The organism is Buttiauxella sp. 3AFRM03, assembly GCF_003675305.1.
Classification (GTDB): Bacteria; Pseudomonadota; Gammaproteobacteria; order Enterobacterales; family Enterobacteriaceae; genus Buttiauxella; species Buttiauxella ferragutiae.
The window spans coordinates 284,906-342,576 of record NZ_CP033076.1; the positions used below are offsets into that span (position 1 = coordinate 284,906).

Here is a 57,671-nt window from a genome sequence, read left to right on the forward strand (position 1 = left end):
GCTCTCTTCGTCGGCGAACAGGTCGATATCCAGGCTAAAACCAACGGGTTGTTGTTTGCGCAATTGCTGATGACTCAACCAGCTTTGTTGCAGCACATGGCGTTCTGGCAGCAGGCTGGCGAGCAGTTCACCATGGCTGGCAGCGCGAGTCTGTAGTGTCCGCACCAGATCTTCTGCCTGCGAACGTGCGCGCTCCGGCGTGAGGTTTTCGCCGTCGAGAAGATGAGCGAACAGGGCGCTGATTTCTGTGTTCAGCGCGGCCTGTAACATTTCAATGCGCAGCGTGCGTTGCGCGGGAACCAGTGCGTCCGTCAACCATCCCAGCAAACGGTGCATATTCCGGCTGTCCAGCGCTTGCAGCGTACCCCAGCGTTTGCCCAGCAGGCCGATAATACGCTGCACGCCTTCATCCAGATTTGCGCCGCTAAAACGGGCATCTCGCGGGGTAATCGCCCAAATTAAACCTGGTGTGGTGGTGTTGCTGGCCTGGGTTTTATCTACCCAACGTGCCAGCATTTTACCTGCGGCGTTCACTTCGCTGCGCTCTGATGCCGCATTGCACACCACTAATTTATCGGGTTGCAGATATTGTGCGTAATCGTCGAGTTGCAGCAGGGGAATATCCACCACATCGACGTGTGGCAACTGGGGTAAATGGTTAAGCGTCAGCGTGATTTCGGCACACAGTTGCTGCAAATCAAGCAGTGAAAGACTCACTTGCGTAGCGATTTCCTGATTGAACAGCGGGCAGACCAGCACGTCGGCATTGATTTCCACCACGTCTGGTGTGGTCGGGAACAGAAAACCTTCCACGGGAAGTAAAAAGGTATCCACCAGCAAATTGGCAGGCGCCAGCACCTGGCGGGCATAACCCAAATGATTCAGCATCTCGGCAAGATGTTGCCACTGCGCGGTGCTGGTGGCGTTGTCGCCCCATAGCGGAGCCAGCAGCGCGGCCTGATCGGCACTGCTCAGCCACGGCATCAGCTCAGCCATTTGCTGCCACAGCGCGCTGCCCAGATGATACTGGCGACGCACCACTTGATGATAAGCCTGCGCAATATCAGACAGTTGCAACTGGGTTATCGCTGGGTTAGGTTGCGCCAGGCGCTTAGTCTGCAATTCCCGAAGTCTTGCGGCGATCGCCTCAGGTTGCGCAAAACGGGCAGCTGACGTGGCGTGATACTGGCGAATCAGGCGTTGAGCCAGTTCGCTTGCATTACACAGCGTCAGCAGCAGCGGGTAATGTTCCGCAACCGGTAATTCGCGGCGGGTAAAGCGCACCGCCACACTCGCGGCATGGCCAGGGTTAATGTGCGTCAGGTAATCCAGCACTTTGCCGCCAAGCAAAATCTCAATGCGCTGGAAGTTATCGCCCAATAACGTGGTCAGCAGATGGTGTTTGCCGTCTACCGAGTGGCCATATAAACCAAAAGTTAGTGGCTGCTCCGCCTGCAAGTTAATCTGAATCTGGCGTTGCTGAAGGGCGGCTATGTTATGCAGCAACCCATCGGCTTCGTTGTCAATGAACGGAACCGACAGACGAGCCTGCTGTAGCCAATCCACTAATTGTTGCAGCGTTGAGGTTTTTGAAGTCATTTTTGGTACACGCTCCCGCTGTCAATCCAGTAATGGCTGGCACCGCTGTAGCTTCCTGCCAGAGTATTCAATTTAAAACTTAATTGGTTGAGCGGCACTTTGCTGCCGTCCTGCAACCAGGCTTCCGCCAGCACAAAAGCGTCGGCTTCGCGCGTTTGTTGCAAGCGCACGTTTAATACGCCTTCTCCGGCAATGGATTTGGCTAGTTGCGGCGAGTTGATTGCCAAAGTGTAGAGCGGCGTGGCAGGCCAGCGCGCATCGTCAAGCTGGCGGAACCCCAGGCAGGCGTTACCGCGCAATGGGAAATGCAGGCGGGTATCCAGCGTGGATTTGGGATCGTCGAGATCGATATCGCGATACCAGACATTTTTCTCGACCAGTGTGTTGTTGCCATCCAGCATCCCCAGGTAACGCACTGTGGAATAAGCCTGAATGTCGGACGCTTTAAAGTTAAAGCCAGGCAAACGTAAATCCATCGCCAGGCTGCACAACATGGCCCCTACGGCCGCGGTGGATTTCGGGTTGCCGATGCGGCCTTGCTGGCTAAACGGATACCATTCATGAGTCTGATAGTTATCCAGCCAGACGATACGGTTGACTGGCACCGGCTGCTGGTAGCGTAACAGCGCCTGCACGCCCGGCAAGCAGCCTGGTCGGCCAGTGACCAACAACACATCGCAACAGTAATGGCTGATGACTTCACACAACGCTTGCAGCGGGGCGGTCAGCGTAAACTGGCCTGCCAGCATCGCTTCTTGTAACTTGGCCAACTCAACATGTAGCGGTACGCTAAACAAATCAAATGCCGGGGCATCGGCAGGCAGGGCGTGTTGGACCGCCTGTTGAACATAGTTAATCACGTTATCGGTTGGGCGCTGGGTTAGCAGTTCGCCAAACGTCGCTTCCAGCATCGCGTGGCTGTCATCCGGGTCGCTATTTTCCCAGCACGACAACACGGCATGGCCAAGCGGGATAAACAGTTGCAGCGCCGTTTGTTGGCGCAGCGTGCCACGCGTATCCATCCGTCCGGATTCGCCAAACAGCGTAGTCATTAATCCTGCGGTATCTGCCACACCCGCCCGATGAATTTGTGTCTGAAGTGCGGGCAATACGCAACGCTGGATAACATCCAGCAGAATGTCGTCTCCCGCCACTTTGAACCCTTCACGGAACAGTAAACGTGGCGTGATTTTGACGTTGCTGCCGACGCCTTCATCCAGATGATATTGGGTGATCGCCATGTCCGTGGTGCCGCCACCAATATCAATTGAGGCGACACGCAGCGTTTTACCCGGTAGCTCATCGGCGGCTAATTTGCGGTCTGGGCGCGCCAGGCTTTGGAAGAAGTTCCCGCTTTGCCCCGCATAGTTGACCAGCGCTTCGTTATACAACCACACCAGTTGCCCGCAGGTGGCTTCGTCCCATTCCATCTGCACATCAGGAACCGGAACCACACTTTTCTGGAAATCACGATCGTTGCTGAAACCGTCATCCGTCGGGTGCCATTCCATTGCTTTCCACACCAGCCCAACCGCTTCCTGCATCCGCTGGCGGAAGATTTCACGCTCTTGTTTCGGCATCGCCGACGGCAGAGTGAGGATCAGATGGCGCAACTGCCGTGGCGCATTCAGGTGGCCCATGCTTTGGCGCGAGCCGACGCTGTTGATTTGCATCAGCGCCTGCGCCAGTAATTCACACAGCATTAAGGTCATCAACGAACTGCGGCTGTATTGCGGCGAGAACACTGGCAGGCGATCTTCTAACGGTAATGAATAGAGCGGTTGCCCGTCGTCGTTCATCAGGTTCATTAACGGGAAAGCGGTGGCCAGCGGTTCGCGCTGCGTTTTCACGCCCATCTGGCTAAAGCGCCAGTCCTGGTTGGCCGGTGTTTCATCCCACAAATAGCGGCGTGGGCTGGAAATACCACTGGCACCTTCGGTTCCTAAACGGGCAGATGCCATGCTGCGTGCTTCATCACCGACGCGGGCAATCGATGGCCAGACAAATGCGTCATCGCGGCCACTTTCTACCGAGCAATGTTGTTTGCCGAATTTGGCCTCTGAGAACTCGAGGCGGCTGGTGAACATCGCTTCATTGATGGTTTGCGGTTCGCTGAGCGAACGAATTTGCAGCTCGGCGGTCTGGCGCAGGCCATCGTTCGCTTCGCCGTGGTCTTCAATCAACACGCCGCAAGTGTGAGTGTTACCAACGTCCAGTACCAGATCGACCGGAATGGCAGGCGCTTGCAGCGTGGCGGTGACAATTTTCACTTCCGGCACCGCCAGTTGTGCACCAAGCATCTCAATAATATTGAGGTAGTGCGCCTGATACTCGAAGGTTTTCAGCGCATGGCTGAGTTCACGCTCGCTGCGTGACTCGTGGCGCGTAACAAATTGTGTGAACACTTCGCGTAACCAGCCATCAACCCAGGTCTGGTCAATAAAATCGTTAATTTCTTCGTTTTGCCAGGCCAGCGCAAAGCGTGCGCCGTTACGCACATCATTTTGCGTGGGAGCCAGATGTGCGGCTGGGTTGTCGTCAGCCAGAATTTTGGTGTCCAGCGCGAGGGTAATACGCACTGTGTTGCCTGCGGAGTCCGGTGTTTCAAGGCTGCGAATTTGCACCCGCGCCCAGTTATCCGGGCCGCCAACAAAGGTGCGCGGCGGGTTAAAACGCAGGAACGGCAGCGGCAGCCAGGTTTTATCCAGCAGTTTTAGCGAGTGACCCAGCGTGATGATGCTTTCAGGTTTGACGACTTCGGGAGCGGCTCCCTGAGTGCCGGGCAGGGTGAACTTGCCAGGCACGACATCGTAATCAAGGCGCAGCAGTGGGCCATTTGCCGTTTTACGCACAAAGCGCCCGGTGTGCGGGGCGTCTGGCTGCGGCGCCAGGCCGAAATCCAGAAACTGAATGCCGCTGTCTTTAATGAGCGTCACGCTCGGTTTATAGGGATACAGGGTGGCAAGCATGGCTTAATCACTCACTTTTTTAAATGTCACAGGCACCACGGTGTCACCTTGATAGCGCCCGGTGCACTCCGCGACATCATTCGCGCCAGCATTACAGGCAATTTCCGGCAGCGGGTAGCGCGAACCATCGCTACAACGTGCATTGCCACGGGTTTTAATCATCAATGTTCCGGACTGCATCAACCCTGAAAAGACTTCCGCTTTACAGACAATGTTGTCGCCATGAACCAGGCGCACAGTGCCTTTGTTTTTGGCGATTTGATAACGCAGCGTCGGCGGTTTGCCGGTAATCGAATCTTTCACATTGATGGCGACGCGCCAGCTGCCGTTAAGGAATTTGGTGGAACCGGCTTTTAATGCGTCGGCGGGTAAAATCAGCGCGCCTTTGGGAATCTCAGCAGGCGTAACCACCGGCTCTGGCTCAGGCGCGGGCGATTCGATAACGGCAGCCTGGGCAACAGGCAATGTGGAAACGTGGGCAACGGGTTGCGCCTGAATCACCGCCGGAGCGATAACCTTTGGTTTAACTTCTGGGGCAATTTGCGCTAAAGGTTCTGCGTGCGGGGTCGATATCAGAAACCAGGCGAGCGGGGCAGCGATGCTGGCAATAATCGCTGCCGCAACGGGCAGCAACCAGCGCCGTGTTTTTTTAACCGGTGAAACATCAGGCACAGTTTGGGCAACGGGCTGTTGCACTGGCAGCGTTTCGATGACGGGTTCGGCAATAATAATAGAAGGCGCAATAGAATAGAGCGGCTCATCCGGCTCGCTAAGCACCACCACAGGCGGATCGGCAGGCGGCGGTTCGGGAAGAAACTCGATAACCGGTTCATGTTCTTCAACGATGCGTAAACAGTCCATGGCATCGGTACGGGCGTCAGTATTGAGGCTGACAAAGCCCCAAAACGTGAGAACCGGTTTGCCGTCAACCAGATAGACATGCTGGCTGCCTGGAAACTGTAACGCATTCGCCAGCAACGAACCAAACAGCTGGATAGCCGTTTTTTCCGCCTGCTGGCAGCGCTGAATTAACGAGGCGACATTGGCCTGGCAGTTATCGAGGTAACGCAGGGCTTTTTTGCGTTGTTCATCACTCGCTGCCGCCCAACTGACGACTGTGCCTTCAAATGGCGCGTACCAGTCAACCCGGTCACCTTCATCGTTTGGCTGCGGGATTGCCAGACTATCGACCACTGCCTGCTGTTTGCGTAAGCGCAATGTTTCGCGAATTTGTAGCGCTGAGTCGAATACGGTCTGCCCGTTTTCGCCTAGCGAAAGGAAGTCATCTAAGCATCCGCTGCGCAATAATGTTTTTGCCACGTCATCAATCCTGCTGTTTTCAGCTCAGTTTGAGCCATCTTCACGCTTGCCACTTTACTGAAAGCTTGCGCAAGTGAACGGTGGAAGAGACGGGTTTTTTCTCTAATTATCGGGCGATTGCACTTAAGTCATTGGGACGTTCCCTGGTTTTGTGCTACTCATTATTCTTCGCAACTCGTTCGGGAGCGCGCCATAAATGCCGCAAACATTGCCGTTATTACTGGTTCAAATGGGTCATCCGCCGTTAGATATTCGCAAAGCTGTAGGTGAACAGCCGCAGTGGTTTAACGCGGCATTGGGGGATGTTGGCCCGATTAGCGTGGTGTGCCCGTTTGAAGGGGAAGCACTTCCCGCTGTCGGCACGTTTAGCGGCGCGGTGATTACCGGTTCATGGGCAATGGTGACGGACCATGAAGAGTGGAGTGAGCGCACCGCCGAGTGGCTGCGGGAAATTATCGAGGCGGGTGTGCCGGTTTTGGGGGTGTGCTACGGGCACCAGTTGATGGCTTACGCGCTGGGTGGTGTAGTGGATTACCATCCAAAAGGCAGCGAAGTGGGGCAAATAGCCGTCACGCTTAATGACGCCGCCCAGCACGACCCGCTTCTTAGCGGCCTGCCAAATTCGTTCGATACCTTTTTAAGCCACGAGCAAAGCGTGCTCGCGCTGCCTAAAGGTGCAGTGGTGTTGGGCGCATCCAGCCACGACCCGCATCAGATAGTTCGTTACTCGCCAAGCGCATTCTCAGTGCAATTCCACCCGGAATTTAGGGCGCCAGTGATGAATAAAATCATTACCAGCCGCAGTGAAAGGGTGGCGATGAAAGGCAAAGATCGCGATGCTTTACTGGCGGCTGTCAGTGACACGCCAGTTTCACGTTCGATCCTTCAGCGATTCGTTGCATTGTTGTAAAAATGAATGGCGGGAGATCGTGCTGTATTTGACGGAAAACTGCACAAATATCCCTGTTTCTGAATAACGTGAGAGCCTTTTGTTATTTGTCAGCGGCCCTGGGTTATGGTGTGATTCATCCTTAAAAATAATAAGTTCACTCATCATTTTGGCAAGCAAACAAAAGGTAAAATCATGTCGACAGGGAAAACCCTCCTCGCGTTGCTGTTAACCAGCTTATTACCCGCCAGCTCCGCATTCGCTGCCGCGAATAACACCCTGGTTTACTGCTCAGAAGCCTCTCCAGAATCCTTCAACCCACAAATCGCCAGTTCCGGGCCAACGTTTGTTGCCAGCTCGCAAACGTTATACAACCGGCTGGTTGAATTCCGCCCGAGTGATAACCTGCCGGTGCCGTCTTTGGCGACAGAGTGGAAAATCAGCCCGGACGGTAAAACCTACACATTCACGCTGCGCAAAGGCGTGAAGTTCAATAGCAATAAAGAGTTTAAACCGACGCGCGATTTCAACGCCGACGACGTGGTGTTCTCGGTGATGCGACAAAAAGACCCGAAACACCCGTACCACAATGTCTCGCAGGCAAGTTACGAATATTTCAACGATGTTGGCCTCGATAAGCTCATCACTGAAGTGAAGAAGATCGATGACAATCACGTTCAGTTCACTTTGAGTGAGCCAAATGCGGCCTTCCTCGCAGACTGGGGAATGGACTTTGCGTCGATTCTTTCGGCTGAATACGCCGATGCGATGCTAAAAGCGGGCACGCCAGAAAAGGTCGATACCGCACCCATCGGCACCGGCCCGTTTGCGTTGCAGGAATACAAAGTGGATTCGTTGATTCGCTACGTGGCAAACCCGAATTACTGGAATGGCGAAGTGCCAACTAAACACCTGATCTTCTCGATTACGCCAAACGTGCAAACGCGCATGGCGAAATTGCAGAAGAACGAATGCCAGATTATCCCCGCACCAGCACCGGTACAGTTCGAAGCCATTAAAGCCGATAAAAACCTCGAGCTGCATACCGTCGATGGTTTGAATGTCGGTTATCTGGCGTTTAATACCACCAAAAAACCGTTCGACAACGTGCTGGTTCGCCAGGCGCTGAATTACGCCGTCGATAAACAAGCCATTATTAATGCCGTGTTTATGGGCTCGGGCACCATTGCAAAATCACCGATTCCACCAGCCATGTTAGGTTTTGATAAAGATCTGAAAGATCGCAGCTACAACCCAGCCAAAGCCAAAGAGTTGCTCAAGCAAGCGGGCCTTGAGAAGGGCTTCGATACCGATTTATGGTCGATGCCAGTGCAACGCCCATACAACCCGAATTCACGTCGCATCGCCGAGATGATTCAGCATGACTGGGCGAAAGTGGGCGTGAACGCGAAAATCGTCACCTTTGAGTGGGGCGAATATCTTTCAGGTATGCGTAAAGGCGAACATTCCTCCGCATTATTTGGCTGGATGAGCGACAACGGCGACCCGGACAACTTCGCCGATACCTTGCTCGGTTGCGGCAGCATCCAAAGTGGTTCCAACGCCGCGCGGTGGTGCGACAAGCAGTACGATGCGCTGACACAGAAAGCAAAACTGACCAGCGACCCGGCCGCACGCGCCAAACTTTACGAGCAGGCACAAGAAGTGTTCTACCAGCAAGCACCGTGGATCCCACTCGCTAACGGCAAAACCTTCTACGCCACGCGCAGTAATGTGACGGGTTACAGTGTGAGCCTGAACGGTAGCGACTTCTCGAAAGCAAAATTGAACTGATAAGCTTTTGTGTAGGTCGGATTCGCGTTAGCGACCTCCGACATTATTGGCATTAATGGTGGATGACGCCTTCGGCTTATCCCCCCTACAAGACAGCAGTTGTAGGGATGAATGTTAGCGACATCCACCGTTAAAAAGACAGGAATAACGACATGGAGTCATTTTTTTCAACCACTGCAAACTGCCGCGTCCGCTGGCTGGACTTGCCCGGCAGCGGCACACCGCTTGTATTTGTTCATGGCCTCGGTTGCGCCTCATCTTATGAATATCCCCGCGTCGTTGCTGATAAAAATTTTGCTGGACGAAGGGCGATTCTTATCGACCTCCCCGGTTACGGATATAGCGAAAAACCCCGCGATTTCAGTTATTCAATTAAAGAACAGGCGCAAGTGGTGGCTGAACTTATTGGTCATCTGAAACTGGAGAAGTATTTTCTCTATGGTCATAGCATGGGCGGCAGTATCTGTATTGAAGCAGCAGAATTATTGACGGCAAATTTATCCGGGCTGATCGTTTCAGAGCCTAATTTCCATGCGGGCGGCGGCTTTTTTAGCCAACAAATTTGCAGCGTAACTGAAGCGAATTATGTCGCAGATCGGCATAATGCAATGGTTAACAATGAAAATGGCCCATGGTCAGGAAGTTTAGCGGCAGCGGCCCCCTGGGCTGTATGGCGTGGAGCGGAAAGTCTGATCAAGGGTAATCATTGGTTAACGATTTTCGCGCGCATGGAGAAACCGCGTTCGTTGATCTTTGGCGAACAATCGCTCCCCGACGGTGATTTCACCCAAGTTCAAAACGGGGGCATTAGCACATCGGTATTAACCGAATGCGGGCATTCCATGTCATGGGAGAATCCAGCGACATTGGCCGGAGCCTTAGATTCATTCTGTAAACAGCACGAATGATTAATGATCTTGAGAAAATCACCGCGGAGTCATAAGGTATACCTCTAAAATTAAGGAGATAGTTATGGCGCACCTGGAAGATGTTATTGCCCGCGTAGACGCAGCGGTAACTGAAAATGTGATTGAGCATATGAATGAGTTGCTGATTGAACTGAGCGACGATGCTGAGTTAACCCGCGAAGACCGTTACGCACAGCAGCAGCGTTTACGTAACGCCATTGCGCAGAAGGGCCATCATCACAAAGCGGAAGTGGAACAGCGCCGTGATGATTTAACCAAAGGCGGCACCATTATTTAAGTTTCAGAAAGTGTTATCACAAACCGCCTTCGTTGAAGGCGGCGTGATAAGAAACAAAGACGAAAAAGTTAAGCGGTTTTCACTTCCGGTTGCATATTCATCATACGGTTTAGCCACGGCACCATTGCGGCCATAATCAGCGCGATAACAAAGGTCGTGATGCCAATTTTGCTGAACACACCAGTATAAATCGGCAGCGTTTGCAGCGGATCGTTAAGGGATTCTGGCACTGCCGTGAAGGTGGCAACGTAGCCGCCGAGCAGGAAGGCCGCGGCCTGGGTCAGGAACCACATCCCGAGAATAAAGCCCATCATAGTTTGCGGCACCAGCGCTGCGACCATTGCTAAACCTAACGCGCTTATCATCAGTTCACCCAAACTCTGGAACAAATACACCAGCACGATAAACCACGGTGAGGTCAGCCCTTGCGCGTCAGCAAACCACATCCCAGCGGCGGCGGCAGTTAAAAAGCCTAACGAACACAGGAACATGCCGAGAGTGAACTTGGCAGGCATCGTCAGATCTTTGCCTTTGGCACCAAAACGGGTATACAGCGAAGCCAGAATAGGGCTGGCGACCACCACCCAGAATGGGTTCAGAGCCTGAAAACTGACGGGGTTGATAGTAAAACCGAGAATTTCATGGCGCACGTTATTGATAGCAAAGAAGTTCAGCGACGTCGGCATCTGGGCATACAGAATGTAAAACAGTACCGCTTCAATCATTAGCACAAAGGCGACGTACATGCGGTTGCGATCGCTTTTGTTTTGCTTCGCGGCCTCACGGAAGAAGAGGAAAATCACGATGATGGACAGCACAATTAACACAATATTGGCCACTTTTACGTTATGCATCAGCCAGGCACAAACGTAAATCATCAGCACAGTTCCCGCTAAAACCAGCAGTAAGTTTTTGTAGCTCATCGGCTTGCTATCGGGTTCCGAGCCGATGTCGCGCACCATGCCACGGCAGCAGAAATAAACCAGCAATGCGAAGACTAAGCCAATGCCGCACAGGTTGTAGGTAACGGCGTAGCCATATTTGTTGGCAATGACGGGAGCAAGAGACAAAGACAACAAAGAACCAATGTTGATAGACATGTAAAAGAGGGTGAATGCGCCGTCCAGACGGGGATCTTTTGGCGGATAACATTTTGAAAGCAGACTGGCTGGGTTGGCTTTAAATAGCCCGTTGCCCACCGCAATGGTGCCCAGGGCAATAAAGATCATATCAGGATTATGCAGCGACAAACCGGTCATAAAGTAGCCCAGCGCCAGTACCACGGCACCAAGAACCATCGTGCGTTTTGTTCCTAATAAATGATCGCCAACATAACCACCGATTGAGATCAGCCCGTAAACCAGTGCGGCAAAGGCACCAAAGGTAACAAAGGCCTGTTCCTGTGAAAAACCGAGCTCTTTAACGAAGAAAACGGCCAGAATACCTTGCACGCCGTAGTATCCAAAACGCTCCCATAACTCAACAAAAAAAATCATAAAAAACGGTTTAGGTTGCTGCAATAAACCGGTAGGGGCGGGCTTATTCATGTTCGTTTGCCTTTAGACATTTTAAGGAAGTATAAGCAGCTATTGGCGCTATACCTAAGTTCGATCTGTGATGGAATCGTATTCTATTTTGCGCATCCGCATGCGGTGTTAATGCCGCATTTGAGACAATACTTAGGGTATTGTATGGTTAATTTGCTTTCCTGGTGGTTGATCACACTATCAAATCACGAGCATGACATTTTTATGTTTTCCCGGGGATTTTCGTAGGTCGGATAAGCTTAAGCGTCATCCGACAAATCTAAAATATAAGAAAATAATATGAAGTTATCTATTTGCACCTTTCTGGATAATTAACTTAATCCTTCGCTCTATAATAGTGCGAAAAATGAATGATGCGTTCTTAGGTATATTTAAATCTCTTGATTATCAGCGCTGTAAATACCTGGCACGGTAAATGCTTTATTTGCTCCATCTTGTATACCAGATGGGATTCCAGTTTATGTCAGTGGCAACCTTGCCTGAATGGGTCGCGAGTTACCGCCAGCATCCGCAACAGCTAGTGGCGGCATATCAGCAATTAAATGCAAATTTATCCCGTGATGATAATGCGTGGATATATATCGCCACGCAGGATGAAATTTATGCACAATTAACCACAATTTTTCAGGCAATTAATTCTGGTGAAAAGCAAGTAGCAGATTTTACATTATTAGGCGTTCCTTTTGCGGCGAAAGATAATATTAATGTTGCCGGAATGCCCACCAGCGCGGCGTGCCCGGCATTTACTTACACCCCTGAAAAAGATGCAACGGTGATAGCCCGCCTGAAAGCGGCCGGGGCGATTGTGGTCGGTAAAACCAACCTCGACCAGTTTGCCACCGGATTAGTCGGCACTCGCTCTCCGTTTGGTGCAGTAAAAAATACCTTCAACCCTGAATATGTCAGCGGGGGTTCCAGTTCGGGCTCCGCATCGGTGGTGGCTCGCGGGCTGGTGTGCTTTGCGCTGGGAACCGACACTGCCGGTTCAGGCCGCGTGCCAGCAGGTTTTAACAATATTGTTGGTCTGAAACCGACCAAAGGTTGGGTTTCTACTGCCGGTGTGGTTCCTGCGTGTCGATTGAACGACTGTGTTTCAGTGTTCGCATTAACCGTTGAAGATGCTGAAACCGTTGCAGCGATTGCTGGCGGTTACGATCGGCAAGATCCATACTCCCGCGCCAACCCGCAGACCGCTCCGGCACGTTTTAGTGAAAAACTCCGTTTTGCTATTCCCGATCGGCTTGAATTCTTTGGGGACCGTTTAAGTGAAGTGGCTTTCGCCAAAACCCTGGCGCGTTTGCAGCAGCAGGGCGCGGAACTGGTACCGATTGATTTCACGGTGTTTAACGAGTTAGCCGCTCAACTGTATAACGGCGCGTGGGTGGCCGAGCGCACCGTTGCGGTTGGCGATATTTTCAAAAATAAGCCTGAAGCCATGGACCCAATCGTGCGCGGTATTGTGGCAAACGGCCTGAACTACACGGCTTGTGATGCCTGGCAGGCGGAATACACCCGCGCTGAACTCTCGCGCCAAATTAACGCGCAACTCAGCGAGTTTGACGCGCTGGTGGTGCCAACGTCTCCGACTATTCATACCCTCGCTGAAATGGCGCAGGAACCGGTGCGCTACAACTCGCAATTTGGCACCTACACCAACTTTACCAACCTGGCTGACCTCTGCGCGCTGGCGCTGCCGGGGGATTTCCGCGCAGACGGAATTCCTGCCGGAATCACGCTTATCGCGCCCGCATGGCATGACCAGGCGCTGAGTCACTTCGGCAAAAGCTGGCAGCAGGCGTTGGACCAGCCGCTGGGTGCGACTGAAAAAGCACTTCCTGCGACCATTACCGCAAAAATCTCGGCAAACCACGTTCGCGTTGCCGTGGTGGGCGCACATCTGCGTGGAATGCCGCTCAACCACCAACTCACCACGCGCAATGCGGTGTTTATCGAAGAATCGCGCACCGCTGCCAATTATCGCCTTTATGCGCTGGCCAATACTCAGCCGCCAAAACCGGGCCTTGCCCGCAGTCTGGAAGGGCAGCCGATTGCCGTAGAACTATGGGATATCCCGCTGGCTAGATTCGGTGAATTTGTGGCGGAGATCCCCGCGCCGCTTGGGATCGGTACTTTGACTCTGGAAGACGGCAGGAGCGTGAAAGGGTTTATTTGCGAACCCGCAGCACTAAGCGATGCCACGGATATTACCGCGTGGGGCGGCTGGAAAGCCTGGCTTGCCCGTCACCACAGCGCCTGAGGAGATGAAAAATGTTTAGCTCAGTATTGATAGCCAACCGCGGTGAAATTGCTGTTCGCGCCATTAAAACATTGAAAAAAATGGGGATCGCCAGCGTGGCGGTGTATTCCGAGCCCGACGCCAATGCACAGCATGTGATGGATGCCGACGTCGCCATCGCGTTGGGCGGTGAGAAAGCGGCTGAAAGCTATCTTGATATCGAGAAAATCATCGCGGCAGCCAAACAAAGCGGCGCGCAGGCGATTTTCCCAGGCTACGGTTTTTTGTCCGAACGCGCGGAATTTGCCCAGGCGTGTGCTGAAAACGGCCTCGTTTTTATCGGCCCCACCGCTGAACAAATCCGTGACTTTGGGCTGAAGCATTGCGCTCGCGACCTGGCGTTTAAAGCTGATGTACCGATGACGCCGGGAACCGGTTTGCTGTTAACGCTGAAAGAAGCACAACTGGCGGCAGCTGAAATTGGTTACCCGGTAATGCTGAAAACTACCGCTGGTGGTGGTGGCATTGGCCTGACACGTTGTGAAGATGAAGCGAGCCTGGTTGACGCCTGGTCGAGCGTAAAACGCATGGGACAGCAGTTTTTCAGCGACGATGGTGTGTTTATCGAGCGTTTTGTCGACCGCGCCCGCCATCTTGAAGTGCAAATTTTTGGCGACGGCAAAGGCAAAGTGGTGGCGCTGGGCGAACGCGATTGTTCATTGCAACGCCGTAACCAGAAAGTTGTTGAAGAAACGCCCGCGCCAAATTTACCGCAGGCCACGCGTGAAGCTATTCACGCCGCCGCCGTGGCACTAGGCGAATCGGTGAATTACCGCAGCGCAGGCACCGTGGAGTTTATCTACGATGCTGCTCGCGATGCGTTTTACTTCCTCGAAGTGAATACCCGTTTGCAGGTAGAGCACCCGGTTACCGAAATGGTCACCGGTCTGGATCTTATCGAATGCATGATTAATGTGGCCGCGGGCGTCACGCTGGACTGGCAACGTCTGGTGCGGCCCCCAAAAGGTGCCGCCATTGAAGTGCGCATTTACGCCGAAGATGCGCTGAAAAACTTCCAGCCAAGCCCCGGCGTGCTGACCGACGTTTTCTTCCCGGAAGATGTTCGCGTTGATGGTTGGGTTAGCACCGGCAGTGAAGTGAGTGCGTTCTACGATCCGATGATCGCCAAAGTGATCGTTTATGGCGACGATCGTCAGCAGGCGTTAAGTAAACTGAACACCGTACTTGCCGCCACGCGTTTACACGGTATCGCCACCAACCTCGATTACCTGCGCCAAATCGTGCAACTGGCAGAATTTAAAGCCGGAATGATGTGGACGCGTTTGCTTGATGGTGTGGAATACCAGGCGCATGCGATTGAAGTGCTGGAGCCGGGCACCTGGAGCAGCGTGCAGGACAGCCCAGGCCGACTGGGTTACTGGGACATTGGCGTGCCGCCATCGGGGCCAATGGACGATTTTGCGTTTCGCCTCGCAAATCGCATTGTCGGCAACCATCCGTCAGCCGCCGGGCTGGAATTTACCCTGCAAGGGCCAACGCTGCGTTTCCACAGTGCGGCGACCATTGCCTTAACGGGCGCGGATTGCCCGGCAACGCTCGACGATGAAGCGGTTCCTTACTGGCAGCCGGTGATTGTGAAAGCAGGGCAAACGCTAAAGCTGGGGCGTGCGATTTCGGGTTGCCGCACCTATCTGGCGGTGCGTAACGGAATTGATGTGCCGGTGTATCTCGGTAGCCGCTCAACGTTTGCCCTTGGGCAGTTCGGCGGCCACGCCGGGCGCACCTTGCGAGTGGCGGATGTGCTGGCAATTTCCCAGCCTTGCTTGCCAGCCTGCACCACGCCTGCGCCGATTTCACTGCCGCAAACGCCGGAACCGGCGGTGATTCCGCAGTACAGCGATGTGTGGGAAATCGGTGTGTTGTACGGGCCACACGGTGCACCTGATTTCTTCACGCCGGAGTCGATGCAAACGTTCTTTGAGTCCGAATGGCAGGTTCACTACAACTCCAACCGCCTTGGCGTGCGATTAGTTGGCCCGAAACCGCAGTGGACGCGAGCTGACGGTGGCGAAGCGGGGCTGCATCCTTCCAACGTTCACGACTGTGAATACGCGATTGGCGCGGTGAATTTTACCGGAGACTTCCCGGTGATTTTGACCCGCGACGGCCCAAGCCTTGGCGGGTTTGTTTGCCCGGTAACCATCGCCAAAGCGGAACTGTGGAAAGTCGGGCAGGTGAAGCCTGGCGACCGTATTCGCTTCCACGCCATTACTTTTGAACATGCTCAGTCGCTGGAAATCGCCCAGGACGTGGCGGTCACTAATTTGCTGCACGTGTTGAACCTACCGGATTTGCACCCGTCGATCACCCCAACTACCACTTCAAGTGCGGCAATTCTCGCAGAACTGGCGGCGCAGGGTGATTTACCGGCGGTGGTTTACCGCCAGGCAGGTGACAACTATGTGCTGATCGAATACGGCGACAACGTGCTGGATTTGGCGCTGCGCCTGCGTATTTATCTGCTGATGAAAGCCATCAATCAGGTCGGGGTTTCCGGCATTGAAGAGCTTTCGCCGGGCGTGCGTTCGCTGCAAGTGCGTTACGACAGCCAGCATATTTCCCAGTCGCAATTGCTCACTTTGCTGCTTGGCCTGGAAAAACAGCTCGGCGATGTCACGAAACTTAAAATCCCGTCGCGTATTGTGCATTTGCCGATGGCCTTTGAAGACAGCGCAACCCTTGCCGCCGTTGAGCGTTACAAAGAAACCGTGCGCGCCGATGCGCCATGGCTGCCCAATAACGTTGATTTTATTCAGCGCACCAATGGGCTGGCGCACCGCGACGAGGTTCGGGAGATCATCTTTAACGCCAGTTATTTGATTCTGGGTTTGGGAGATGTGTATCTCGGCGCACCGTGCGCAGTGCCGCTCGACCCGCGCCACCGCTTACTCAGTTCGAAATATAACCCAGCGCGCACCTGGACTGCCGAAGGCACCGTCGGGATTGGCGGCATGTATATGTGCATCTACGGCATGGATTCACCCGGTGGATACCAACTGGTGGGGCGCACGCTGCCTATCTGGAATAAATTCCTTAAAAACGAACAGTTTGGCGACGAACCATGGCTGCTGAAATTCTTCGACCAGGTGCGTTTTTATCCGGTAACGGAAGATGAGTTGACCGAGTTCCGCAGCGCTTTCCGTGAAGGACGCGCGCAGGTGCGTGTTGAAGAAGTCGAGTTTGATTTTGCCGCTTACACCACGTTCCTTGCCGACAACGCCGATGACATTGCTGATTTCCGCCAGCACCAACAACTGGCATTTAACCGCGAAGTGGCGAACTGGAAAGAGCAAGAAAGTGCTGCCATTGAGATCGCGATGCAGGCGGAGCCGCTGGATATTGAAGACCAGGAGGGCCATCTGGTGAGTGCCGATTTGAACGGCAATATCTGGAAAATCCTCGTGGAACCTGGGCAAACGGTGAAGCAGGGTGAGCCGTTGATTGTGGTGGAAGCCATGAAGATGGAACTGATGGTGGCCGCACCATGTGATGGCACGGTCTTGCGAATCAGTTGCCAGCAAGGGCATCCGGTTGGGCCGGGCGATGCGTTGTTGTGGCTGGATGCGGTGTGATGTTTGGTGACGGACGCCCTCATCCCGACCTTCTCCCCCAGGAGAAGGAGAAAACCGAACAATCCCCTCTCCCCCAGGAGAAGGAGAAAACCGGACAATCCCTTCTCCTCCAGGAGAAGGAGAAAACCGGACAATCCCTTCTCCTCCAGGAGAAGGAGAAAACCGGACAATCCCCTCTCCCGTGGGAGAGGGTTAGGGTGAGGGCATGAAAAAACCAGAAGGCATTGCCGAGCGCATCTACCGCTTACTGAAACAGGAAATTTTTGATTTCCAGTTACTGCCAGGCGACCGATTCAGCGAAAACGACATCGCAGTGCGCATGGCGGCGAGCCGCACTCCGGTGCGCCAGGCGCTGTATGCGTTGGAACAAGAAGGCTATGTCGAAGTGCAGCCGCGTAGCGGTTGGCAGATCAAAGCGGTGGATTTCGATCATCTGGAATCACTCTATGATCTGCGCATTGTGTTGGAACTGGAAGCCGTAAAACGGCTATGTGCGCTGCCTGCAGAAGTACGCTCGCGGTCGTTACAGGCACTAAAGCAGTTCTGGATTGATGCACCGCAATTGCCAGACGGCGCGGAAGTCGCCAGCCACGATGAAGTTTTCCATATGACGCTGGTGGAGGCCGCAGGTAACCCGGAAATGGCGCGGGTACACCGTGAAATCACCGAAAAAATTCGTATTGTGCGGCGGCTGGATTTCACCAAACGCCCCCGCGTCAGTGCCACGTATCTCGAGCATGGGCAGATTTTGCTCGCCATTTTGAACCGTCAACTTCAGGAGGCGCAGACCCGCTTACACGACCATATAGCCGCAAGTCAGAAAGAGGTCCGTCAAATTACTCTCCATATGCTTCATCAGGCGAAGCATGGGGTTATTTCTTAATAATACGTTTGGGAGTACACACACTATGCAACGTCGCACCTTCATTAAAGCTTTCGCGCTCTCCGCGTCTGTTGTCAACATGGGGCTGGCCTTCAGCGCACAAGCTGCTGACACCATCAAAGTGGGCATCATGCACTCTCTGTCCGGCACTATGGCGATTTCTGAAACGCCGCTCAAAGATGTGGCGCTGATGACTATCGCCGACATTAACGCCAAAGGCGGCGTGCTGGGCAAACAGCTCGAACCGGTGGTGGTTGACCCGGCGTCAAACTGGCCGCTGTTCGCTGAAAAAGCACGCCAGTTATTAAGTCAGGATAAAGCGGCGGTGGTGTTTGGCTGCTGGACGTCGGTCTCGCGCAAATCGGTATTGCCGGTGTTTGAGGAGCTGAACGGGCTGCTGTTCTACCCGGTGCAGTACGAAGGTGAAGAGATGTCGCCAAACGTGTTTTATACCGGTGCGGCACCAAACCAGCAGGCGATCCCGGCGGTGGAATACCTGATGAGCGAAGACGGTGGGGCGGCGAAACGCTACTTCCTGCTGGGTACGGATTACGTTTACCCGCGCACCACCAACAAGATTCTGCGCGCGTTCCTGCATTCCAAAGGCGTGCAGGATAAAGACATTGAAGAGGTGTATACGCCGTTTGGTTACAGCGATTACCAGACCATTGTTGCCAATATCAAGAAATTCTCGGCGGGCGGCAAAACCGCGGTTATCTCCACCATTAACGGCGACTCCAACGTGCCGTTCTACAAAGAACTCGCCAATCAGGGCCTGAAAGCGACCGATGTTCCGGTGGTGGCGTTCTCGGTCGGCGAAGAAGAGCTGCGCGGTATCGACACCAAACCGTTGGTCGGCAACCTGGCGGCATGGAACTACTTCGAATCGGTCGATAACCCAACCAACAAAGCGTTTGTCGCCGAATGGAAAGCCTACGCCAAAGCCCACAAGCTGCCGAATGCCGACACGGTCGTGACCAACGACCCGATGGAAGCGACCTACGTCGGCATCCATATGTGGGCGCAGGCGGTGGAAAAAGCCGGAAGCACGGATGTGGACAAAGTTCGTGAGGCGATGGCAGGGCAAACATACAAAGCGCCGTCTGGCTTTACGCTCACCATGGACGCCACCAACCACCATCTGCATAAGCCAGTGATGATTGGTGAAATCGAAGGCAACGGCCAGTTCAACGTGGTGTGGCAGACCGATGCACCGGTACGCGCCCAGCCGTGGAGCCCGTTCATTGCCGGTAACGACAAGAAGTCTGACGAGCCTGTGAAAATGGTGAGCAACTAAAGCAAAACCAGTGTCGGGTGACGCTAACGCTTACCCGACCTACAAATGCCTTTGTAGGGTGGATAAGCGCAGCGTCATCCACCATAAACTCCAGGAGATGCCCATGAAATTACTCCGCTGCCTGTTATTCGTAGCCTGGCTGCTGCCGTGTTTCGCTCATGCCGGAGACGCTGAGGATTTTGCCGCAGCAAACCGCACGCAACAGGCAAAACTGCTGCAAACATGGGCGGCGGCACCGGATGCAAAGCGGTTACCGTTACTCAACGCTCTGGCGCAAGAAAATCTGGTCATTAACGATAAAAAAGTCCGACTGACTAACCGATTACGCGTTCTTGCAGGCAGCGCACTCGCCAGTCATCGCCTGATAAGTGACAATGTCACTGAGCGTTTGCAAGCGGCAGAGGCGCTGCAACGCGATGTCCAGCCTGATTTGCTGCCGTTGCTGCAACAAAGGCTGAAAGCTGAACCGGATGAAAATGTCCGCCACGCGCTGGAAGGCGTGCTGGCACAACTACAACTCGCGAGCACTGACGCAAAAGTGCGTTTAAATGCAGTCGACCTGCTGAGTCACTCGGCTGACCCCGACACCCAGGCACTACTCAAACCGCTGACGGACGCGCAGACCGAACCCGACGCGCAGGTGCGCAAAGCGGCGAGCGAAGGGCTGAAAAAAATTCAACACCGTTTAATGCTGGGCGAGATTCTCGGTCAGGCATTTATGGGGCTGTCGCTGGGTTCTATTTTGCTACTGGCAGCGCTGGGGCTGGCGATTACCTACGGTTTGCTGGGCGTGATTAATATGGCGCATGGCGAAATGCTGATGTTGGGCGCGTATTCCGCATGGCTGGTGCAAAGCGCTTTTCAGCAATATGCACCGGCCTGGCTGACGTTTTACCCGATTGTCGCTTTGCCGGTGGCATTTGCCATCACCGCCGGAATCGGCATGGCGCTTGAGCGCACCGTGATTCGCCATCTTTATGGCCGCCCGCTGGAAACCTTGCTGGCGACGTGGGGCATCAGCCTGATGCTTATCCAGATTGTGCGCATGGTGTTTGGTGCGCAGAACATGGAGGTCGCGAACCCAGCGTGGCTGTCTGGTGGCGTACAAGTGCTGCCAAACCTGATTTTGCCGTGGAACCGCCTGGTGGTGATTGGTTTCGTGATGCTGGTGTTGCTCTTCACCTGGTTGCTGCTCAATAAAACGCGTCTTGGCATGAATGTGCGAGCCGTGACGCAAAACCGCGCCATGGCCGCCTGCTGCGGCGTGCCAACCGGGCGCGTGGATATGCTGGCGTTTGGCCTCGGTTCCGGCATTGCAGGTCTTGGTGGGGTGGCGCTTTCTCAGCTTGGTAACGTCGGCCCGGAACTGGGGCAAGGCTACATCATCGATTCTTTCCTGGTGGTGGTGCTCGGCGGTGTCGGGCAACTGGCGGGAACCGTGGCCGCAGCTTTCGGGCTTGGGATCTTTAACAAAATACTGGAACCGCAAATTGGCGCGGTGCTGGGCAAAATCCTCATCCTTGTGCTGATTATTCTGTTTATCCAGAAACGACCGCAAGGCCTGTTCGCCCTGAAAGGGAGGGTTATCGACTGATGAGCCAGCCGCTAACGTTAACACTGACCCGCAAAGCACCGCGCATCTCGATGGCGCTGGGTTCGCTGATGGTGGTGCTGATGCTGACATTGCCGTTTCTGACGCTGTTGCCAGCCAGTCATCCACTGAGTCTTTCGACTTACACGCTGACGCTGGTCGGTAAAATCCTCTGTTATGCAACTGTCGCGGTTGCGCTGGATTTGGTGTGGGGATACGCCGGGTTATTGTCACTTGGGCATGGCATTTTCTTTGCACTCGGCGGCTACGCGATGGGCATGTACCTGATGCGTCAGGCCGCAGGCGACGGGCTACCGGCGTTTATGTCGTTCCTTTCCTGGGATCAATTGCCGTGGTTCTGGTGGGGTACGCAGCATTTTGCCTGGGCGTTGGCGCTGATTGTACTGGTGCCGGGGCTGCTCGCGTTGGTGTTTGGCTTCTTTGCCTTCCGCTCAAAAATCAAAGGCGTCTATTTCTCGATTATGACCCAGGCGCTGACCTACGCCGGAATGCTGCTGTTCTTTCGCAATGAAACTGGCTTTGGTGGCAACAACGGTTTCACTGGCTTTACCACTATCTTAGGTATGCCGATTACCGCAACGGGTACGCGCATCGGGCTGTTTATCGCCACGGTTTTGTTGCTGATGGCAAGCCTCGGAATAGGTTTCACATTGGCTCGCAGCAAGTTTGGCCGGGTACTAACCGCGGTGCGCGATGCAGAAAACCGCCTGGTGTTCTGCGGTTATGACCCAAAAGGTTTCAAGCTGCTGGTGTGGACGCTATCTGCGGTACTTTGCGGGCTGGCGGGGGCGTTGTATGTGCCACAAGTTGGGATTATCAACCCTGGTGAAATGTCGCCAACCAACTCTATCGAAGCCGCTATTTGGGTGGCACTCGGCGGGCGCGGCACGCTGATAGGCCCGATCCTTGGCGCAGGTCTGGTGAACGGTGCGAAAAGCTACTTCACCATGGCAGTGCCGGAATACTGGCAGCTGTTTCTTGGCCTGATTTTTATCGTCGTCACGCTGTTTTTACCGCGCGGCGTGATTGGCCTGCTGCGTAAAGGAGAGAAATAATGCAACCCGGCGAACCACTGTTTACCCGCCAGCATGAGGCTGACCGCTTCCGCGACCAGACCGACCCGGTGCTAATGCTGGAAAACATCAATGTCAATTTTGACGGTTTCCAGGCTCTGACGAATTTGTCGCTCAATATCGGCGTTGGCGAATTGCGCTGTGTAATTGGCCCGAACGGTGCCGGAAAAACCACGCTGATGGATGTGATTACCGGCAAAACCAAACCGCAAAGCGGCAGGGCGTTTTACGATCAATCCACCGATTTAATGTGCCTCGAACCGGCAGATATCGCCAAACGCGGCATTGGCCGCAAATTCCAGAAGCCGACGGTGTTTGAAGCGCTGACGGTGTTTGAAAATCTCGAAATTGCGCAGAAAACCGATAAATCGGTGTGGGCGAGTTTGCGGGCGAAACTGAATTCTGAGCAGCACGACCGCATCGACGAAATGCTGACAACGCTGCGACTCGCTGCCGAACGCCATCGCAAAGCGGGCCTGCTTTCCCATGGGCAAAAGCAATTTCTCGAAATCGGCATGTTGCTGGTGCAGGAGCCTCATTTGCTGTTGCTGGACGAACCCGCCGCAGGCATGACCGATGCGGAAACCGAATATACCGCCGAACTGTTTCGCGGGCTGGCGGGCAAGCATTCGCTGATGGTGGTGGAGCACGATATGGGCTTTGTGGAAACCATTGCTGACCATGTGACGGTGTTGCATCAGGGGCAGGTGCTGGCGGAAGGTTCACTGCGTGAAGTGCAGGCTAATGAACAGGTGATTGAAGTGTATCTGGGGCGCTAAATTCATGGTGGAGGACGCTGCGCTTTTCCACCCTACAACTTCATGGTGCATGACGCTTCGTGTTTCCACCCTAAAACTGTCCATGTAGGTCGGATAAGCGAAGCGTCATCCGACACAAACGCGGGGATAACTATGCTCATAGTCAACGATCTAAACCAATACTACGGCGGCAGCCATATTCTGCGCGGCGTCTCGTTTGAAGCAAAGATTGGTGAAGTCACCTGCCTGCTGGGGCGCAATGGCGTGGGGAAAAGCACATTGCTGAAATGCCTGATGGGGTTGATCCCGGCAAAATCCGGCAGCGTGAACTGGCAGAAAAATAATATCACCAGCCGCAAACCACACCAGCGTGTACAGGCAGGAATTGCCTATGTGCCGCAAGGACGCGAGATTTTCCCGCGCTTAACGGTCGAAGAAAATCTGCTGATGGGGCTTTCACGTTTTACCGGGCGTGAAGCTAAACAAGTGCCGGAAGAGATTTATCACTTGTTTCCGGTACTCAAAGAGATGAAGCAGCGGCGCGGCGGCGATCTTTCCGGTGGGCAACAGCAGCAACTGGCCATTGGCCGTGCGCTGGCCTGTAAACCGCAGTTGCTGATTCTGGACGAGCCGACCGAAGGGATACAGCCTTCGGTGATTAAGGAGATCGGTCAGGTTATTAGTAGTCTTGCCGCAAAAGGCGATATGGCTATTTTGCTGGTCGAACAATTTTATGACTTCGCCGCCGACCTTGCCGACAGCTATTTAGTCATGTCGCGCGGTTCAATCATTCAACGCGGCGCGGGAGCGAATATGGAAACCGATGGGGTCAGGGGACTGGTGGCGATTTAAACCACGGTATGGTCTACAAAAACGGCCACATTTTGGTTCTTTGTGTTGTGCCTTTAGTTGTTTATATTCAGGAGACTAATGTCAAAACCTGGTGAGGCGTCACTTGAGTGGATTAAACGAGTATCAACAACCGGTAGGCCATGCTCTGCCAGCCTGGCAGCCGCGCCCGCGCCCGCAACGTAGGGTGCTGGAAGGGCGCTTTTGCCGCCTCGAACCGCTATCTGACGCACATAGTGCAGATTTGTGGGCCGCATGGAATACGGCGCAAGATAGCCGCGGCTGGACGTATCTGAGCATCGGGCCGTTTGCTGAGCAACAGCAATTTGCCGACTTTATTGCCAGCGCCGCGCAGAGCAACGACCCGCTGCACTTTGCGGTTGTCGATTGCCAGAGCGGCAAGGCCTGGGGAACGCTGTCACTAATGCGTATCGACCCGGCGAACGGGGTAGTTGAAGTCGGGTTTGTGATGTATTCGCCGTTGCTGCAACGCACTGTTCAGGCTACCGAAGCCCATTATCTGCTGATGAAATATGCCTTTGACCTGGGCTATCGCCGCTATGAATGGAAATGTGACAGTCTGAATGGCCCATCGCGCCATGCGGCGATCCGCCTTGGCTTCCGTTATGAAGGGTTATTCCGCCAGGCCGTGGTGTACAAGCAGCGCACTCGCGATACCGCGTGGTTTTCGATTCTCGATAGCGAATGGCCGCTGATTCAGCAGGCATTTGAAAGCTGGCTTTGCGTTGAGAATATGCCGGATGGCGTGCAGAAACAGGGGTTGGCGCAGATTCGTGAAAGCCTGAGCCACCATCGGCCAGCCGACAGCAGAAACACGCTGCAAGTCAGAGCACTGGAAGAGGGCGATCACGCGGCGTGGGCTGTTTTATGGCAGGGTTATTTGACGTTTTACAACAGCCAGCTCAGTGATGAAATTAGCCAACTGACGTGGCGCAGAATGCTTGACGCTAACGAACCGATGTTTGCGCTGGGGGCGTTTGACGGGCAGGGAAAAATGGTCGGTTTTACCCATATGGTTTACCACCGAGGCACCTGGTCGGCAGAAGATCATTGTTATCTTGAGGATCTGTTTACCGCGCCTGAATCACGCGGCAAAGGCATTGGGCGGGCATTAATCGAAGGGGTTTATCAGCATGCTCAGGCGAAAAGTTGCCAGCGAGTGTACTGGCATACCCATGAAACTAATGCCGCAGGCCAGGCGTTATATGACAAGTTAGCGGATAAGCCGGGCTTTATTCAGTATCGAAAAGATTTGGTTTAGCGTAACCCATTATACGGTTTCGGTTTTGTAGGGTGGATAAGCGCAAGCGTCATCCACCATTTAATTGAGCACCAACATCGGCTTGGCCGCCATCCCTTTCACAACCATCAAATAAGCCAGCGCGATGGCGGCCATCAATACCACAAACAGCATATACGGCGGCAACCAGGTCAGCATTAATCCGGTGAATAGTGGATTACATGCGCCGCCTAACCATCCCAATTGTTGGGCTGAGAAATAGCTGGCTTTCAGTCCCGCTGGGGCAATGTTATCCACCAGCATATATTCACCAGGGGCGAAGATAAGCTCGCCGAGAGTAAACACCGCCGCCGATAAGCCCCACAGCAGCAAGTTGTCGCCGGAAATCATAAAGCCTGCCAGCCCGGCGATGAAAAATAGCGTGCCGTATGCCATCAGCTTTTTAATGTTATCAGGGCGAATGCGTTTACCAACCATGTATTGAAAAACCACCACCACAAACGCATTCACTGGCAGAACCACACCCACCACTTTTTGTGCCAGATCCGAATCAGAGATGGCAATTGCATACTGCGATAAACACGCGGCGAACGAGCCGAAGACCAGCGAGCCGAGGAAAGCCGACAAAGTGAAATACATCAGCGCCTTATCTTTGAGCATTTGCAACGGCGAAAGCCTGACGTTGCTGTCTTGCTGGAGTTCACTCACCGGCACGCTATGCACATAACGGCTAATCACGATAAACGGAATGATCGCCGTCAGGCCGGATAACCAGAATGGCAGGTTAGTGCTGTAGAGCACCGCCAGCGTGCCAATCGGCGGGCCAACCGTCCAACCGATATTGGCGAAGGTGTAATTGAGCGAGAAAATTTTCGGTTTCTGGTGAATTTCCAGCGTGTCAGAAAAATAGCCTTTTAGCACCGTCGCAAACACCGAATAAGCGCAGTTAATCAGCGAGTAAAATACCACCACCAGAACGGCGTTATTCACCAGCGGGATCGCGACAAATCCGCCGAGAAAAATCACAATTGCCAGCAGCATGTATTTTTTCTTGTCGAACTTATCTGCCAGGATGCCAAACCACAGGCTGAAAACCACCCCAGCGGTGAGAGCCATCGTCAGCGCCATGCCAATTTCGTTTAACGGCATGTTGTATTGCCGGGAAAGGTAAATGGTCATGAAGGGGAGCGTTAGCCCACGTCCTACGGTCAGTAACAGTGAGGAGAGCAGTAAAACGCTGATGGAGAGTTGCTTGCCAGAGAAACGCGTTGCTAAAGAAACCATTTTATCGTTTGTTTTTATTAATGATTAATTGGGGGTTATCAGATTTAGCATGAAGATTTGGCAAAGTATAGATGCCGTTTATCAGGGAATGCTTTCTGTATCTAAGCTTTAAAGTGCCAACTGTATCTATTCAAACTGTTAGTTTAGCCGTAAATTTTAACAAATTTGTAATATCAACAGAGGTCGAAGTATGACGCGCAAAGATGGACTGCTGGCGATGCTGGTCGTAGTGGTGTGGGGGCTGAATTTCGTAGTGATCAAAATGGGGCTGCATAATATGCCGCCGCTGTTATTGGCTGGTCTGCGTTTCTTGCTGGTTGCTTTCCCTGCGTTACTGTTTGTCGCGCGTCCGAAAATTCCTTTTCGCTTGCTGGCCGCTTACGGGCTGACGATCAGTTTTGGGCAGTTTGCATTTTTGTTCAGCGCCATTAAATTTGGCATGCCTGCGGGGTTGGCTTCACTGGTGCTTCAGGCGCAGGCGTTCTTCACGATTATCCTCGGCGCTTGTGTCTTCAAAGAACGTCTGCAAGGCAAGCAACTGGCGGGGATTTCCTTAGCTGTTATCGGTGTGCTGGTGCTGATTGAGGGCAGTCTTGGTGGGCAACATGTGGCTTTGCTCGGTTTTATGCTGACGCTGGCCGCGGCGTTTAGCTGGGCATGCGGCAATATCTTCAATAAGAAAATTATGCAACTGGAGGCGCGTCCGCCAATTATGTCTTTGGTGGTGTGGAGTGCATTAATTCCGGTACTGCCATTCTTTGCCGCCAGTTTTCTGTTCGATGGGGCAGCCGTGATGTGGCAAAGCCTGATAGCCATTGATATAACGACGATTTTGTCGCTGGTTTATCTCGCATTTGTAGCAACAATTGTTGGTTACGGGATTTGGGGAAGTTTGCTGGGGCGCTACGAAACCTGGCGTGTTGCACCGTTATCGTTACTGGTGCCGGTTGTCGGGATGGCGAGTGCCGCATGGCTGCTGGGGGAAACCTTGTCGATGACACAGTTAGCGGGGGCGCTGCTGATTATGGGCGGATTGTATATTAATGTCTTCGGCTTGCGGGTGCGCAGAACGGTGACGAATTAGTGTGCCGGGCGGGTCAGCATTCCAGACCCGCCATGGTAGAGATTAGTGGCTGTTGTCGCGGTAATACGGCGTACCCAGCAACTCAGACTTGTCACCCATCATGTGGCTATCGTCAGCACAGTTTTCAGACGCGGGGATAATCATGTTGCCATGATTGGCTTGCGTGGCACTGAATTGGGTTGATTGCTCCGCCAGAGCGTTGGTGGAAGCCAGAATCAAAAGCAGGCTTGCCGCGGAGATGTAACGTTTCATAAATCCTCGGTGTCTGAATCAACAGACGGTTGCATAGCGTTTGTTAACAATATTAATGATTTAGCGGATGAATATACTTTCCTTCACCACCTGAACACGCAACGCGGAACCGATGAGGAGGTACAGAAAAGTAATTCTTGAAGGTCCGAGTGAGCGTCTGTTGCGACTCAAACCCATACTGCTCTGCCAAATAGAGAATCGGCTCGTTGCTTTGTTTCAGCTTGAGGGCGATCTCAGTCAATTTGCGATTGCGGATGTATTGACCTAATGAATGGCCGGTCTCTTTTTTAAACATCCGTTGCAGGTGCCACTTCGAGTAGCCCGAACGCTGCGAAACCTTCTCTAGCGACAGAGGGGTTTCCAGGTTTTCTTCAATCCAGTCCAAAATGCTTTGAATGGTGATTGAATCATTGTTTCGTCTGGACATCGTTCACCTCTTTTCAGGTTTTACGGCAATACCTTTGTCAGCAGTTGATAAAGTGTGGTCACTTCATCTGCTGTCAGGTTTTTAGTCAGTTCTTGATGCAGGTTTTTTCCGACAAGTTGGTGACATTTTTCGCACAATGTTTTCCCTTCCGGAGTCAATCGTACAAGTACACCGCGTTTGTCGTTGGGATTAGGCAACCGTTCAATCCACCCCTTGCTCAGCAGGCGGTCCAACATGCGAGTTAACGCACCCAGGTCTACTGATAAGGCTTTTTTCAACTCGACAGGCTGTACGCACTCTTCGCAATAAATGCTGCAAAGCACCTTAAATTGCGTAGCGGTGATATCGAGTGGGGAAAGATGATCGTTTAGCAGGCGATCCTTATGTTGGTTAACCATATGAATCAGTCTTCCAAGCGGAATCACCTCGTTAAACAGATCGTTAGTGTTTTTCACTATTATTGCCCAGGCAAGTATATTTAATCACGGCAGATATTATTGCTCAGGCAAGCATATGTCAACGTTATGAATATGTGATGACACAAATAGCTAAAACGGTTCAACTGTTAACATACATACAGTTCTGTAACGAATGCGCGAAGGGTGACTGCTATACTCTGAATCGCGAAAAGTCACTGCAATTAAGGGTTAGAAGATGATGGATTTGGTAAAGGCCATAGGGTTTGGGCTGGTGGTGTTATTGCCGCTGGCTAACCCGTTAACAACGGTAGCATTGTTCCTCGGCCTTGCTGGCGATATGAATAAAAAGGCGCGTGATAGAACTGCGCTGATGGCGTCAGTGAATGTATTCATCATCATGATGGTGGCTTACTACGCTGGGCAAGTTGTGATGAACACCTTTGGTATTTCGATACCGGGCTTGCGTATTGCGGGTGGCTTAATTGTGGCCTTTATTGGTTTCCGCATGCTGTTCCCGCAGCAGAAGGCGCATGAATCACCGGAAGCACATACAAAAGCCGAGGAGCTTGAGCAGGAGCCTGATACCAATATCGCGTTTGTCCCATTGGCGATGCCAAGTACGGCGGGGCCGGGGACCATTGCGATGATCATCAGTTCATCGTCAACGGTTGAGCATGGTGTCAATTTCCCCGCCTGGGTTGTGCTGGTGGCACCACCGCTGATTTTTGCGCTGGTAGGGCTGATTTTGTGGGGGAGTTTACGCAGTTCTGGTGCGATTATGCGCCTGGTCGGCAAGAGCGGTATTGAAGCGATTTCGCGCCTGATGGGCTTCCTGCTGGTGTGTATGGGGGTCCAGTTCATTATTAACGGGGTACTAGAGATTATTACCAAGTTTCCAGCCCAATAAACGCGAATGTCGGGTAAGCGCAACGCTACCCGACATCCTTTTATCCTGGCTAACCGTGGCTGTGCTGTTCTTCTAAGGAAACCGGCCAACGACGGAAAATTAATACTGAAACGATAAGCGCCACCAGTGCCGGAACAGCCCCCACCAGCCCAATACTCGACATATCAAAATGCAGGCTAACCTGGTTACCTACCAACGCGCCCGCGCCAATCCCGAGATTAAAAATCCCTGAGAATAACGCCATAGAAACATCGGTTGCATCGGGTGCCAGTGCCAAAACTTTCACCTGCATGCCGAGGGTGATAACCATAATGGCGATTCCCCAGAACAGGCATAACAGAGTGAGCTGAGTGCTGCTTTGCGCGGCAGGCAGTAACAACGCGAGGCACAACACCAGTAAACCGATCGAACCGCTGACCAGCGTTGATGAATGGCGATTGCCCAGTTTACCAAACAGCACGCTGCCAATAATCCCTGCGGCACCCAGCACCAACAGTAGCAGCGTCGCCACGTTCGCACTCAATCCGGCTACGGTTTGTACGAACGGTTCGATGTAGCTGTAGGCGGTGTAATGCGCGGTCACCACCACCGCGACCAATACATACAAGCTCACCAGGGCTGGGCGTTTAAACAGCAACGGCAAACTTTTCAGCGAACCTGAGTGTTCGCTTGGCAATTTAGGCAGCAGTTTCATCACACAGAACAGCGTGAGCGCGGCGACGACACCAATAGCGAAGAAAGTGGTACGCCAGCCGAAATATTGCCCAACGATACGTCCAAGCGGCAAACCTAAAACCATCGCCAGCGCGGTACCAGTGGCTATCAAGCTGAGTGCTTGAGCCTTTTTCCCGGCGGGTGCCATACGAATCGCCAGCGACGCGGTAATTGACCAGAATATGGCGTGGGCAAAGGCAATCCCAATGCGGCTAATCACCAACACCGGGAAGCTCCAGGCGACGAATGAGAGCACGTGGCTTACGATAAATAAGACGAAAATACTGACCAATAAGCGCTTTCGTTCGACCTGACTGGTTAACAGCATAAAGGGAAGGGACATTAGCGCCACCACCCATGCGTAGATAGTTAGCATGATCCCAACTTGCGCAGTCTGCATACCAAAACTATCGGCAATGTCAGACAGTAAACCAACCGGGACAAATTCCGTGGTGTTAAAAATAAAGGCCGCGACAGCGAGCGTAACGACGCGTAGCCACGCCGTTTTGCGTGAGACTTTGCTTATAGTCATAGATGGTATTCGCGCAGGTTTTAGAAAGAGTGGTGAGCAGGCGATCATAAAACCATCAAACCAGCTGTACAACCAATTTTGTGATTTAAGTCTCATTTTATTGTGGTGATTTTCATGGAAGTTATGACATGGTAGAAGTCATAGGCTTACCGAGGGAGAAAATGCCATGCAGCAAATTGATTTTTATATGGTCGATGCGTTTACGGACACCACTTTTGGTGGCAATGCTGCTGCGGTTTGCCCGCTGACGGAATGGCTGCCAGATGCAACCTTACTGGCAATGGCGCGACAGCATAATCAATCGGAAACAGCTTTTTTTGTCACCACCGATGAGGGTTTTGAGTTGCGTTGGTTTACCACGCAAGGGGAGGTTAACCTTTGTGGCCATGCAACGCTGGCAAGCGCGCATGTGATTTTTGAATATCTGAATTACCCTGAAACCGCAATTCAGTTTTCAACGCGATTTGTGGGCCCGTTGACCGTCACGCGAAATGGCGATTGGTTAACTCTGGATTTCCCGGCCACCAGCAGCGAGCCGGTCACACCGCCGCAGTTGTTGCTGGATTCATTGGGGATCAGTGAATATCAGGAAGTCCGCCTGGGGCGTACTTACACCGTAGTGCTCAGTACGCAACAACAGGTTGAAGCAATAAAACCTGACTTCCAGCTGATGCTGGGGCTGAATCAAAAGGTTTGTATCACCGCACCGGCCAATGACGAAGGCTATGATTTTGTCAGCCGTTTCTTCTCGCCCGCGTCGTCAATCACCGAAGATCCCGTCACCGGATCGACGCATACCATGCTGATACCTTATTGGGCTCAAAAGCTTGGTAAAACACAGATGTTGGCTCGCCAGGTTTCCCAACGCGGTGGTGATTTACGCTGCCAGTTAGTCGGTGACAGGGTGCATATCGCCGGGCAAGCCGCCACCTATCTAGTCGGAAAAGTGCTGTTGCGCGGCTAAGGTGTTTGTTCCAGTAACCCGATAAACGCGTCGAGTTGTCGGGTTTTCGCACCCCGTCGCCAGATTAGCCAGGTTTTCAGGAACCGCCACTCTTCCGGCAATGCCGATATTGAGACCTGATGGCTGCCGGGCATGCTTTCCAGCATGCTGCGCGGCATCAATGCAATGCCTGCCCCCGCTATGACACACGCCAGCATGCCGTGGTACGACTCCATTTCGTGAATTTTACCGGGTGCTGATTGCTGGCTGTGAAACCAGCTTTCGAAATGTCGTCGATACGAGCAGTTGGCGCGAAACGCATAAATACTGGCTTCGCTGACTTGCCGGGCATCGGTAATCATTACGTGGCCCGCAGGGGCGACAATCACCATTTCTTCTTCATAGACCGAAATTCCTTCAAGCGACGGATGCATGACCGGGCCATCGACAAAGGCCGCCGACAAGCGCCCGTCCAGCACACCATCAATTTGATCACCTGACGGGCCTGTGGCGAGCGAAAGCTGAATTTTGGGGAAGCGTTGGTTAAACAACGCTAAAATACCGGGAATGCGCACCGCCGCCGTACTTTCCAGCGAACCGAGCATCAAAAAACCGTGTGGTTCATCGCCTGAAACCGCCATCCGTGCTTCATCAACCAACGCCAGAATACGTTTGCTGTAGCTGAGAAAACTGTGTCCGGCGGGCGCAAGGCGCAAGCGTTGGTTTTCTCGGATAAACAAATCCACACCGAGATCGGCTTCAAGTTGTTTAATACGCGTAGTGAGATTAGACGGTACGCGATGTACCTTCGCCGCCGCGGCGCTGATACTGCCGGTTTCTGCTACCGCATTAAACATTTCAAGTTGCGTAAGATCCATAAAGCTTTCTCGATTCGTGAATGACTCACTCATTATTATTCATTTTTCATGATTGTCACGAGCGATTAAGGTGAGGGCATCAACTGAACTCTGGGGGCATTATGAACACACACGCTATTTCCATTAATCCGGCTAACGGTGAGCAACTGTCAGCCACACCTTTTGAGTCGGCTCAACAGTTAGATAACGCGCTGGCGGGGAATCATGCGGCGTTTAACCTCTGGCGGCAGGTGTCGCTGGCGCGTCGCGCAGAGAAATTACAGGCTCTTGGTACGGCACTTCGCAACAACGCAGAAGCTTTAGCGCAAATGATTACCGCTGAAATGGGCAAGCCCATTGTTCAGGCGCGTGGCGAAGTGGCTAAATCGGCAAATTTATGTGACTGGTATGCCGAACACGGCCCGGCGATGCTGGCGACCGAAAGTACGCCAGTGGAAAACCAACAGGCGGTGATTGAGTACCGTCCTCTGGGTGCAATTTTGGCTGTGATGCCGTGGAACTTCCCATTCTGGCAAGTGTTGCGCGGTGCGGTGCCGATTCTTTTGGCAGGGAACAGTTATGTACTGAAACATGCACCAAATGTGATGGGAAGTGCGCGACTGATCAAACAGTTGTTCAGCGAAGCGGGCTTCCCTGAAGGGGTGTTTGAAGTGATCAATGTGACACCAGAAGGTGTGAGCCGGGCGATTAACGACGCGCGGATTGCAGCGGTTACCGTCACTGGTAGTGGGCGAGCGGGGGCTGCGATTGGCGCGCAAGCCGGTGCTGCGTTGAAAAAATGTGTACTGGAGTTAGGAGGTTCCGATCCCTTTATCGTGCTGAATGACGCAGATCTTAATGAAGCCGTTAAAGCGGCTGTCGCCGGGCGTTATCAGAATACTGGACAAGTTTGTGCAGCGGCCAAACGCTTCATTATTGAGGCAGGAATTGTTGACGAATTCACGAAGCAGTTCGTCGCGGCGGTGCAAGCTTTAAAAATGGGCGATCCCACTGACGAAACCACCTACATTGGGCCGATGGCGCGTTATGATTTACGTGATGAGCTGCATCACCAGGTTACAGTGTCACTTAAGCAGGGGGCGAACTTACTACTTGGCGGTGAGAAAGTGGCGGGTAAGGGCAATTTCTATGCGCCAACCGTTCTGGGGAATGTCACGCCAGAGATGGTGGCGTTTCGTGAAGAATTGTTTGGCCCAGTCGCCACGATTACCCTCGCCCGTGATGCCGAACATGCGCTGGAACTGGCTAATGACAGTGACTTTGGGCTTTCAGCCACCGTATTTACCACCAATAGCCAACTCGCAGAAGAATTTGCCGCACGCCTTGAATGTGGCGGTGTGTTTATTAATGGCTACAGCGCCAGCGACCCACGCGTGGCATTTGGCGGCGTGAAGAAAAGTGGTTTTGGCCGCGAGCTTTCCCATTTTGGTCTGCATGAGTTTTGTAATGTGCAAACCGTATGGAAAGACCGGCGTTAGTTTCGGATTTTCACCTGCCTGCAACGAACGCAGTCTGATATACTGGCGGGCGTAAAATACCCGCCATTCAGGAGTTTGCAGTGCCAGGTTTGTTAGATAATCAATTACTCGAAGATATTCTGGCGCAGGTTCGGCCACTCATTGGTCAGGGTAAAGTCGCTGATTATATTCCCGCACTGGCTGAAGTTCCGGGCAATAAACTGGGGATTTCCGTTTGTACCGTCGACGGGGAAGTCTTCAGCGCCGGAGATGCCGCAGAACGTTTCTCGATTCAATCTATTTCAAAAGTGCTCAGCCTGGCGCTGGCGATGGCGCGTTATGATGAGCACGAAATCTGGCAGCGCGTGGGTAAAGAGCCTTCGGGGCAGCCTTTCAATTCATTACTCCAGTTAGAACTTGAACAGGGAAAACCCCGTAACCCGTTTATTAATGCCGGGGCATTGGTAGTGTGCGACATGCTGCAAACACGCCTGAGTGCGCCGAAGCAGCGCATGCTGGAAGTGGTGCGCGCGATAGCCCAACAACCCGATCTGGCCTATGACAGCCGCGTTGCGAAATCTGAATTCGAGCATTCGGCGCGTAATGCTGCCATCGCCTGGCTGATGAAATCATTTGGTAATTTCGATAACGATGTGATTACCGTCCTGCAGAATTATTTCCACTATTGCGCACTGAAAATGAGCTGCAATGAACTGGCAAAAACTTTCTTATTTTTGGCAAATCAAGGGCGTGCATTACACCTTGATGAGTCAATTATTAGTGCACAACAAGCCCGACAAATAAATGCGTTAATGGTGACCAGCGGAATGTACGATGGTGCGGGTGAGTTTGCCTATCGAGTGGGTATGCCTGGTAAATCCGGTGTTGGCGGCGGCATTATTGCCATCGTTCCGCATGAGATGTCTATTGCGGTCTGGTGCCCGGAACTGGATACCTCGGGTAACTCGTTAGCCGGAACGGCCGCGCTGGAAATCCTCGCACAGCGGATTGGCCGATCAATCTTTTAAACTTAAGCTAAAATTTATTTTTGCACTCATTCAGGTGTATTAACTCTCTAAGTAGTGCATACATAAATATGAATCAAAAAAGCATATCTATTCAAAAGCATATTACGTTATTTTCACCTAAAAAACGCCTGGCGAATGCCGTTAATATATTTGTCATTACCACGCTGTTCTATTTTTTCGGTGCGTCACTTCGCCTGATTGATGAACTGTCTCTGTTCTGGCCGCTCAACGCGGTGCTGGCGGCGGTGTTTGTCCGCCACCCGTTCCTGAACCGGCCTGTTTATTATGTTGTCAGCTATAGTGCGATGGTGGTTTACGACATCGTCACCACCCACTGGGGATGGCAATCGGTGATAATAAACCTCTCTAACATGGTATTTATTATTATCGTCGCCCGCTTATTACTGCGATATTCCAGAACCCAGGATGAAAACAATTGGGCGCTAAATGCGTTTAATCTTTTTTATACCTGTTTGATTGGTGCCGTTCTCAGCTCTTTATTAGGCTCCATTGGCTCAACTGGTCCATCATCTGATTATCGTCACTTTATTTCGCTGTTCGCTGACTGGTTTAGCGAACAGTTTTCGACGGGTGTGTTGATGATGCCGTTTTTGCTGATGACCAAATGGCCGCAGTGGAAGGCGTTGCCTGCTTTGCAGTTGTCGAAACTCTACCCATTGCTGGGCGTTGTCATTTCAATTCTTGCTTCGGTGGTGATTGGCGGTGCCGGTAGCCTGGCGTTCCCGTTACCCGCGCTTATCTGGTGTGCCATTCGTTATCCATTGCCGGTGACGGCGTTGCTGACGCTATTAACCGGTGGGGCAGAGATTATTCTGCTGGCAAATTCGATTGTGGCGCTTTCCCCCGATACCCCGTTGGTAGTGAGTGAGATGTTCTCTGCCCGCCTGGGGATCGCCACGATGGCGATTTGCCCGCTAATTGTTTCCGTCAGCGTAGATGCAATCAATCGGCTGATTAAGCAAACCTCGCTGCGTGCGGATTATGACTACCTTACTGGCGTTTATTCCCGTTCAGGTCTGTATGAAGCGTTGAAAAACACCGCACCACTGAACCATCAACCCGAGCAAAAACTCTGCGTGATGTTGCTGGATATCGACTATTTCAAACGTATTAATGATAACCACGGCCATGAATGTGGCGATGTGGTGTTGGCTGCTTTCGCCCGGCGTTTATCCGAAATCGTCGGTGAAACAGGGCTGGTCGCGCGTCTTGGCGGTGAGGAGTTTGTGGTGGCCTGTAGCACGGATACCGAACAAAAAGGGTATGCCATCGCGGAGCAAATCCGTAAGGATATTGAACGCACCGCGTTTCGTTACCAGCAACAAACGCTGTTTATCACCGTCAGTATTGGCCTTGCAACAACGACTCCAGGACAACAAACACTTCTCGATGCGTTTAACTCGCAGCTCGCGCAAGCGGATAAGTACCTGTATTTGTCTAAGCGCAACGGGCGCAACCAGACCAGCAGAGCGTCGTTAAGCGAGTGCGTTATTAATAGTTAGTGTGATGAGGTCGACATTTTATTAGTTGTCGTACCAAAAATAATTGGTATAACAACTCTTGTTTGATCAAAACGGGGTTTCACTTTGTTGGGTTCTGATAATTTGTTTGGGATATTTCTAGTCGTTCATCCTGTACACACCAAGGAACAACATAGTGAAAACTCTAAATCGTCATGATTTCCCTGGCGCTCAATATCCTGAACGTATTATCCAGTTTGGTGAGGGCAACTTCCTGCGCGCTTTCATTGACTGGCAAGTCGATTTACTCAATGAACATACGGACTTAAATGCGGGCGTGGTGATTGTACGTCCGATCGACAGTGCATTCCCACCGTCGTTATCAACCCAGGATGGGCTTTACACCACGGTTATCCGTGGCCTGAACGAGCAGGGCGAAGCGGTAAGTGACGCACGTCTGATTCGCTCAGTAAACAGAGAAATCAACGTCTATCAAGAGTACGACGCGTTCCTTAAGCTGGCACATAACCCAGAGATGCGTTTTGTGTTCTCCAACACCACCGAAGCGGGTATCAGCTACCATGCGGGCGATAAATTTGCAGATGCACCAGCGGTAAGCTATCCGGCTAAACTGACCCGTTTGCTGTTTGAACGTTTCAGCCATTTCAACGGTGCGGTCGATAAAGGCTGGGTGATCATTCCTTGCGAACTGATCGACTATAACGGCGATGCACTGCAAGAGTTGGTGCTGCGTTACGCGCAAGAATGGGCACTGCCAGCAGCATTCATTCAATGGCTGAATGACGCCAACACCTTCTGTTCAACACTGGTTGACCGTATCGTGACCGGTTACCCGCGCGACGAAGCTGCCGAGATTGAAAATTCACTCGGTTATAAAGATAGTTTCCTCGCGGCGGCAGAACACTTCTACCTGTTCGTGATTCAGGGGCCGGCATCTTTGGCTCAGGAACTGCGCCTGGATAAATTCCCGCTGAACGTGCTGATTGTTGATGACATTAAGCCTTATAAAGAACGCAAGGTAGCGATCCTCAACGGTGCTCACACCGCACTGGTTCCGGTTGCGTATCTGGCTGGCTTGAATACCGTTGGCGAAGCCATGAACGATGCCGAAGTGTGTGGTTTTGTGGAAAAAACCATTGCGGAAGAGATTATTCCTGTCCTGGATTTGCCGCGCGACGAATTACAGTCATTCGCCCAGGCGGTCACCAGCCGTTTCCAGAACCCGTATATTCAGCACCAGTTGTTATCCATCGCGCTGAATGGCATGACTAAATTCCGCACCCGTATTCTGCCGCAATTGCTGGCGGGCCAGCAGGCGAGCGGGACATTGCCTCCGCGTCTGACTTTCGCACTGGCGGCACTGATTGCCTTCTATAAGGGCGAACGCAACAACGAAAGCTATCCATTGCAGGATGACGAGCATTGGTTGGTTCGTTATCAACAGCTTTGGACATCACTGGGCGACAAGCAAATCACCGTGCAGCAACTGGTTGAGGCCGTGTTAAGCGACAGCGATCATTGGGGCCAGGATTTGACTCAAGTCGCGGGTCTGGTGGCTAAAGTTAGCGAAGATTTGCAGGTTATTCTGAGCCAGGGCATGCGTGCTGCGGTAGCTCGTTACTGCTAAGCATCAAAAAATGTGGTGGATGGCGCTTGCGGTACAAACCGGGCACATGGGTAACACTTTAGACCGGACACATGGGTAACAGTTATAAACGGTATAGCAGAGGAGACTCACTATGCCCTGGACTGAGACCCGACCCATGCAACGTCTTGATTTCATCCGTGCCAGCCAGACTGGCACGGAGCCTTTCTCCACTCTGTGCCGCCGCTTCGGCATCAGCCGCAAAACTGGCTATAAATGGCTGCAGCGCTTTAACCCTGATGACCCGGCCTCTCTTTTTGACCAGCCCCGTACCCGGCTCACACATCCTGAACGCCTGCCGCCCGGGATTGTTCAGCAGCTTATCGATGTTCGCGTAAAACACCCCGACTGGGGACCTAAAAAAATCCGCGCCTGGCTGATTAATCACCAGGTGCCGTTTGATGTGCCAGCCGCCAGCACTATCGGCGATATCCTGAAGCGTGAGGGGCTTGTCATCCCCCGCACTCATCGTCGCCGTACGCCCGGAAACCGGCAGCCACTGACGACCATCAGCGAGGTCAATCAGGTCTGGAGTGCCGACTTCAAGGGCAAGTTCCGCCTGCTCAGCCAGCAGTACTGTCACCCCTTCACCCTGACCGATAACCACAGCCGGTATCTGCTGTCCTGCGAGGGAACGTTCCGGGAAAGCGAGTCCTTTGTCCGGGGCTGCCTGGAGCGGGCGTTCCTTGAATACGGCCTGCCGGAGGTACTGAAAACCGATAACGGTCAGCCTTTTGCCGGCACCGGTATCGCTGGGCTGAGTCGCCTCGCAGTCTGGCTGATTAAGCTCGGTATCCGGCCGGAACGCATCCGTAAGGGTCATCCTGAAGAGAACGGTCGCCATGAGCGCATGCACCGCTCCCTGAAACACAGCCTGAGCTTCGGTAACCGGAGGGCTTCGCTCGAAGCACAACAGGCCTGGTTCGACAGTTATCGCCGGGAGTTTAATCAGGAGCGGCCGCACGAAGCGCTGGGCGGCCTGACGCCGGGCGGTATCTGGGTACCGTCGCCGAGGCGATGGGACGGGAAAATACCGGAGGTGAGCTATCCGGAAGGGGCAAGAGTGTACCGAGTGGGTCCCAAAGGGGTGATACACATCGGGAAACGAGTGTTCCTGAATCAGGCGCTGAGAGGGGAATATGTGATGCTGGAAGAGCGTAGCGACGGGCTTGAAGCGATAATATTTAACCAGATGGACCTTGCTTACTACGACAGACGTAAGCAAAGTATCATCCGGATAGATTAGGCAGAATGTGTTACCTATGTGGCCGGTCTGATCTGTAACCTATGTGACCGGTCATACACTTGCGCTTATCCACCCTACGAAACCGGTTAACGTGTGGCTTGATTGGTGGATGGCGCTTGCGCTTATCCACCCTACAACACCGGTTAACGTGTGGCTTGACTGGTGGATGACGCTGCGCTTATCCACCCTACAAAACCGGTTAACGTGTGGCTTGATTGTTGGATGGCGCAGCGCCATCCAACAAAATCCCTTTATTTATCGTCGCCCATAATGGTTTTCATGGTGGCTTCGTCAGGCAGACCCTGATGTTGTTGCAGGCGCCCGTCTTTGTTCAGGTAGTAAATGGACGGTGTGGCGCTGCCGCCCAGTTCGTCCATTAATGCCAGGTTGTTTTCAAGAGCTTTGGTGATTTCTGGTTTGATGGCCGCAGGGACGTTTAACGTCATTTTGCCCTTGCTGTTTTCATATTCCGCCAGCGTTTTTGCCGGGTCGTCAGACATCATAATGGCTGCGGCTTTTTGACCGCTGTCCGGGCGCAACATCCCAACCATTAAGACACGCAGTTGTACTTTGCCGGAACTCAACCACGGTTGTGCGTTGAGCCAAAACTGGGTGCAATACGGGCAGTAAGGATCGGCAAAGGCGTAAACAATCTGCGGGGCGTCAGCTTTACCTGCTGCGATCCAGTGATTTTTCTCGAGTTTTTGCCACATCTCTTTAGCCATCGGCGCATAAACCCATTTCTCTACCTGAGCATCGCTGAGGTTTTTACCGCTGGCATCGACCAGATTTCCCATAATCGCATGCTGTTTATCCGGGGTCAGGAACACGGTAGTGCCTTGTCCCTGAAACTGCATCACATAGCCTGGTAAGTCACCTGGACCTTTAAATTCACCTTTCAGTTCAAATCCTTGCTGCTGTAAGGCGCTAATCGGGGCAGGGAGTTTAGCATCCGTAGCCAGTGCAGAAGTGCTGGTGAGGAGTGCAAGCGACAGGGTCCATACTGCATGTTTCATTATCTAATCCTTTTCATTCTTTTGATGAATGTACGCCTCGCCAGGATACCTGCCGTCGGCCAGGAAGGAAAGTTATCGATTAGAAAGATGAACGGGCGTTAATTTGCTATCGTATGCGCCATTATTCAGATTCATTGGACGCATTATGACCCACTCATCGAAAGACCCTCTGCACGGCATGACACTTGAAGCCATTGTGAATGCTTTAGTTGCACGTTTTGGATGGGAAGAACTGGCAAAACGCATCAACATCAATTGTTTTAAAAGTGACCCAAGCGTGAAATCCAGCCTTAAGTTTCTACGCCGTACCCCATGGGCGCGTAAAGAAGTCGAAGATTTGTATCTTGATTCTTTAGAAGACGAAAAAGTCGCTCAAAAAGAACCCCCTGCTGATAGCCCGTGGGCAAATTGGCAGAGTAAAAAAGGGCAGGAATAACGATTCACAGCGGGGACTGCAATTTGTGGTTCCTGATCCTTAGCTCCCTCTACGCAACATGATAACCAACACAAACATTCCGCCAACACCTGCGGTGATAATCCCGATTGGCAGTTCCTGTGGGGCAATGAGTGTTCGGCTCAACAAATCTCCGGCAGACAGCAGGATTGCGCCCAGGATGCCAACCAGCGGCAATAATCTGCGATGCCGCACGCCAGCAAATGGTCGTGCCAAATGAGGTACCATCAACCCCACAAAACCAATGACACCGGTGAGTGAAACGAAGATTGCTGTCGCCATTGAGCAACAAAGAAAGACTTCACTACGCAGGCGTGTCACGTTAATGCCCAACGAACAGGCAGTCTGTTCACCCGCCAGCAAGCCATCCAGTGAACGCCAGCGTAGTGAAATGAATACGATAAGCAGAAGCAGGGCGATGGCGGCAAAGCCAAGGTTATCCCAGCGCGCCAAACCCAGCCCCCCTAACGCCCAAAACAGGGCATGACTGGCAGTGCGTTGGTCGCCGGAAAAAATCAGATAATTAGTGAGCGCACCAAACAAAAATGACACTGCCAGCCCGCAAATAATCAACTTCTCTGTCCCTTTATGCGACTGAGACATAAAGATAATCATCACCGCTGCCGCAGAAAGCATCCCGCCAGCAAACGCGGCGATGGGCAAAGTCCACATGCCAAGAGTGCTGCCAAGACGGGTGGTCACCAGCACAACACCCGCAGACGCGCCAGAAGACAAGCCAAAGAGAAAAGGGTCAGCCAGGTCGTTACGCGTGGTGGTTTGTAGCAGCGAACCGACCAGCGCCAGGCCTGCTCCAGCCAACATTCCCAGTAACGTGCGCGGCACACGCAACTCCAGCACGATGCTTTTTATCATCGGCGAGACTTCACCTGGCATTAAATCCAGCGCGGTCAACACGTCGGAAAAAGAGAGCGGCACGCTGCCTTTCGCCACGTTTGCCAGTGTTAAACCCGCCAACAGAAACGGCGCAATAATCCACACCACTAAAAATCGTTTATCGGCGTACATCAGTTGAATGCGCCAGGGTAAAGCGCATGGGCGACTTTGCCGATCGCGGTGATATTGGCAGGGCCGGGCGTCAGCTCCTGGTATTTAAGTTTCAGGTAGCGGTGATGAATAACGGCTGGCGTGTTTTTCATTAACGGATGCTGTTCGAGGAACTGCTGTAACTTGTCAGCTCCACCATTAAAATCTGACTGATAGTCCACCAGAATAATGAACTCAGGCTCGGTCGCGGCGACACTTTCCCAGTTGCTGAATGCCCAACTTTTGTTCAGCGTATCCATGACATTTTTACCGCCAGCAGCTTCGATAATCGCCGTTGGCATGGCGTAAGCCCCGCTGGTATAGGGTTTATCTTCACCGGAGTCGTAAAGAAACACGCGCAGCGGTTTGCGTCCGGCAGTTTTGTTATTTAAATCGGCAACCTGCTTTTTCCAGCGACTCACCAGTTTTGCTGCATCTTCTGCTTTGCCAAACACTTTACCCAGTCGTTCCATATCGCCGTAAAGCAAATCCATACTGGCGCGTGGGCGGTGGCTATCAACGTGAATACAGCTTTCGCTCAGGATAAGCGTTTTGATATTGAATTTTGCCAGTGCTTGCGGAGTGACATCACCGCGCAGACCGTAGTTCCAGCCAGCATAAAAGAGGTCAGGCTGGGCAGCCAGCAGGGTTTCCATTGACGGATATTTGGCGGCAAGCTCAGGAATATCTCCCTGTAATCGCCTAAACGCTGGGATGTTTTTGTACCAGCCAGAAACACCGGTAATGCCAACCATTTTGGGTTGCAGGTGCAGGTCAAACGCCATTTCGGACAGGTTAATGTCATGAACGACCATGCGTTTAGGGGCTTCGGTAAAGGTCAGCGGTTTTCCGCAGTTATCGACAGTTACCGGAAAACCAGAGGCACCGGCAGTACCGGTAAGTGCGGCTAACAGTGCCGCAAGCATTAAATTTTTCACACAAACTCCTGATTCATCAGGCGTTGCACCTTACAGGAATTAATAGTGTGAATGGATTCGATTAGATCAATTAATGATTAGTTATTTGTATAACCATTAACTTCTGAGGCCAGGGCTTCAAAAATACGCACCGTTTTGCCATTTTGGGGATGGGTAACGTGCAGGCTCTGCATGCCGAAAACCTGCGCAAGCCAGGGGGAATCCAGCACTTCTTCGGGCGTACCACGGCAAACCAGGCGCCCGGCATTCATCATAAGCACCTGGTCTGAAAACGGTTGGATCAATTCAAGATCGTGAAGTACCGCAAGCGTAGTGATGTTTTTGCGCTTAACCAGGCTCAGTAACTGGTAGCGAGCGAGCGGGTCGAGATGATTTGTCGGTTCATCAAGTAACAGTAATGCCGGTTTTTGCGCCAGTACACGGGCAAAGCCAGCGCGTTGTCGTTCTCCACCGGATAATTTCCCCAGCGCCACCTGCCGCAAGTGGTTGATGCCGACATCATTGATCGCACCAGCAATCGCTTCGTTATGTTCAGTTTGCGTGTGTTCGGCTTGCCAGGGGATGCGACCCAACGCCACATACTCATTGACTGTCAGCCGTGAGTCCGCATTGTCATGCTGGGTGAGCAGCGCCACACGGCGCGCCCGTTCAAGCGGCTTCATCGTCCGTAACGTTCTACCCTGAATCACTATCTCGCCACGGGCGGCCTGGAGTTCGCTGATGATAAGGCGCAGCAATGTTGATTTCCCACTGCCATTCGGCCCAATAATCGCGACAAACTCCCCGGCGTTAACATCAAAAGAGACCGCATTAACTTGCGGCGAGTGACCGGAAAAACACAGGGTGAGGTCGCGGACACAGAGCAGACTTCCAGACATTGAAGAGTTCATTAGGTAAATCATTTACAGAAACAATGGCGCACAGGATAGCAGCCTTTGCTGCTAGTCCGTAAACATCCCTGTCAGGCTGTTGCCGTTGCGGGTTTGCGTGTACCTAACATCACCAAAGGAATAGCGAGCAAATAAACGGCCACCACCGAAAGCCAGATAGCGCCAGGCCACTGTTTCTGTACAACGAAATAAAAAGCGGAAAAGAACAGCGGGGCAATGATCGAGGCGAGACTCACGGCGGAAGCCAGTACCCCCTGGAATTGCCCCTGACTATCGGCATCCACCTGGCGAGTTGCCAGCGCCTGAAGCGCTGGTGTGCCGATACCGCCTAACGCAAACAGCGGCATAATCGCAAACACCATCCAGCTTTCATGCGCAAAGGCGATGGTCATCAGGGCAATACAGGCGCAGCTGATTCCGACGAACACCGCACCGCGTTCTCCAAATAGCCTTGCCGCTGGTGCTGGCAGAAATACCTGTACCAGCGCCTGACACAAGCCAAATGCTCCCAGCGATAAACCTATCCAGAAACCATTCCAGCCAAAGGCGTCAAACCCCCACAGTGCCCAGCAAATACCGTAAGCTTCGCCGGTGGCACTAAGAATGAAGAAGGTGAGTACTACTGGCATTAGCCCTTTCATGGAACAGATCCAACGAAATGGCCGCAGTGGATTAAGTGCCGTGAGGTCGAGTTTCTTGCGTTCAGGTTGATGAGACTCAGGCAACACAAATAGCGCGAGCAGAAAATTGCAGCCATTGAGTACCGCTGCCGCGATAAATGGCAGGCGCACCCAATAGTCCCCCAGAATTCCGCCCAGTAACGGGCCGACAATAAAGCCGAGTCCAAACATCGCATTGAGTAGACCAAAATGCCGCGCACGTTGGTCAGGTGTGGAGACATCGGTCAGATAAGCGGTGGCGACGGAGATATTGGCGCTCGTCATACCAGCAATGGCGCGGCCAACAAACAGTAATGCCAGATTCGGTGAAAAGGCGAGAAACAGGTAATTTACCGCCGCGCCACCGAGAGATAACAACATCACAGGCCGGCGGCCAATACGGTCGCTGAGCGTGCCAAGAACGGGTGCGAGCACGAACTGCATCGCAGCATACAATGCGGTCAATGTACCGATATAAATGGCGACATTGCCACTGTGGGTAATGTCTTTTAATAGCGAGGGGAGGATCGGAAAGATAAGACCAATACCCACGGCATCAAGAGCAATAGTGGTGAAAATTACCATAAGGGGTTTATTCATAAAGCGTTCCTGTCGGTATTCAGGTTGCGCACTGAATGGAGCAAAACCTGTAACGAGCCTAAAACTATTCAGGCATTTAAGGACGCTGGTCGAGAATTGCGCGGAGCGCATCTTAGACTTGTGTGGCGACCACGGTGAGTTTAGTCAAACTGTGGTCACTTTTTCGCGAGGTCTGTCTTTATATCACACACTTCGACAAATTAAAGACCTTCGCTGACAATGATTTTTGCGCATTTTTTTCCAGGAAACCGCGCAACTTTTTAACCAGGTTAAACTTTTATGAGCGGTGACTGGTTTATGATGGTCTTCGACTTGAAGATATCCAGGCTATCTATAGTGGGTGCGAGCACAGAGGAGAATGGTGTATGGAAAAGTATGTGTTTTACGTCAAAGACGAAGCCACGAAAATTTTTGCCCGTAGCGCACTGTCGAAAGACGATATCAAAAAGCTAAAACAAGACGGCTTTAAAAGATATCCGCTGGAGTTTGAGGCGGAAAGCAAGCAGGAAGCCATTGACAAGTTAAATGAAAACACCCGTGACAATATGGATTCTTTAGGTGGTTTTTCTGCCACTATCGCTTTTATAGCGTTGACCGTTGTGATCATGGCAGTGCTGGTTTATCTATTCTAATCTACGCCCAAGCCATTACCAAAATTAACGGTAATTAGGCAATATCTTGTTTGTTTGAAATTAAATAAAAAAAATCAGGCTTAGCACAAAAGAATTAATCACAACATCGACTGTGTCATAAAATTCGCGTCCTTATTTTCGGTATTTATACAACTCTGGTTGTTTAATGACCGTTCTTTAAAATGGATTGGGATCACATGCGGTTTAAAAAAATACTTCTTATTGCAGTTTTGGCTATTGCCGGTTGTAGCGCTAAAGGCGATACCGCTAGCCAGCAACGTAACACTATCCAACAAATGCGAATTGATACGTTAACTAAATTGTATAAGATTCATCCTGAGGCTCGTAAACAGATTCTGAAGTCTAAAGGGTACGCCGTATTCTCAAATAATAGCAGCAAAATCCTGATGTTAGGGTTCGGCAGTGGTTATGGTGTGGTGAAAGATCTTAGAAGCGGCAAAGACACCTATATGAAAATGGCCCAGGCTGGAGCCGGTGTCGGGATGGGCGTTAAGCAATTACGTACCGTTTTGGTCTTCAATGATAGCAAAGCGCTGAGCGACTTTATTAAAAATGGCTATATTGTTGGCGCTGATGCAAATGCTGCGGCAAAATATGACGATAAAGGTTTGCCTGCAGTCAATGCTTCGGCAAGTGCTGTCGCACCAAGTTCAGTCGAGTTACCTAAACAGCTTTACGTCTATGAAATGACAGAAAAAGGCCTTGCTGCACAGGCCATGGTTAACGGCTATAAATACTGGCCAGATGACGCTCTGAACGGTAAGTAAAACATAATAAAACGGTGCCTGGAGCACCGTTTTTTTATGTTTTTGTTCCACCTCTGCTTTCCATCCTCTCTTGTAAGGAAGTGTAAAAAACTTCGCCATTTGCTTATGTCAGTATTTAGCTTTGATTTTAACTGCGCACTGGATCTTTCATAAATAACGCCGATATATATAGGTACCCGCGAAATATGTAATAGGTCTGAACATGTTTAAAGATTACAGCGTAAGAACCGTAATTATTGTTTTTACAGCAATTGCAATTACTGCCATGGATTTAATAGCCTTCCTGTTACTAGCAAATGTTAATATTTTACTTATGCTAACTGTGATCGGTGTCGTTTTACTGCTCATCTTATGGGCTTACATGACTAAATATCTTGTCAGGCCGATTAATGAAGTTAAAAGAAATATTGATGAAATCAATACAGGTAATTTGTCCATATCTATACGTGAGTTTGGTAATAACTGTGCAGGGAAATTAATTCCCGGAATAAACAGCCTGGCAAAAGAAATCTCCAATTTGGTTATGGATATCAGGAGGTCTTCAAATTCAGCCAGTGAGTTATCGAGCACTCTTGCCAACCAAAGTGCGGATTTATCGGTAAAAACCGAACAACAATCGGCGATGTTGATGCAAACCGCCGCCAGCATGGAAGAGATTTCCGCAGGGACCAGGAGTAATGCAGAAAACACCCGCCAGCTAAACATCATCACCAGCGAAGCACATAAATCTGCCGGGCATGGCAGTGATTTGATGCATAAGCTGACCGAAAATATGGTGTCGATTACCGATTGCTCAAAGAAAATGACTGAAATTATTAGCATAATCGATGGTATTGCATTCCAGACCAATATCCTGGCATTAAATGCCGCAGTGGAAGCCGCCAGAGCGGGCGAACACGGTAAGGGTTTTGCTGTCGTCGCCGGTGAAGTCAGAGTATTAGCGAAAAAAAGTTCAGAATCTGCCAAAAATATTAAGTCGTTAATTGAGCAAACGAATATTAATGTGATGCAGGGCGCGAAACTGGTTTCTGAAGCAGAAAAAAATATGCACGATATTGTTTCGGGATCCGACGATCTTAATTTGCTGATGGAGCACATCTTTATCTCGACTAATGAACAGGAAAAAGGGATCCAGCAAATTACTGTCGCGTTATCAGAGTTGGAAAAAGTTACACACAGCAATGCGGCAGTGGTGGTAGAACTGGCTCACTCTTCGGATGTGTTAAAAGACCAGGTTGTGGAATTGCAAACCAGAACTAATAATTTGCGTCTTGGCGACGAAGAAAGGGTGCTCGTAACTGGCACGCCCAGGAAAGTTCCTGCTAATCCACTGAAACAGGCTGAAGAAGGGTTGTGGCAAACATTTTAATTTAGCGTTATTAAATGCCCGTTTGCCTTTGCCGTAGCCATACACGCCCGAAGAGATCGGCCACAGGATAACTTGTGCGCTATTTGTTCAGGGCGTGATACGATGAACTTCATTCATTGAAATGGCTAATCATCATGTCCCTCTTAGATTACGCAATGAAGCGCTTCGGTAATACGGCAAATAGCTCGGTGACATGTCCTATTTGTGGAAGCAAATCTTCACATCCAGCAAATAAAATCCGTCAGGGGCAAACATTGCTCTGTCCAAAATGTAAATCACTGTTCGTGATACCGCGATAACGCGCTGTTATGCGATAAATCCCGGTCATGAAATACTCCAGACCTGAAGTTGCCAACCATGTTTAGTTATTGATAACCGGTCGGATAAATTCAGATTCTGCAAAAAGACCTCATCATGTGAAACAACGACCAATGCCCCCTGGTAACTGCAGAGCATAATTTCCAGAGCCTGTATGGAAATTAAATCCAGATGGTTACTGGGTTCATCAAGCAGCAAGAGTTGTGGGATTGGGTCGGCGTACAGCACACAAGCCAACGCCGCTTTCAGGCGTTCACCCCCACTCAGCAGGCCGTTGGGGATCTGGATTTTGTCAGCATCAAGGCCGAGCTGCGCCAGCCGCATACGTAAATCCGCTTCACCAGCAGTGCGGTTGGCGAGCTGGATCTGTTCCAGAACAGTGCATTGTGGGTCAAGGCTCGTGAGGTGCTGATCGAGCCACGCGTAACTGTGTGAGACACGAGACTCCCCGGACAATGGCTGAAGCAGACCCGCCAGCACTTTTACTAATGTCGATTTCCCACATCCGTTATCTCCGACAACCCCGATGCGCTGCTGGGCGGTTATCGTCAGATTCAGAGGAGCAGGGAAGTTAGCCACATAGGGAAGTTGCACATCTTTGAGTTCAGCAACCATGCGTCTGCCAGGTGAATTCACTGCCAGGGAATGCACCACAATCGCCGAGTTTTCCTCTACCTGAGTTGCCGCTTCATGTACCCGTTTATCGAGTAGCGCCTGGGCGGCGAGATGTTGCTGGTTTAATTTCCCAGCTGATGCTTCACTGCGTTGTTTTTGCCCGCCCAGTAAAATTTTGGCCTGGTTGGCTTCGCGTCCTTGTCGGTTTCCCCTGGATTGCCGCTTCTCAAGCCGTTGCTTCTGCTCACGAAGCGCTTTTTGTTCGCGCTGGCGCTCACGTTTGCGTTGTTCAAGTAGTTGCAGAGCATTTTGCGTTTCTAGCGCCTTAAGCTGCGCGTAAAAAGAGTAGTTTCCGCCGTAGTTACTCAAACCCAGTGATGACAATTCCACAATTCGCTGCATTGACTCCAGCAGTTGCCGATCGTGGCTTACGACCAACATCCCACCCTGCCAGCGTTGTAACTGGTTAATCAGCGCCCGCCGCCAGGTGCTGTCGATATGGTTGCTTGGCTCATCAAGGATTAAAAAATCAGCCTCCGACAGCCAGGCACCAGCCAGCGAAACGCGCATCGCTTCACCACCACTTAACAGGCTGACAGGCGTGGAGGCGTCAAGATGCCCGAGCCCACATCTTTCAAGTTCAAACTGTAATTGCTGACGGATATCCCAGCGCTGGCCAACAAGATCAAAATCGGACGTAGACACGCTGCCTATTTCGATGCGTTCCAGTGCGTCAATCGTTGCCTGCACACCGGCAAGATCCGCAACGGTAGACTCCGGCGGATAGACAATCTGCTGTGCCAGATACCAGGCGGTTCCGGAACGTGTGCAGCGCCCGGATGACGGTGGAATTTGCCCTGCTAAAATCTGCGAGAGCACACTTTTACCCACGCCATTTCGCCCAACAAGGCCGGTATGACGAGTGTCAAAAGTTTCAGTGAGTTGCGTGAACAGCGGGGTGCCGTCAGGTAAGGTGAATTCGACGCTTTCCAGCGCGATATAAGTATTCGTCATGGTGTACTCCATAGATGCCAGAAACTGACCCGAACAGGCGGGGCAACTCAATTGGCCGTCAGACAGACGGCAGCATCAATGGCGCATTGGCGTAATACCTATAGAGAAGAAATGAAGTAAATTATTTTAGATACGATGTATTGAAAGTAAAGGGCAGTATGAATTTTGCGCACAAATAGTTTACCGGAAAGGTGACTAACAACCGGTCGTCATGACGACCGGGAAACACTATTTTTTCATGCTCTCGTTCATAATGGCGGTCACTTGCTTGAGCGTCTGCGCCGCATCTTTAACACCTTTTGCTTCCTGTGTTTTCACCCAGTTTTCTTGTACCTGTTGATACTGCGTGATCACTTTCCAGCTTGCCACTTCCTGCGGCGTCAGCGTACGGATAGTCACGCCATCGTTTGTTGCTGAAAAATGCCACTGGGTAACATTCAATATTATTGATTCCCTTTGTAAAACGAGGAAATCATATTCAGCAGGTTGATAGATCCGAGGTTTGTACCAGGCTTAGCTGATTCACACCGATTCTGAATTAGGTCATGCTTATGAACGCAGAAATTAAGGGGGGATTGATATTGCCATCAAAGTCCCCTCACATCAGTATCAACAGACGCTTGATTTTTATCGTCATACTCTTGGACTCCCTGAAATCACAGATAAATTGCCGGCCACCGGCTTCGTACTTGGCCCAAATCGATTGTGGATCGATGAAGCGCCAGGTTTGAGCCAGGCCGAAGTGTGGCTCGAACTGTTTACTCCTGATTTCAACCTGGCGCAGCAGCATATACAAGAACATGGGGTAGTTCGTTGCGACAGTGTCGAACTCTTACCCGAGGGTTTTAAAGGGGGGTGGATAATGAATCCATGCAATATTGTGCATATGTTAAGGGAGCCAGAAGCCTGGTAAAATATGTGTATCCGGAGCAAAATTCGGCTGCCCTGGATTCTGCCGCTACAGCGTTATTTTTCCGGAATAGTTTCTGACCCATTGATGCAGCACTCATCTTGTAAGTACTCAATAATGCTTGCAAGAACATCGTACTGTGCGACACACATCAGTGTCCGACTTTCCCGATTTTGTTGCAGCAGACCCACAGATACCAGCGCTGAAATATGATGGCTAAGCGTCGACCCCGGTATCTCTAACTGTTTCTGTAGTTCACCTACGGGTAATCCCTGACTGCCAGCTTTGACCAGATGTTTGAAAATAAACAGACGTGTAGGGTGCCCCAACTCTTTCAATGCTTTAGCGACCATTTCCAGTTGCATAATCTCACCTCCCGATAACTGATATTTCGATAATACCAGAAATATCTTTTGCCCCACAAATCACTTCGAATATACTAGAAATATAGTTTTTTTAATTTGTGAGGAGATGAAGATGAGTAATGGATTAACAATGCTGTCCGATGCGTCCAAGATGTTCCTTTTTTTGGCCGCCGAGTTGTCGCTGTTGTTTCTGGTGATTAGCCTGGGCGTCAATTTACTACGGCAGAAGATTCCAGATAGCAAAATTCAGGCAATGCTGGGGGCACGCAAGGGCAGAGGCTATGTCATTGCGGCTTTGCTCGGGGCGATCACCCCATTTTGTAGCTGTTCGACGATTCCCATGTTACGTGGGTTGCTGTCAGCCAGAGCTGGCTTTGGTCCGACGCTGACCTTCCTGTTTGTCTCGCCGCTGCTCAACCCGATTATTGTTGGCTTGATGTGGGCGACTTTCGGGCTGAAAATCACTCTGCTCTATATTGTTATCGCCACTGTCGTATCAGTGCTGTCCAGTCTCATTCTGAGTCAGTTCGGTTTTGAACGGTATGTCATTAACGAGAAGCGCAAAGGAATATCTTCTCCCGTAGGCTGCTCTGCACCCATTACAAAACTTCAGGTAGCCTCATGTTGTAACAGCAACACGACACCGGTTCGGATAAACATTCAATCTATTAAAACGGGTAGTTCATGCTGTGTCAGCACGCGTAGTGAGGTATCAACAGCATCAACACCAGGAGCGATGACGCAGGCATGGCAGGAGGCGTGGAAACAGTTTAAGGAAGTCTTTCCGTATCTGCTGGCTGGGGTGCTGATTGGCGCTTTTATTTATGGTTTTGTTCCCACCGAGTGGATTGCCAGCCATGCCGGGAGCAATAACGCTTTTGCCGTCCCATTGAGTGCGATTATCGGTATTCCGCTTTATATCAGAGCGGAAGCCGTGATCCCGCTGGCGTCTGTTTTAATGACTAAAGGGATGGGAACTGGCGCAGTCATGGCGCTAATTATCGGCAGTGCGGGAGCCAGCTTAACAGAGGTGATTCTGCTTAAATCTATGTTCAGAATGCCGATGATTATTGCCTTCCTGACGGTGATTTTAGGCATGGCCGTGATGATGGGGTATCTGACGCAGTTGCTTTTCTAGCGGAAAAACCAAGGGAGCAGCCTGTGCTCCCTTGATCGTATTTAGTTCTTGATCTGTTTACCTTGTGCATCAATAACTTGTTCACCATCTTCCTTAGTGAACGCGCCGCGTTGCGCATCAGGCAAAATATCTAATACCACTTCGGAAGGTCTGCATAACCGTGTGCCCAGAGGGGTAACCACAATCGGTCGGTTAATCAAAATAGGGTGCTGCAACATAGAATCAATTAACTGCTCGTCACTGAAGGAATCTTCCGCCAGCCCTAATTGCTCATACGGTTCGACATTCTTACGCAACAACGCCCGCGCCGAAATCCCCATATCGGCGATCATTTTTACCAATTCCGCACGCGTGGGAGGCGTTTCCAGATACAAAATAACCGTCGGTTCAGTGCCGCTGTTACGAATTAACTCCAGCGTGTTACGGGACGTTCCGCAACCGGGATTATGATAAATAGTCACATTGCTCATGGTGATGATCTCTTGTTAAAACAAAAAATTACAGTGCTACTGACAACCGCAGGGCTAATGCCGCCAGCGTGACGAATAACACAGGGATAGTCATGACAATGCCCACCCGGAAGTAATATCCCCAGGTAATCGTCATATTTTTCTGTGCCAATACATGCAGCCACAGCAACGTTGCCAGACTGCCGATTGGGGTAATTTTAGGGCCAAGATCGCTGCCTATTACGTTGGCATAAATCATCGCTTCTTTGATGACACCGGTGGCAGTGCTGCCATCTATCGACAGCGCGCCGATCAGAACAGTCGGCATATTGTTCATCACCGACGACAGGAATGCCGTCAGGAACCCGGTGCCCAATGTCGCCGCCCACAAGCCATGTTCTGCCAGTTGGTTGAGCAGGGAAGAAAGGTAGTGGGTCAGACCGGCATTGCGCAGACCATAAACCACCAGATACATCCCCAGCGAGAAGACAACAATTTGCCACGGTGCGCCACGTAGTACCTTGCCGGTATTAATGGCATGGCCTTTTTTCGCAACTGCAAACAGAATTAGCGCGCCAACGGCAGCGACCAGGCTGACCGGCACCCCGAGTGGCTCCAGAGCAAAGAACCCCACCAACAGCAGCACCAGAACCAGCCAGCCGGTTTTAAAGGTGTTGATATCGCGGATTGCCGCTTTCGGCTCTTTTAACAGTGAAATGTCGTATACGGCGGGGATATCTTTGCGGAAAAACAAGTGCAGCATCACCAGCGTGGTTGCAATGGCTGCCAGGTTAACCGGCACCATCACCGCGGCATATTCTGCGAATCCGAGGTTAAAGAAATCAGCCGAGACAATATTTACCAGATTCGAAACAATAAGAGGCAGGCTGGCCGTATCGGCGATAAATCCTGCGGCCATCACAAAAGCTAGCGTTGCCCCTGGGCTGAAACCCAGCGCCAGAAGCATCGCAATCACGATAGGCGTCAGGATCAGTGCAGCACCGTCATTCGCAAACAGTGCTGCCACCATTGCGCCTAACAGGACAATCCAGGTAAACAGCAACCGACCACGGCCATTGCCCCAACGAGCCACATGCAGAGCTGCCCATTCAAAGAAACCTGACTCATCTAGCAGAAGGCTGATAATGATAACCGCGATAAAGGTAGCGGTCGCATTCCAGACAATCTGCCAGACCACCGGAATATCACTCAGTTGAACAACACCTGTCAGAAGCGCAAGGACTGCGCCAAGCGAGGCACTCCAGCCAATACCCAACCCATGAGGTTGCCAGATAACCAAAACGAGAGTGAGTAAAAAAATTGCACCGGCCAATAACATTATGAACTCCATTCATATTTGATTAGGCGTATGTATCCTCTGTTCCTCAACATGAGGCAGTCAAAGTATTCTTGAGTTTATTGCGTATGTTCTCGCGTTCGCAGTTCCAGGCGGAGTCAATAATCGCGGCAGCCCAGGCAGGTATATGTGGCGACAAACGATAGTGAACCCATTTTCCTTCACGGCGGTCGGTTACCAGTTCCGCCTCACGTAACAAAGCCATATGACGGGATATTTTGGGTTGGGATTCAGCCGTGGCTGCACAAATATCGCAGACACATAACTCGCTATACTCTCTTAGCAGCATCACGATAGTTGAACGAGTTTCATCGGCAAGCAGTTTAAAAAGCTGAACAGGCTGTAGCATTTTTAACCTCAATATGAATTGACAATACATATGTTAATTCATATATGATTGGTTTTAAAGAACAGCTTTAAAAACGAAGGATTTTTCATGACTCACTTACCCGCAATTGACCGAGGCTCTTTTGATGAAGCAATTGCCAGCAAACTTCAGAGCGATAACCAGGAAGCTCCACGCATTTTGATTCTTTATGGTTCTGTGCGGGCGCGTTCTTACAGCCGCTTTGCCGCCGAAGAGGCAGGGCGCTTGCTGAGTGAAATGGGGGCTGAAGTAAAAATTTTTAACCCTTCAGGATTACCATTGCCTGATGACGCACCGGATACTCATCCTAAAGTGCTGGAATTACGAGAACTGGTCAGGTGGTGTGATGGCATGGTCTGGAGTTCCCCGGAAAGACACGGCGCCATGAGTTCTGTTATGAAGGCGCAGATAGACTGGATACCGTTGAGTGAAGGAGCAGTGCGGCCATCTCAGGGTAAAACATTGGCCGTGATGCAGGTTTGCGGTGGGTCGCAGTCATTTAATACTGTAAACCAGATGCGCGTGCTTGGTCGCTGGATGCGGATGTTCACTATTCCAAATCAGTCATCAGTACCGAAGGCATGGCAAGAATTTGATGATGAAGGGCGAATGAAACCGTCTGCCTGGTATGACCGGATTGTAGATGTCACTGAAGAGCTGTTCAAAATCACTCTCATCCTAAAAGGGCACACCGGATATCTTTCTGACCGTTACAGCGAAAGAAAAGAGAGCCATCAGGAACTGTCGAAGAGGGTTAACCAGACGAAAATCTGACAGGCCAAACTTCCTACGTTAAAGCAGTTGTCACCCTCCTGGAAAAAATACCAAAAGGGTGACAGTACTGAAATTCAAAATTAAACCGTAGTATTAGTAACCACTTTTTAATCTATGTTGAATATAAGTACGATTAGCGATTATCAAATGTATCATTTGAATAATCGTTTTCACCGGCGATCGAGACAGTGACATCATTAAATTGCAGGCCATTCACGGCAACGATGCGGCCGAATTCTTTTGCTTCGATGCTGCACTGACTGAAGCGAATATTCTCCATCGGTTTTTCCGGGAACGCGACGAGATCAAATGCCCTTGCAGGTAATTTGTAATCTGGATCTAATGTGGCTTTAACATTAGAGATGCTGATATTTCTCACCTTGGTCATTTGCATGTTTTCAGGGATTTGCAATGCCACGGCCTGCCACATTTCAGGTAACTGGTCGATATTTTCAAACAGTTTTCTGTTATATGAGTTATGCCAGTCCATTATCCATGAGAATGGGAACTGAACGTTCTTCATATGTAGATTTTCCACCACCACATCTTCAATGAAACCACCGCGTTCTTTGGATGATTTCATTCGGAATCCGCAATCAGAGTCTTCAAATTCGATGTCATGAATATGAATGCCGCGAAGACCGCCACTGACTTCACTACCCAGCGTGATACCGTAGCCTGACTTGATCTTACAATTATCGATTTCAATGTTTTCAGAAATTTTACCGACACGGTAACCATCACCATCGCGTCCGGATTTAATCACGATGCAATCATCACCACACGAGGCTACGCACTCTGTGACACGAACATTTGTCGATGAATCAATGTCAATTCCGTCAGTGCTTGGCCCATGGTTATCACCAATTTTTACATTACGAACCAATACGTTATTCGCATAGGTGATTTGCAAGTTCCAAAAACCAGCTCTCTCAAATGTGATATCAGAAATCTTGATGTTTTCAGCCTCGTAAATCAGGCAGGAGCGAGGGCGCTTCACCAGATAATCGGCAATCCAACGCAGACCTTTCTTGTCATAGTCGACGCGTAAACCGCTGTTTTTATCTGCACCACAATAAATATCCCACCAGTGTTGGCCTTGCCCATCAATTAAACCATTGCCTGAAATTTCAACATTATTGGCTGAGATAGCATTTAAAATGGCTGCTGGCCACGGCATTTCAACACCGGCCACTCGGGTTTCGATTTCTGGATAATCTGCCAGATCTTTAGAGCCCAGCAGAGTGGCACCATCCTCAAATTTTAATTTGCTGCCTTCTTTTAAAAAGAGTGCACCAACCAGATAAACCCCTTTTGAAATAAATACTGCTTTGCTTTGTGCTGCACCCAGGTCGATTGCTTGTTGAATAGCATGGGTATCTTTTTCAACCCCGTTACCCGTTGCACCAAAGTCTTTAATATCAAGTTGTGTTGTCATGCTAAAAATCTCTTTATGGTTTTTACGATTAAATGCCGTTGATCTTGTTCAAAGTTTTTTCCATATCCAGTGTTGTTTTCTTATTCAATGGATAGAAATAAATCAATATGACAGCTGAGGCAAATAAGCAGAATGCAGGCAGAAGGTTAGCCATGGTATAAATGCTTTCTTGTACTTCGAGGCTTTGTACTGTTCCACCGGTCGAAGAAGACTGGTAGTTAATTAATGCCAACATGAAGCCGGCAATCCCACCCGCACAAGCTTGCCCGATCTTTCTGGCGAAGAAGTTCACCCCGTAAACGGTACCGTCTTCACGCGTTCCAGTCACATACTGATGATAGTCACAGACATCAGTCATAAATGCCCAGATCATCAAGTTGAACAGGCCAGCGCCCAGGGTTGCCAGGAACAGGAAGACCAAATAGATCTTAGGATCTGTTATGTGGCAAAAATACATAATCAAATACATGGCAACGGAGAACATCAGTGCACAAACGCTGGCTTCTTTCTTGCCAAAACGGCGGGTCAAGAATGATGCAGAAGGTGCCAGTAAAACCAGAGAACCAAAGGTGAACAAGAGGGCGATGGACATGGCCTGTTTATCATGGAAGTAATCGTTAAACAGATAAGTCATGTTGGTTCCGGATAACCCCTGGTTGATCACAATAAGCAGGTCAACCACCACCAGAACGATCAGCGCTTTATTTTTCAGCAGACCTTTCAGCAGCTGTGAAAGGGCCATACTCTCTTTCGCTTCTACACGCACACGCTCTGTGGTTAATTTGCATGTCAGTGTCAGGAAGATGAATGCCAGGCATGCACAGCCAATGGCGATCCAGAAGAAATGCTGTCCAGAAATCACCTGGCTGCCGTCAACCATCGTTTTGTACATCAGGATTGGGATAAAGAACCCTGTTGCGCCGCCACCGATTGCCGAACCCACGCTTCTGTAGGTAGAAAGGGACACGCGATCATCCGGGCTGGAGCTGATAGCCGCAGACATTGCGCCATAAGGAATGTTGATGGTCGATAACAGCGCGCCGTATAAAAAATACGAAACGCAGATATAAATGATTTTACCTGTATAGGATAACTCTTGCGCAAACGGCAGGAATAATACGATTGCAATGGCACAGAATGGATACTTCATTCTGCGAATCCAGGGGTTAAAACGACCTGTTGCTGTCAATTTTGACGTGTCACACATGCGACCGACCGTCACGTCAACAAAAGCGTCAAAAAGTTTTGTGCCAAAATATAATGAACCAACGA

The 57,671-nt window shown here is 51.3% G+C and carries 52 protein-coding genes (2 of these 52 running past the window's edge); 28 read left to right on the forward strand and 24 right to left on the reverse strand.

Translation table 11 applies throughout. From position 1 onward, the window contains the following. The 3 genes in view from D8682_RS02540 to D8682_RS02550 are tightly spaced (at most 3 nt apart) and all read right to left on the reverse strand, a layout consistent with a single transcriptional unit that may run on beyond the window. On the reverse strand, window positions 1-1,599 hold the 5' portion of the coding sequence (locus D8682_RS02540; protein ID WP_121813442.1) for a virulence factor SrfC family protein. 534 nt of this gene lie to the left of the window's left edge; 1,599 of the gene's 2,133 nt are visible here — the first part of the coding sequence; its start codon is at window positions 1,597-1,599; its stop codon lies off the left edge, out of view. Further along, a complete protein-coding gene (locus D8682_RS02545) occupies window positions 1,596-4,568 on the reverse strand; it encodes a virulence factor SrfB (RefSeq protein ID WP_121813443.1) in 2,973 nt (990 codons plus the stop codon). Before D8682_RS02545 ends, D8682_RS02540 begins: the two co-directional genes overlap by 4 nt. A gap of 3 nt (window positions 4,569-4,571) precedes the next feature. Then, on the reverse strand, window positions 4,572-5,888 hold the full coding sequence (locus D8682_RS02550; RefSeq protein WP_121813444.1) for an SrfA family protein: 1,317 nt from the start codon (window positions 5,886-5,888) through the stop codon (window positions 4,572-4,574). 196 nt (window positions 5,889-6,084) lie between these two features. Between D8682_RS02550 and D8682_RS02555 the strand changes: the two genes are divergently transcribed. The 4 genes from D8682_RS02555 (at window position 6,085) to D8682_RS02570 (ending at window position 9,777) form a co-directional block, all read left to right on the forward strand. After that, window positions 6,085-6,798 carry a glutamine amidotransferase gene (locus D8682_RS02555; RefSeq protein ID WP_121813445.1) on the forward strand — a complete coding sequence of 238 codons (714 nt, stop codon included), beginning with the start codon at window positions 6,085-6,087 and terminating at the stop codon, window positions 6,796-6,798. 174 nt (window positions 6,799-6,972) lie between these two features. After that, complete coding sequence (locus D8682_RS02560) at window positions 6,973-8,571, forward strand: ABC transporter substrate-binding protein (RefSeq protein WP_121813446.1); 1,599 nt, start codon at window positions 6,973-6,975, stop codon at window positions 8,569-8,571. A 152-nt stretch (window positions 8,572-8,723) separates the two neighbouring features. Then, window positions 8,724-9,479 carry an alpha/beta fold hydrolase gene (locus tag D8682_RS02565; RefSeq protein WP_121813447.1) on the forward strand — a complete coding sequence of 252 codons (756 nt, stop codon included), beginning with the start codon at window positions 8,724-8,726 and terminating at the stop codon, window positions 9,477-9,479. 64 nt (window positions 9,480-9,543) lie between these two features. Continuing rightward, a complete protein-coding gene (locus D8682_RS02570) occupies window positions 9,544-9,777 on the forward strand; it encodes a DUF2526 family protein (RefSeq protein ID WP_064518779.1) in 234 nt (77 codons plus the stop codon). Between the two features lie 68 nt (window positions 9,778-9,845). Here the strand turns inward: D8682_RS02570 and dtpB are convergent, their stop codons facing one another. Continuing rightward, the gene (gene dtpB, locus D8682_RS02575; protein WP_064546835.1) at window positions 9,846-11,324 is read right to left on the reverse strand and encodes a dipeptide/tripeptide permease DtpB; all 1,479 of its coding nucleotides are present in this window, start codon (window positions 11,322-11,324) and stop codon (window positions 9,846-9,848) included. A gap of 460 nt (window positions 11,325-11,784) precedes the next feature. On the opposite strand from dtpB, the gene atzF reads away from it, so the two are divergent. The 9 genes from atzF to D8682_RS27405 all read left to right on the forward strand — a co-directional run bounded on the left by atzF (window position 11,785) and on the right by D8682_RS27405 (window position 24,967). Then, the gene (gene atzF / locus D8682_RS02580) at window positions 11,785-13,581 is read left to right on the forward strand and encodes an allophanate hydrolase (RefSeq protein ID WP_121815616.1); all 1,797 of its coding nucleotides are present in this window, start codon (window positions 11,785-11,787) and stop codon (window positions 13,579-13,581) included. A gap of 11 nt (window positions 13,582-13,592) precedes the next feature. Continuing rightward, window positions 13,593-17,213, forward strand: a complete 3,621-nt coding sequence (uca, locus tag D8682_RS02585; RefSeq protein ID WP_121813448.1) for an urea carboxylase — start codon at window positions 13,593-13,595, stop codon at window positions 17,211-17,213. 205 nt (window positions 17,214-17,418) lie between these two features. Next, the gene (locus tag D8682_RS02595; protein ID WP_121813450.1) at window positions 17,419-18,096 is read left to right on the forward strand and encodes a GntR family transcriptional regulator; all 678 of its coding nucleotides are present in this window, start codon (window positions 17,419-17,421) and stop codon (window positions 18,094-18,096) included. Window positions 18,097-18,121: 25 nt separating this feature from the next. Then, window positions 18,122-19,393: an urea ABC transporter substrate-binding protein gene (gene urtA, locus D8682_RS02600; protein ID WP_121815617.1), complete on the forward strand. Its 1,272-nt coding sequence runs from the start codon at window positions 18,122-18,124 to the stop codon at window positions 19,391-19,393. Window positions 19,394-19,496: 103 nt separating this feature from the next. Further along, entirely contained in the window at window positions 19,497-20,987 is a 1,491-nt protein-coding gene (gene urtB / locus D8682_RS02605; RefSeq protein WP_121813451.1) for an urea ABC transporter permease subunit UrtB, read from the forward strand. Continuing rightward, window positions 20,987-22,060 carry an urea ABC transporter permease subunit UrtC gene (urtC, locus tag D8682_RS02610; RefSeq protein ID WP_121813452.1) on the forward strand — a complete coding sequence of 358 codons (1,074 nt, stop codon included), beginning with the start codon at window positions 20,987-20,989 and terminating at the stop codon, window positions 22,058-22,060. The genes urtB and urtC overlap by 1 nt, the downstream gene beginning before the upstream one ends. After that, window positions 22,060-22,857, forward strand: a complete 798-nt coding sequence (gene urtD / locus D8682_RS02615; protein ID WP_121813453.1) for an urea ABC transporter ATP-binding protein UrtD — start codon at window positions 22,060-22,062, stop codon at window positions 22,855-22,857. Before urtC ends, urtD begins: the two co-directional genes overlap by 1 nt. A gap of 132 nt (window positions 22,858-22,989) precedes the next feature. Continuing rightward, complete coding sequence (urtE, locus tag D8682_RS02620; protein WP_064546821.1) at window positions 22,990-23,688, forward strand: urea ABC transporter ATP-binding subunit UrtE; 699 nt, start codon at window positions 22,990-22,992, stop codon at window positions 23,686-23,688. A gap of 103 nt (window positions 23,689-23,791) precedes the next feature. Further along, entirely contained in the window at window positions 23,792-24,967 is a 1,176-nt protein-coding gene (locus D8682_RS27405; RefSeq protein WP_121813454.1) for a GNAT family N-acetyltransferase, read from the forward strand. Between the two features lie 60 nt (window positions 24,968-25,027). Here the strand turns inward: D8682_RS27405 and ydeE are convergent, their stop codons facing one another. Continuing rightward, window positions 25,028-26,230 carry an efflux MFS transporter YdeE gene (ydeE, locus tag D8682_RS02630; RefSeq protein WP_121813455.1) on the reverse strand — a complete coding sequence of 401 codons (1,203 nt, stop codon included), beginning with the start codon at window positions 26,228-26,230 and terminating at the stop codon, window positions 25,028-25,030. A gap of 190 nt (window positions 26,231-26,420) precedes the next feature. Here ydeE and eamA point away from each other — a divergent pair, with 190 nt between their 5' ends. Continuing rightward, the gene (gene eamA / locus D8682_RS02635) at window positions 26,421-27,314 is read left to right on the forward strand and encodes an O-acetylserine/cysteine exporter (protein WP_121813456.1); all 894 of its coding nucleotides are present in this window, start codon (window positions 26,421-26,423) and stop codon (window positions 27,312-27,314) included. A 42-nt stretch (window positions 27,315-27,356) separates the two neighbouring features. Here the strand turns inward: eamA and marB are convergent, their stop codons facing one another. Genes marB through marR form a run of 3 tightly spaced genes read right to left on the reverse strand, consistent with a single transcriptional unit; the run spans window position 27,357 to window position 28,448 of the window. Continuing rightward, entirely contained in the window at window positions 27,357-27,566 is a 210-nt protein-coding gene (marB, locus tag D8682_RS02640; protein WP_064546814.1) for a multiple antibiotic resistance regulatory protein MarB, read from the reverse strand. Window positions 27,567-27,618: 52 nt separating this feature from the next. Beyond that, on the reverse strand, window positions 27,619-27,993 hold the full coding sequence (marA, locus tag D8682_RS02645; protein WP_064546812.1) for an MDR efflux pump AcrAB transcriptional activator MarA: 375 nt from the start codon (window positions 27,991-27,993) through the stop codon (window positions 27,619-27,621). 20 nt (window positions 27,994-28,013) lie between these two features. Next, window positions 28,014-28,448 carry a multiple antibiotic resistance transcriptional regulator MarR gene (gene marR / locus D8682_RS02650; protein WP_064546810.1) on the reverse strand — a complete coding sequence of 145 codons (435 nt, stop codon included), beginning with the start codon at window positions 28,446-28,448 and terminating at the stop codon, window positions 28,014-28,016. Between the two features lie 199 nt (window positions 28,449-28,647). On the opposite strand from marR, the gene D8682_RS02655 reads away from it, so the two are divergent. Continuing rightward, on the forward strand, window positions 28,648-29,319 hold the full coding sequence (locus D8682_RS02655; RefSeq protein ID WP_064546808.1) for a MarC family NAAT transporter: 672 nt from the start codon (window positions 28,648-28,650) through the stop codon (window positions 29,317-29,319). 49 nt (window positions 29,320-29,368) lie between these two features. Here D8682_RS02655 and D8682_RS02660 read toward each other — a convergent pair whose 3' ends face one another. Then, window positions 29,369-30,565, reverse strand: coding sequence for a sugar transporter (locus D8682_RS02660; RefSeq protein ID WP_064546806.1), 1,197 nt, complete (start codon window positions 30,563-30,565; stop codon window positions 29,369-29,371). A gap of 166 nt (window positions 30,566-30,731) precedes the next feature. Here D8682_RS02660 and D8682_RS02665 point away from each other — a divergent pair, with 166 nt between their 5' ends. Further along, window positions 30,732-31,529, forward strand: a complete 798-nt coding sequence (locus tag D8682_RS02665) for a PhzF family phenazine biosynthesis protein (protein ID WP_064546804.1) — start codon at window positions 30,732-30,734, stop codon at window positions 31,527-31,529. Here the strand turns inward: D8682_RS02665 and D8682_RS02670 are convergent. Next, window positions 31,526-32,386, reverse strand: coding sequence for a LysR family transcriptional regulator (locus D8682_RS02670; RefSeq protein ID WP_121815618.1), 861 nt, complete (start codon window positions 32,384-32,386; stop codon window positions 31,526-31,528). The genes D8682_RS02665 and D8682_RS02670 overlap by 4 nt on opposite strands. Window positions 32,387-32,487: 101 nt before the next feature. On the opposite strand from D8682_RS02670, the gene sad reads away from it, so the two are divergent. The 5 genes from sad (at window position 32,488) to D8682_RS02695 (ending at window position 39,264) form a co-directional block, all read left to right on the forward strand. Beyond that, window positions 32,488-33,864 carry a succinate-semialdehyde dehydrogenase gene (sad, locus tag D8682_RS02675; protein WP_121813457.1) on the forward strand — a complete coding sequence of 459 codons (1,377 nt, stop codon included), beginning with the start codon at window positions 32,488-32,490 and terminating at the stop codon, window positions 33,862-33,864. An 80-nt stretch (window positions 33,865-33,944) separates the two neighbouring features. Continuing rightward, window positions 33,945-34,871, forward strand: coding sequence for a glutaminase B (gene glsB, locus D8682_RS02680; protein ID WP_121813458.1), 927 nt, complete (start codon window positions 33,945-33,947; stop codon window positions 34,869-34,871). 68 nt (window positions 34,872-34,939) lie between these two features. Then, window positions 34,940-36,394, forward strand: a complete 1,455-nt coding sequence (locus tag D8682_RS02685; RefSeq protein ID WP_121813459.1) for a GGDEF domain-containing protein — start codon at window positions 34,940-34,942, stop codon at window positions 36,392-36,394. A gap of 154 nt (window positions 36,395-36,548) precedes the next feature. Next, complete coding sequence (locus tag D8682_RS02690; RefSeq protein ID WP_121813460.1) at window positions 36,549-38,000, forward strand: tagaturonate reductase; 1,452 nt, start codon at window positions 36,549-36,551, stop codon at window positions 37,998-38,000. Between the two features lie 112 nt (window positions 38,001-38,112). Continuing rightward, the gene (locus tag D8682_RS02695; protein WP_121813461.1) at window positions 38,113-39,264 is read left to right on the forward strand and encodes an integrase core domain-containing protein; all 1,152 of its coding nucleotides are present in this window, start codon (window positions 38,113-38,115) and stop codon (window positions 39,262-39,264) included. Between the two features lie 251 nt (window positions 39,265-39,515). On the opposite strand, the gene dsbG is transcribed toward D8682_RS02695, so the two are convergent. Continuing rightward, complete coding sequence (gene dsbG, locus D8682_RS02700; RefSeq protein WP_121813462.1) at window positions 39,516-40,280, reverse strand: thiol:disulfide interchange protein DsbG; 765 nt, start codon at window positions 40,278-40,280, stop codon at window positions 39,516-39,518. A 145-nt stretch (window positions 40,281-40,425) separates the two neighbouring features. Between dsbG and D8682_RS02705 the strand changes: the two genes are divergently transcribed. Next, window positions 40,426-40,716 (forward strand): VF530 family DNA-binding protein, encoded by a 291-nt coding sequence (locus tag D8682_RS02705; protein WP_064546791.1) that lies wholly within the window; start codon window positions 40,426-40,428, stop codon window positions 40,714-40,716. Window positions 40,717-40,755: 39 nt separating this feature from the next. On the opposite strand, the gene D8682_RS02710 is transcribed toward D8682_RS02705, so the two are convergent. The 4 genes from D8682_RS02710 to D8682_RS02725 all read right to left on the reverse strand — a co-directional run bounded on the left by D8682_RS02710 (window position 40,756) and on the right by D8682_RS02725 (window position 44,865). Beyond that, a complete protein-coding gene (locus D8682_RS02710; protein WP_121813463.1) occupies window positions 40,756-41,760 on the reverse strand; it encodes an iron ABC transporter permease in 1,005 nt (334 codons plus the stop codon). Continuing rightward, window positions 41,760-42,716 carry an ABC transporter substrate-binding protein gene (locus D8682_RS02715; protein WP_121813464.1) on the reverse strand — a complete coding sequence of 319 codons (957 nt, stop codon included), beginning with the start codon at window positions 42,714-42,716 and terminating at the stop codon, window positions 41,760-41,762. Before D8682_RS02715 ends, D8682_RS02710 begins: the two co-directional genes overlap by 1 nt. Before the next feature lie 77 nt (window positions 42,717-42,793). Then, on the reverse strand, window positions 42,794-43,594 hold the full coding sequence (locus tag D8682_RS02720) for an ABC transporter ATP-binding protein (protein ID WP_238392811.1): 801 nt from the start codon (window positions 43,592-43,594) through the stop codon (window positions 42,794-42,796). Window positions 43,595-43,677: 83 nt separating this feature from the next. Further along, entirely contained in the window at window positions 43,678-44,865 is a 1,188-nt protein-coding gene (locus tag D8682_RS02725; protein WP_121813466.1) for a TCR/Tet family MFS transporter, read from the reverse strand. Window positions 44,866-45,230: 365 nt separating this feature from the next. Here D8682_RS02725 and D8682_RS02730 point away from each other — a divergent pair, with 365 nt between their 5' ends. From D8682_RS02730 to D8682_RS02745, 4 genes are all read left to right on the forward strand, one after another. Beyond that, window positions 45,231-45,497: a hypothetical protein gene (locus tag D8682_RS02730; RefSeq protein WP_121813467.1), complete on the forward strand. Its 267-nt coding sequence runs from the start codon at window positions 45,231-45,233 to the stop codon at window positions 45,495-45,497. A gap of 197 nt (window positions 45,498-45,694) precedes the next feature. Continuing rightward, window positions 45,695-46,285: a YSC84-related protein gene (locus D8682_RS02735; protein WP_121813468.1), complete on the forward strand. Its 591-nt coding sequence runs from the start codon at window positions 45,695-45,697 to the stop codon at window positions 46,283-46,285. Window positions 46,286-46,487: 202 nt separating this feature from the next. Further along, window positions 46,488-47,654: a methyl-accepting chemotaxis protein gene (locus tag D8682_RS02740; protein WP_121813469.1), complete on the forward strand. Its 1,167-nt coding sequence runs from the start codon at window positions 46,488-46,490 to the stop codon at window positions 47,652-47,654. A 134-nt stretch (window positions 47,655-47,788) separates the two neighbouring features. Further along, entirely contained in the window at window positions 47,789-47,953 is a 165-nt protein-coding gene (locus D8682_RS02745; protein ID WP_121813470.1) for a YnfU family zinc-binding protein, read from the forward strand. 25 nt (window positions 47,954-47,978) lie between these two features. Here D8682_RS02745 and D8682_RS02750 read toward each other — a convergent pair whose 3' ends face one another. The 4 genes from D8682_RS02750 to D8682_RS02765 all read right to left on the reverse strand — a co-directional run bounded on the left by D8682_RS02750 (window position 47,979) and on the right by D8682_RS02765 (window position 50,876). Then, entirely contained in the window at window positions 47,979-49,601 is a 1,623-nt protein-coding gene (locus tag D8682_RS02750) for an ABC-F family ATP-binding cassette domain-containing protein (protein WP_121813471.1), read from the reverse strand. Between the two features lie 228 nt (window positions 49,602-49,829). Next, window positions 49,830-50,042 (reverse strand): hypothetical protein, encoded by a 213-nt coding sequence (locus tag D8682_RS02755; RefSeq protein ID WP_121813472.1) that lies wholly within the window; start codon window positions 50,040-50,042, stop codon window positions 49,830-49,832. A gap of 157 nt (window positions 50,043-50,199) precedes the next feature. Then, window positions 50,200-50,403, reverse strand: a complete 204-nt coding sequence (locus D8682_RS26925) for a hypothetical protein (RefSeq protein WP_202914367.1) — start codon at window positions 50,401-50,403, stop codon at window positions 50,200-50,202. Window positions 50,404-50,567: 164 nt separating this feature from the next. Then, entirely contained in the window at window positions 50,568-50,876 is a 309-nt protein-coding gene (locus tag D8682_RS02765; protein ID WP_064546771.1) for a helix-turn-helix transcriptional regulator, read from the reverse strand. Window positions 50,877-50,988: 112 nt separating this feature from the next. Between D8682_RS02765 and D8682_RS02770 the strand changes: the two genes are divergently transcribed. Further along, the gene (locus D8682_RS02770; RefSeq protein ID WP_121813474.1) at window positions 50,989-52,014 is read left to right on the forward strand and encodes a permease; all 1,026 of its coding nucleotides are present in this window, start codon (window positions 50,989-50,991) and stop codon (window positions 52,012-52,014) included. A 41-nt stretch (window positions 52,015-52,055) separates the two neighbouring features. Here the strand turns inward: D8682_RS02770 and arsC are convergent, their stop codons facing one another. The 3 genes from arsC to D8682_RS02785 are packed head-to-tail and all read right to left on the reverse strand — an operon-like array spanning window position 52,056 to window position 54,169. Continuing rightward, entirely contained in the window at window positions 52,056-52,484 is a 429-nt protein-coding gene (gene arsC / locus D8682_RS02775) for a glutaredoxin-dependent arsenate reductase (RefSeq protein ID WP_121813475.1), read from the reverse strand. Window positions 52,485-52,512: 28 nt separating this feature from the next. Further along, on the reverse strand, window positions 52,513-53,802 hold the full coding sequence (locus D8682_RS02780; protein WP_121813476.1) for an arsenic transporter: 1,290 nt from the start codon (window positions 53,800-53,802) through the stop codon (window positions 52,513-52,515). A gap of 46 nt (window positions 53,803-53,848) precedes the next feature. Further along, the gene (locus D8682_RS02785) at window positions 53,849-54,169 is read right to left on the reverse strand and encodes a metalloregulator ArsR/SmtB family transcription factor (protein ID WP_121813477.1); all 321 of its coding nucleotides are present in this window, start codon (window positions 54,167-54,169) and stop codon (window positions 53,849-53,851) included. 87 nt (window positions 54,170-54,256) lie between these two features. Between D8682_RS02785 and arsH the strand changes: the two genes are divergently transcribed. Beyond that, a complete protein-coding gene (gene arsH / locus D8682_RS02790; RefSeq protein ID WP_064546761.1) occupies window positions 54,257-54,961 on the forward strand; it encodes an arsenical resistance protein ArsH in 705 nt (234 codons plus the stop codon). 133 nt (window positions 54,962-55,094) lie between these two features. Here arsH and D8682_RS02795 read toward each other — a convergent pair whose 3' ends face one another. After that, window positions 55,095-56,399, reverse strand: coding sequence for a glycoside hydrolase family 28 protein (locus D8682_RS02795; RefSeq protein WP_121813478.1), 1,305 nt, complete (start codon window positions 56,397-56,399; stop codon window positions 55,095-55,097). Between the two features lie 28 nt (window positions 56,400-56,427). After that, on the reverse strand, window positions 56,428-57,671 hold the 3' portion of the coding sequence (locus D8682_RS02800) for an MFS transporter (RefSeq protein WP_064546757.1). It continues 175 nt past the right edge of the window; the window shows 1,244 of its 1,419 coding nt (coding positions 176-1,419); its start codon lies beyond the right edge, outside the window; its stop codon occupies window positions 56,428-56,430.

Excerpts from the sequence above, each read along its gene's own strand:
- urtB (WP_121813451.1), top strand. The coding sequence starts at position 19,497 with ATGAAATTACTCCGCTGCCTGTTATTCGTAGCCTGGCTGCTGCCGTGT.
- D8682_RS02560 (WP_121813446.1), top strand. The coding sequence starts at position 6,973 with ATGTCGACAGGGAAAACCCTCCTCGCGTTGCTGTTAACCAGCTTATTA.
- D8682_RS02685 (WP_121813459.1), top strand. The coding sequence starts at position 34,940 with ATGAATCAAAAAAGCATATCTATTCAAAAGCATATTACGTTATTTTCA.
- D8682_RS02745 (WP_121813470.1), top strand. The coding sequence starts at position 47,789 with ATGTCCCTCTTAGATTACGCAATGAAGCGCTTCGGTAATACGGCAAAT.
- D8682_RS02655 (WP_064546808.1), top strand. The coding sequence starts at position 28,648 with ATGATGGATTTGGTAAAGGCCATAGGGTTTGGGCTGGTGGTGTTATTG.
- sad (WP_121813457.1), top strand. The coding sequence starts at position 32,488 with ATGAACACACACGCTATTTCCATTAATCCGGCTAACGGTGAGCAACTG.
- arsH (WP_064546761.1), top strand. The coding sequence starts at position 54,257 with ATGACTCACTTACCCGCAATTGACCGAGGCTCTTTTGATGAAGCAATT.
- D8682_RS02740 (WP_121813469.1), top strand. The coding sequence starts at position 46,488 with ATGTTTAAAGATTACAGCGTAAGAACCGTAATTATTGTTTTTACAGCA.
- D8682_RS02730 (WP_121813467.1), top strand. The coding sequence starts at position 45,231 with ATGGAAAAGTATGTGTTTTACGTCAAAGACGAAGCCACGAAAATTTTT.
- D8682_RS02595 (WP_121813450.1), top strand. The coding sequence starts at position 17,419 with ATGAAAAAACCAGAAGGCATTGCCGAGCGCATCTACCGCTTACTGAAA.
- D8682_RS02750 (WP_121813471.1), bottom strand. The coding sequence starts at position 49,601 with ATGACGAATACTTATATCGCGCTGGAAAGCGTCGAATTCACCTTACCT.
- dsbG (WP_121813462.1), bottom strand. The coding sequence starts at position 40,280 with ATGAAACATGCAGTATGGACCCTGTCGCTTGCACTCCTCACCAGCACT.
- D8682_RS02695 (WP_121813461.1), top strand. The coding sequence starts at position 38,113 with ATGCCCTGGACTGAGACCCGACCCATGCAACGTCTTGATTTCATCCGT.
- D8682_RS02720 (WP_238392811.1), bottom strand. The coding sequence starts at position 43,594 with ATGTCTGGAAGTCTGCTCTGTGTCCGCGACCTCACCCTGTGTTTTTCC.
- D8682_RS02670 (WP_121815618.1), bottom strand. The coding sequence starts at position 32,386 with ATGGATCTTACGCAACTTGAAATGTTTAATGCGGTAGCAGAAACCGGC.
- D8682_RS02785 (WP_121813477.1), bottom strand. The coding sequence starts at position 54,169 with ATGCTACAGCCTGTTCAGCTTTTTAAACTGCTTGCCGATGAAACTCGT.
- urtC (WP_121813452.1), top strand. The coding sequence starts at position 20,987 with ATGAGCCAGCCGCTAACGTTAACACTGACCCGCAAAGCACCGCGCATC.
- D8682_RS02735 (WP_121813468.1), top strand. The coding sequence starts at position 45,695 with ATGCGGTTTAAAAAAATACTTCTTATTGCAGTTTTGGCTATTGCCGGT.
- D8682_RS02555 (WP_121813445.1), top strand. The coding sequence starts at position 6,085 with ATGCCGCAAACATTGCCGTTATTACTGGTTCAAATGGGTCATCCGCCG.
- ydeE (WP_121813455.1), bottom strand. The coding sequence starts at position 26,230 with ATGGTTTCTTTAGCAACGCGTTTCTCTGGCAAGCAACTCTCCATCAGC.
- urtE (WP_064546821.1), top strand. The coding sequence starts at position 22,990 with ATGCTCATAGTCAACGATCTAAACCAATACTACGGCGGCAGCCATATT.
- D8682_RS02795 (WP_121813478.1), bottom strand. The coding sequence starts at position 56,399 with ATGACAACACAACTTGATATTAAAGACTTTGGTGCAACGGGTAACGGG.
- D8682_RS02780 (WP_121813476.1), bottom strand. The coding sequence starts at position 53,802 with ATGTTATTGGCCGGTGCAATTTTTTTACTCACTCTCGTTTTGGTTATC.
- urtA (WP_121815617.1), top strand. The coding sequence starts at position 18,122 with ATGCAACGTCGCACCTTCATTAAAGCTTTCGCGCTCTCCGCGTCTGTT.
- D8682_RS02660 (WP_064546806.1), bottom strand. The coding sequence starts at position 30,565 with ATGACTATAAGCAAAGTCTCACGCAAAACGGCGTGGCTACGCGTCGTT.
- marA (WP_064546812.1), bottom strand. The coding sequence starts at position 27,993 with ATGTCCAGACGAAACAATGATTCAATCACCATTCAAAGCATTTTGGAC.
- D8682_RS02770 (WP_121813474.1), top strand. The coding sequence starts at position 50,989 with ATGAGTAATGGATTAACAATGCTGTCCGATGCGTCCAAGATGTTCCTT.
- arsC (WP_121813475.1), bottom strand. The coding sequence starts at position 52,484 with ATGAGCAATGTGACTATTTATCATAATCCCGGTTGCGGAACGTCCCGT.
- D8682_RS02725 (WP_121813466.1), bottom strand. The coding sequence starts at position 44,865 with ATGAATAAACCCCTTATGGTAATTTTCACCACTATTGCTCTTGATGCC.
- urtD (WP_121813453.1), top strand. The coding sequence starts at position 22,060 with ATGCAACCCGGCGAACCACTGTTTACCCGCCAGCATGAGGCTGACCGC.
- eamA (WP_121813456.1), top strand. The coding sequence starts at position 26,421 with ATGACGCGCAAAGATGGACTGCTGGCGATGCTGGTCGTAGTGGTGTGG.
- D8682_RS02710 (WP_121813463.1), bottom strand. The coding sequence starts at position 41,760 with ATGTACGCCGATAAACGATTTTTAGTGGTGTGGATTATTGCGCCGTTT.
- marB (WP_064546814.1), bottom strand. The coding sequence starts at position 27,566 with ATGAAACGTTACATCTCCGCGGCAAGCCTGCTTTTGATTCTGGCTTCC.
- D8682_RS02765 (WP_064546771.1), bottom strand. The coding sequence starts at position 50,876 with ATGCAACTGGAAATGGTCGCTAAAGCATTGAAAGAGTTGGGGCACCCT.
- D8682_RS02545 (WP_121813443.1), bottom strand. The coding sequence starts at position 4,568 with ATGCTTGCCACCCTGTATCCCTATAAACCGAGCGTGACGCTCATTAAA.
- uca (WP_121813448.1), top strand. The coding sequence starts at position 13,593 with ATGTTTAGCTCAGTATTGATAGCCAACCGCGGTGAAATTGCTGTTCGC.
- D8682_RS02705 (WP_064546791.1), top strand. The coding sequence starts at position 40,426 with ATGACCCACTCATCGAAAGACCCTCTGCACGGCATGACACTTGAAGCC.
- D8682_RS26925 (WP_202914367.1), bottom strand. The coding sequence starts at position 50,403 with ATGTTCTTGTATATGCTGCTGCGCCAGGTTGAAATCAGGAGTAAACAG.
- atzF (WP_121815616.1), top strand. The coding sequence starts at position 11,785 with ATGTCAGTGGCAACCTTGCCTGAATGGGTCGCGAGTTACCGCCAGCAT.
- D8682_RS02665 (WP_064546804.1), top strand. The coding sequence starts at position 30,732 with ATGCAGCAAATTGATTTTTATATGGTCGATGCGTTTACGGACACCACT.
- D8682_RS02570 (WP_064518779.1), top strand. The coding sequence starts at position 9,544 with ATGGCGCACCTGGAAGATGTTATTGCCCGCGTAGACGCAGCGGTAACT.
- D8682_RS02565 (WP_121813447.1), top strand. The coding sequence starts at position 8,724 with ATGGAGTCATTTTTTTCAACCACTGCAAACTGCCGCGTCCGCTGGCTG.
- dtpB (WP_064546835.1), bottom strand. The coding sequence starts at position 11,324 with ATGAATAAGCCCGCCCCTACCGGTTTATTGCAGCAACCTAAACCGTTT.